Source organism: Salinarimonas ramus (assembly GCF_014645695.1).
In the GTDB taxonomy this organism is placed as follows: Bacteria; Pseudomonadota; Alphaproteobacteria; order Rhizobiales; family Beijerinckiaceae; genus Salinarimonas; species Salinarimonas ramus.
The window spans coordinates 1-54,308 of record NZ_BMMF01000013.1; the positions used below are offsets into that span (position 1 = coordinate 1).

Consider the following 54,308-nt stretch of genomic DNA (forward strand, 5'->3'; position numbering starts at 1 on the left):
CTCTGGCATGCCTGGCGAGATCGAGCCGACTACGACCCCGCACGCCATCTCGCCGCGCAAAAATGCGCTGCATAGGAAAACAGAGGTGGACACGGGGTGTCTCATTCGACGGCGCTCGCGAGCGCGTTTATCGCCGCCGCCGTCATGGCGGAGCCGCCGCGGCGACCGTGGACGACGACGAAGGGCACGCGCCCGTCCCGCGCCAGCGCCTCCTTCGATTCCGCCGCGCCGACGAAGCCCACGGGAATGCCGATCACCGCCGCCGGCTTCGGCCAGCCGCCGTCGAGCAGCTCCAGCAACCGGAACAGAGCCGTGGGCGCGTTGCCGATGGCGACGAGAGCGCCCTCCATGTGCTCGCGCCACAGCTCCATGGCGCCGGCCGAGCGGGTGTTGCCGATGGCCTTCGCGAGGTCGGGCGTGCGGGGATCGTCGAGGGTGCAGATCACGGGATTGTCCGCGGGCAGGCGCGCACGGGTGACGCCGTTCGCCACCATCTTGGCATCGCACAGGATCGGCGCGCCGCGCGCCAGCGCCGCGATGCCGGCCTCGGCGAAATCCGCGGACATCTCGACGTCTCGCGGCAGGTCCGTCATGCCGCAGGCGTGGATCATGCGCACGACGACCCGCTCCGCCGCGCCCTCGAAGCGCGCGAGGTCCGCCTCCGCGCGGATGATGGCGAAGGAGCGGGCGTAGATGGCGCCGCCGTCGCGGATGTAGTCGTGACCGCTCAACGCTCGTGCACTCCGAAGGCGGCGGCGAGGCCGCGCGGGTCTTTCGTCCGCCGCAGGATCGCGGCAATGTCGGGCAGGGCGAGGACAGCGACGGGCATATCCCCCGCAGCCCCGCCGGGAATGACGTCGTAGCGCCCGTCGGGCCGCCCCACCAGCGCGAGATCGGCCGCTCGGGGGTGCGCGCAGCCTTTCGGGCAGGCGGAAACGTGAATGCGCGCATCTGCTTGCGCGAGCGGGCGCACCGCGTCGGCGAGGGCGAGCGCGTCCTCCGGAGCCGGCGTGCTCCCGCGCCCGCAGGCGGGCGCGCCCGGGCAGGCGACGAGGGCGAGGCGCGGATCGGCGGGATCGACGACGAAGCCGGCGGCCTGCGCCTCGCGGACGAGCGCGTCCGAGCTCGCGGGGGCGACGTGCGGGATCAGGATGCCACGGGTGAAGGACAGCCGGATCTCGCCGGCGCCATGCCGCTCGCTCCATCCGGCCGCCGCGCGCAGCTGGTGAGCGGTCACGCGCCCGAAGGGGAGGGCGAGAAGGAGGGCACCATCCGCAATGAAGCCCGCGACCTTCTCCTTCCCTGTAGGGAAAGGTGGCGCGCCGCGTAGCGGCGTGACGGATGGGGCGCGGCGCGGCAGCGACGCGTTCCGCGCAGCGGAAGCCTCGGTGTCCGGAGGCCCGCCGTCGGTTTCGGCTTCGCCGAACGCTTCGCGCCCCATCCGTCTCGGCTGCGCCGAGCCACCTTCCCCTACAGGGAAGGAGGGGGGCGGCTCGCTTGTCGTGCCTGCCGCAGTCTCCTCCGTGATCGTGGAACGATGCGCGCTCACGCCGACCAGGCCCGCGACCTTCTCCTTCCCTGTAGGGGAAGGTGGCGCGCCGCCGCAGGCGGCGTGACGGATGGGGCGCGGCGAAAGCCGCGTTCCGCGAAGCGGAAGCCCCGGTGTCAGGTCTCGAGCGCCGGTTTCGGCTTCGCCGAACGCTGCGCGCCCCATCCGTCTCGGCTGCGCCGAGCCACCTTCCCCTACAGGGAAGGAGGGGAAGGGCTGCTGGACGTCGCGCATGCGATGGGCCGGGCCGCGGGCGGTCGCGAACCACGCGACGATGCTCGCCACCGCCGCCGCCGCGTCGTGCAGGTCGACGGGTTCGGTCCACACGTATCCGTCGCCGCATGCGAGCCCGATCGCCACGCCCTCGTCGCTCGGAACGACCCACACGTCTGCCCCGGGCTCGAGGCGAAGCGCCCCGCCGCCATCGACCGCGACGTAGAACTTCGCCGGCAAATCAGCCGTCACCTCGCCGAGCCGCGTCTCGATCTCGCCCGCCAGGGCGGCCGCGTCGAAGACCTCCGCCGGGTCGATCCCGGCGAGCGGGGAGACCAGCGTCAGGCGATAGGGCCCGTCGCTCTCCCCCTCCAGCAGCTCGATGGCGGAAAGTCTCTCGAGTACAGTGGGATGCGTCGCTTCGCTCACGCCGCGGATCTGCAGGTTGCCCCGCGCCGTCACGTCGAGGAGGCCGTTGCCGCAGGCCTGCGCGATGTCGGCGAGCGCGCGCGCCTGCTCCGCCGAAAGAGCACCGCCCGGCGGGTGGACCCGTACGAGGAGGCCGTCGCCGGTCTCCATAGGGCGGCGCGCGCCAGGGCACCAGCCGCGTCGGAGCGAGGGGGCGCTCATTCCGCCGCCTCCCGTCTGTCGCCCGCGAGCACCGCCGCGACCGAGTTCGAGCGCGTCACCCACAGGCCGCGACGCAGCGCGTCGGCGAGGCGCGCGCGGATGGCGTCCTCCGCGGGCGCGTTCGCCTCGCGCAGAGCCGCGTTCGTCGCCTCGTCGGCGACGAGGGCTGCGAACACGGCCTCGAAGGCGTGGGTGGAGACCGCGTCCGTCGTCGCGGCGTAGGCGTAGAGCGCGTCGACCCCCTGCGCCAGCTCGGCCCCGCCGCGCCAGCCGTGGCGCAGGCAGCCGGCGATGAAGCGCGGATTGGTCAGCCGCCCGCGCACGATCCGGTCGAGGTCCTCGGCGAGCGTGCGGGCCTTCGGGTCCGCGCGGGTCGTGTCGAGGCTGTAGAGGGCGGGCGTGGCGCCGAGCGTCTCGGCCGCGGCCGCGAAGCCGCCGACCGCGTCGGGAACGGCATCGCCGTCGAGGAGGTCGCGCTCGGCGACGTCAGTCGTGTGGACGAAGGCGTCGGCGGCCGCGACGCGGGCGTCGAACGAGGCTTCCGCGGCTCCCGTGCCCCCCGCACCGTAGGCGTGGGATGTGTTCGCCAGATAGGCGCGCCCGAGATCGGCGCGGGTCTCCCAGGTCCCGTCGAGCGCGAGGCTCGCGACGCCGGCGCCGTTTTCCCCCGGAGCCGGGCCGAAGACGCGTGCGAGCGACGCGCCGGCGCGGCGGGCGGCGGCGAGGGCGTTCCAGTCGTCCTCTTCCTCCAGCGCCGCGATGGCGCGGGCCGCCTGGTCGAGGAGGGCGAGTTGGTCGGGGAACGTGTCGCGGAAGGCGCCGGAGACGCGCACGGTCACGTCGGCGCGGGGATGGTCGAGCTTGGCGATCGGCAGGATCTCGAAGCCGGTGACGCGGGTCGTCGCGTGGTCCCACACGGGGGCGACGCCCATCAGCGCGAGCGCCTGGGCGATGTCCTCGCCCCCCGTGCGCAATGTCGGCGAGGCCCACAGGTCCATGACGACGCGACGCGGATAATCGCCCTCCTCCTGCAGGTGCCGGCGCACGATCTCGGCGGCGGCGCGGCGGCCGAGCTCGGCTGCGGCGCGGGTGGGGATGGCGCGCGGGTCGAGGGTGGTGAGGTTGCGCCCCGTCGGCATCACGTCGATGCGACCGCGCGACGGCGAGCCCGACGGGCCCGGCGGGACGAAGCGGCCGTCCAATGCCGTCAGCAACCCGTCGCGCTCGCCTCGCGCACTGGTGGGATCGCCGCTGGTGGCGAAGACGTGGAGCCCGTCGCGGAAGGCGGTCTCGGCGAGGTCGCACAGATGCGCGTCGAGGCGGGTCAGCGCCTCGTCCATGGGCGTTCCGGCATCGACGCCGCAGGCCTCGGCGAGGCCGCTCGCGCGGGCGCGCTCCAGAATGTCGGCGGCCACCAGCGCCGCACGGCGCGGGTCGAGCACCTGCGCCGACGAGAACTCCTCCACCCGTTCCTTCAGCGCGGCCGCCTCGCCGTCGAGGCCGGCCTCCGTCACGTCCGGCGTGAGGTGGCCGATGGTGACGGCTCCGATCCGCCGCTTTGCGGGCGCCGCCTCGCCGGGATCGTCGACGACGAACGGGTAGATCACCGGCGTCGCGCCGGTGAGCAGCGCAGGCCAGTCGTCCGGCGCGAGCGCCACGGCCTTGCCCGGCAGCCATTCGGTCGTGCCGTGGGTGCCGAGATGGATCAGCGCGTCGATCCGCTCCACCTCGGCGAGGGCGGCGTAGAAGGCGCAATAGGCGTGCGTCGGGGGCAGGTTCGGGTCGTGGTAGGACGCCTTGCGCTCGCCGCGGCCGCGGTCCGGCTGGAGGGCGATCGTCACCGCGCCCGCGCGCACCACCCGAAACACGAAGGCCTCGCCGTCGAAGGCGGCATCGTCCTGCGGCGCGCGCCAGGCCTCGGCGAGCTCGGCCCGGCGGTCGGCGGGGAGGGCGGCGAGCCAGGCCTCGTGGCGTGCGAGGGGCACGCGCAGAGTCTCCTCGCCCTGGAGGAGCTGCGGGATCAAGGACTTGGCGTCGACGCCTCGCGTGGTGTCGTAGCCCGCCTCCGCCAGGAGATCGAGGACCGTGACGGTACTCGCGGGCGTGTCGAGCCCCACCGCGAAGCCGGTGCGACCACCGCGGGCGGGGTAGTCCGACAGGACGAGCGCGAGGCGCCGCTCGGCGCGCGGCGTCGCGGCGAGACGCGCCCAGGCGGCGGCGCGATCGGCCACTGCGGCGATCCCCGCCGCGTCCGGCACGCTCTCGCGGCGTGCGAAGGCGAGCGCCGGATCGGGCGCGGCCTCGGCCTTGAAGGAGATCGGGCCGGCGACGATGCGCCCGTCGAATTCGGGCAGCGCGATCTGCATGGCGAGATCCGCCGCCGACAGCCCCCGCTCGGACGAAGCCCACGCCTCGCGGGTCGTTCCGACGGGGATCGCCTGGAGGATCGGGCAATCGGCGGCGTCGAGGACGAAGCCGTCGCCCTCCCTGGCCGAGAAGGCGGTGGTGGCGAGGATCACCGCCGGCTCGCGCAGCGCCAGCGCCCGGTTCAGGACGGCGACGGCTTCGGGATCCTTGAGGCTCGACACCGCGAGCACGAGCGGCGCGAGCCCGCGCGCGGCGAGCGCCTCCGAGAGGGCCCGCGCCGGCGTCGTCTCCCCCGCGAGAACCGCCGAGCGGTAGACGAGGATCGGCGCGAGCGGCCTGTCCGCAGGCAGGCGGGCAAGCGCGGTCTCCGGCGCCTCCGGCCCGTGCTCGGGCGACCAGGCGAAGGCGCGCGGCGTGGGGATCGGCGGGGCGATCGCCGCGCGGCGGCCGGCGAGCCAGGCGTCGATGCCGGCCAGCAGCCGGCCCATGTTCTCGACCCCGCCCGCGGTGAAGTAGGCCTCCAGCGCGTCGCAGCAGCGGGGGGGAACCGTCGAGAGCTCCGCCAGCCGCGCATCGGGCCGGTCGTCGCCCGGCACGAGCGCCAGCGCGATGCCGTTCGCCCGCGCGATCTCGGCGAGGCGCTCGACGCCGTAGCGCCAGTAGTCGAGCCCGCCGAGGCAGCGCACGAGCACGAAGCGCGCCTTCGCCACGGTGTTCTCCACGTAGAGGTCCACCGAGAGCGGATGCTTCAGCCGCCGGAGCGAGGCGAGCCGCACCGTGAGATCGCCCGGAGCCCCCGCCCGCGCCGCCGCGAGGGCGGCGAGGTCCGAATCGGCGAAGGAGAGCACGACGACGTCGCCCGGCGGCTGGGCCAGGTCGACGGCGCTCTCCCCCTCGTCGAGGGAGACCGTGCTCGCGGGCTGGAGGTGCATGGTGGCTCGCTCGAATCCCTCAGCCGGCGAGCGCGTCGGCGACGGCGTCGCGGTCGAAATCGTGGAGCCCGATCACGACGAGCGACCCCGCACGCGCCTCGCCCGGCTTCCACGGCCGGTCGTAGCTCTGCGTCAGGCGCGTGCCCACGCCCTGGACGACGAGCCGCATCGGCTTGCCGGTCACCTCGACGAAGCCCTTGATGCGCAGCACGCCTTCGACCTCGGCGGCCTTGGCCACGCGGCGCATCAGCGCCTCGGGGCTCTCCACGGCGGCGACGGGGATGGCGACGCTGTCGAAATCGTCGTGGTCGTGCTCGTGCTCGGCGTCATGGTGCGAGGGGCGCGCAGCGAGGTCGCCCTCGGCGGCGGCTGCGAGGCCGATGAGAGCGGCGGGGTCCGCCTTGCCGTGGGCGACCTCGATGATCTCCACCGCGCGGGGCAGGTGCTCGCGGATGTCGGCGACGACTCGCCGGCGCTCGTCGACGGTCATGGCGTCGACCTTGTTGAGGACGACGACGTCGGCGCAGGCGAGCTGGTCCTCGAACACCTCCTCGAGCGGGTTGTCGTGGTCGACCGAGCCGTCTGCCGCGCGCTGGGCGGCGAGCTTCTCGGGATCGTGGGCGAAGAGGCCCGACGCCACCGCCGGCCCGTCGACCACGGCGACGACGCCGTCCACGGTCACGCGCGAGCGGATCGCCGGCCAGTTGAAGGCGGTGACGAGGGGCTTGGGCAGCGCGAGGCCCGAGGTCTCGATGAGGATGTGCTCGGGCGGGTTGGCGCGGTCGAGGAGCTTCGTCAGCGCCGGCACGAAATCGTCCGCGACGGTGCAGCAGATGCAGCCGTTGGGCAGCTCGACGATGTCCTCGGCGGTACAGCCCTCGATGCCGCAGCCCTCCAGGAAGGAGCCGTCGAAGCCGAGATCGCCGAATTCGTTGACGAGGACCGCGATGCGCCGGCCCCCGGCATTCTCCACGAGGTGACGCACGAGCGTCGTCTTGCCGGCGCCGAGGAAGCCGGTCAGCACGGTGCAGGGGATCTTGCCGAGATCGCTCATGATGGGGTCTCTCACTCGGCCGCGTCGCGGCGGGGGAACGGGGGGATGCGGGCGACGACGCCCTTCTTGAAGATGTCCGGCCGCTCGCGCCAGGGCACGACGCCGTCCTGCGAGGCGGCGTACTTGGCGAGGCCGTCGAGGATGTCCTCGACATGGGTCGCGGGGTCGATGTCGCCCCACACGTAGGTCCAGCGGCCGGGTGCCGACGCCGCGAGGGTGCAGGGGCGCTTGCAGACGGAGAGGCACGCTACCGGCTCGACGCGGATCGGCAGCGGATCGCCCGCGGACGCGCGCGCGGCCAGCGCCGCCTCGAGCACCCGCGCGAGGATCGCGCCGGGCCGCTCGGCCTGCGGGTCCGGATCGCCGGCGTCGCGGCAGGTGGTGCAGACGTTCAGGATGATCTCGCCCGAGACGCTCTCGGGTCCGTCGTCGCGCATTCTCGCCTCCGCCGCGCACGCCGCTGCGTGCTCCTCGAACTCTTCTCGGCTCTCACGGCGAGACACGGCTTCGGCGGGACCGAAACCGCGAACCCCCTCGGCACACCCCGGCCGAAAGGCCCCTGAAAGCGCGTGACGGCAGGTCTCCTGGCTCGCGGGTCGCGGCCTCGTCGCTCAGCCTTCCCGGGACGGACCCAGTGGACTATGAGAGCGACGGGCTCTCCGCTCACAGTTGCGGGGGCAGCTGCGGTGTCGCACCGCATTCCCTTTTCACCCCGTCTCCGGGGCACCGTCGCCCTCATGATTAGCGGTCGCACCCCCGAACATCAACGGCCTTGCGCATGACCCCGGCAAATCCCCTACCGAAGCTCACCCTCGTCCTCGGCGGCGCCCGATCCGGCAAGAGCCGTCACGCGGAGGCGCTGGTGGAGGCGCAGGCCGCGCCCTGGGTCTACGTGGCCACCGCCCAGGCCTTCGACACGGAGATGGAGGCGCGCATCGCCGAGCACCGCGCCCGCCGCCCGGAAGGCTGGATCACGCGGGACGCGCCGCTGGAGCTGCCCGAGGCCGTGATCGCGGGGCCGGCGGGCGCGCCGATCCTCGTCGATTGCCTGACCTTGTGGGTGACGAACCTGATCCTGGCGCAGCGCGACGTCGCCGCGGCCGGCGAGGCGCTTCTCGCGGCATGCCGGGCGGTGCCGGGGCCGGTCGTCCTCGTCTCGAACGAGGTCGGCCTCGGGATCGTGCCCGACAACGCGCTCGCGCGGCGCTTCCGCGACGAGGCCGGGCGCCTGCACCAGCGCCTCGCGAGCGAGGCGGACAGCGTGCTCTTCATGGTCGCCGGGCTGCCGATGCGCGTGAAGTGAGCGCCGGCAGCCGGCCGATCAGGTGCGGCCGATCAGGTGCGCCGGATCAGCGTGCCCGCGCCGTGGTCGGTGAAGAGCTCGAGCAGCACCGAATGCGGCACCTTGCCGTCGAGGATGACGACGGCCTCGACGCCCTGCTCGATGGCGTAGATGCAGGTCTCGACCTTCGGGATCATGCCCGCCGTGATCGTGCCGTCGGCGATGAGGCGGCGGCAATCCTCCACCGTCATCTCCGGGATGAGCTGCTTGTTCTTGTCGAGCACGCCCGGCACGTCGGTGAGGAGGAGGAGACGCTTGGCGTGCATGGCGCCGGCGATGGCCCCCGCGAACGTGTCGGCGTTCACGTTGTAGGTGTGCCCCTCGTCGCCCACCGCCACAGGCGCGAGAACGGGGATGAGCTCGGCCTTGAGCACCGCGTCGAGGATCTGGCGGTTGACGTGGTCGGGCTCGCCCACGAAGCCGAGATCGACCACCTTCTCGATGTTGGAATCCGGGTCGACGACGGTGCGCGTCACCTTGCGGGCGTGCACCATGTTGCCGTCCTTGCCGCACAGGCCGATGGCCTTGCCGCCCTCCGCCGCGATCCAGCCGACGATCTGCTTGTTGATCGAGCCGGCGAGAACCATCTCGACGATCTCGACGGTGGCCTTGTCGGTGACGCGCAAGCCCGCCTGAAACTCGCTCTTGATGCCCAGTCGCTCGAGCATGGAGCCGATCTGCGGCCCGCCGCCGTGGACGACGATGGGCTTGAGGCCCGACTGCTCGAGCAGCACGATGTCCTCGGCGAAGTCCTCCGCAGCCGCCTGGTCGCCCATGGCATGGCCGCCGTACTTGATGACCACGACCTCCTCGTCGTAGCGCTGCATGTGCGGCAGGGCCTGGACGAGGATCTCGGCGCGCTCCAGGGCGGAGGGGGTCGGGTTGGTCATGGCGGCTTATTCCCGGGCTGCGATGATGGCGCTGGCGTGCGCTTCTACTGCCAAAAGCGGCGGGACGGTAGACGCTTCCTCACGACGATTTCGCGACGGCGTTCAGCGCCGCACGAACGCCGAGACACCGATCCCGACCCAGCCCAGCATCAGCAGGACGCCGCCGGTGGGGGCGGCGTTGGCGAACATCGCGCGCCCGGCGAGCGCCCTGAGCGCCAGGTCGCCGCTGAAGAGCACGAGCCCGACGAGCAGCACGAAGCCGGCCAGAAGCCCGATCCGGCGCCCGACATGCGCGCCCATGAGGAGCGCGGACAGCCCGAGGAGGGTCGCGGCGTGGAAGAGCAGGAAGGAGGCGGAGACCTCCAGCGTGCCCGCGCCCGTGAGATGCGTCGCCATCGCCGAGAAGGCGACGCCGAGGAGCCCCGCGAGGGCGGCGCAGACGATCAGGAGACGCTCTGCCATGCCCGCCTCAGCCGGTCTGCGGCGTCGTGCCGGCCGGGAGCGGCACGCCGCGCTCGTGGAGCAGCTGCGCGATCGCCGCGCGCAGCTCCGCGATGCCCTCGGCCTCGCGGCTCGAGGTGACGAGCACCTGCGGATGCGCGGCCGGGCGGCGGGCGATCTGCTGCTTCGTGCGCGCCAGCGTCGCGTCGAGCTCGGACTTCTTCGGCGCGTCGGCCTTCGTCAGGACGATCTGGTAGGAGACGGCCGCCTTGTCGAGCATGTCCATGATCTCGTCGTCGTTCGGCTTGATGCCGTGACGCGCGTCGATGAGGAGCAGGATACGCGCGAGGTTGGCGCGACCGCGCAGATAGTCCCGCACGAGCTGCGTCCAGGCGGCGACCTTCTGCTTGGAGACCGCGGCATAGCCGTAGCCCGGCATGTCGACGAGGGTGAAGAGCCCGCCCACGTCGAAGAAGATCAGCTGCTGCGTGCGCCCCGGCGTGTGCGAGGTGCGCGCGAGGGAATTGCGCCCCGTCAACGCGTTGACGAGGCTCGACTTGCCGACGTTGGAGCGCCCGGCGAAGGCGATCTCGAGCCCCTGCATGGGCGGCAGCCCGTCCGACTTCTCGGCGGCGGTGCGGAAGTCCGATTCGCGCGCGAAGATCTTGCGGCCGGCTTCGGTGTAGTCCGGCTCCGTCGGGACGGGCGGCGTGTCGCGCGTGGGAGTGTCGTTCATGGCTGGCGTGATGCGCGCAAAATCCGTTCCACGCAAGGGGGCTCGCCCGCGCGAGCGCGTTCTCAGGGGCCGGATCGGCCGCCGGGCGGCATCGGCTTGCCGGTCTGCGCGGCGGATCCCGCGGCATCGGCCGCATCGTGCACGATGTCCCCGCCGTCGCGCCGGGCACCGCCGGAATCGAGCCGCTCCTCGTCGCCGCCGGGGGTGCGGTGATCGGGGATCGACTGCGCGTGCGCCACGGCTTCGTCGCCCAGGCTCGTCTCGCCCTCCGCCTCGCGCCGCCTGCGCGCGCGGTCGAGCCGGCTCTCGTCGAGATCCTGGGGCGGGAGCGGGCGGTCGTTGCGGGTCATGGGCGGTCTCCTCGCGGTGGCGCTGGGTCGCTCACGGCGCCAAGCTCGGACGCCCGGCTAATGTTCCGCAAACCATGCGCCACCGTGGCGCGAGCCTTACGCACAACTACCGAATGGATTCGCCTTCTGCGCGTGGTACCCCGATGTCGCAACCAACTCTTCCATTCGGGAGCACGCCCATGAAAGCCATTGCCCTCGCCTTCGCACTCCTCCTCGGCGCGCTGCCGGTCGCGTCCGCCTTCGCCCATGGCGGCGGCCTGGATCGCAACGGCTGTCACACCGAGCGCCGCAACGGCACCTATCATTGCCACCGCTGAACGCGCTCACGCCTGCGCCATGATCACGCTGGCGACGGCGTAGAGGACGAGGATCGTCGCGGATTCGAAGCCGATGCCGCCGGGTCCCGTCTTCTCGCGGCGCAGGAGGCCCATGAGCAGGACGCCGATCATGACTATGGTCGCGGAGATCACGAACAGGTCGGCGTCGTTCATCTGGTGGTAGAGCGAGCCGTCGCGATAGGCGACGTCCGAGAAGGCCAGGAAGATCGTGTCGAAGGCGTTGCCGCCGATGATGCCGGAGACCGCGAGCGTCAGCGCGCCGCGGCGCACGGCGGCGACCGAGGTGACGAGCTCGGGCAGCGAGGTCGCCACCGCCGTCATCAGCCCGCCGACGGCGGTCTGGGCGATGCCCGTCCGCTCGGCGATGGCGATGCCGGTCTGGCTGATGCCGAGCCCCGCCGCCGCCACGCAGGCGACGAGCAGGCCGAACTGGATCCACAGCTTCGAGATCGGCTCCTGGTCGGGCTCCTCCTCGCTGGCCTTCGCCTCCTCGTCGAGGTTCTGCGTCTCGCGCGTCATGCGCGGGAACCACATCGGCTCCTCCTTGGCGAGGCGCACGAGGTGAATGCCGTAGGCGTAGCCGCCGAGCAGGATCAGCGTGCCCGGATGGACGCCGAGGAGCGTCCAGTCCGGCCCGGCGGCGGCGGCGACCGGCACCGCCAGCAGCGTGACGAGGAGCGAGCCCTGCGTGAGGTTCGCCGCGGACGCCGCCGCGTGCTCGAGGTTGGCGCGCCGGTAGAACAGGTCCGCCACCGCGAGGAAGGCCGTCTGGACGGCGATGCCGCCGATCGCGTTGGCGATGGAGAGGCTGGGGAAGCCCTGCCATGCCGTCGACACCGAGGTGAGGATGCCGGGCAGGGAGGTCGAGCCGCCGAGCAGGACGGCGCCCACCAGCGCTTCGCCCCAGCCGGTACGGTCCGCCAGCACGTCCGCGCGCCCGGCGAGCAGCGTCCCCGCCACCGCGATCACCGCGGCGCTCGCGAGAAACCCAGCGATGATCCAGACGAGCGAAACGTCAGAGAGCTCGAGCACGCGTCCTCCTTGCCGAGCCCCGATCCGGCTCCGGTCGCCAACAGCCACGTCGCCGGGGCGGTTCCCCGCATCGGGACCGCGCGTCGGTGCGCTTGACTCGCCGGGGAGCCGCGCCCGAACACGGACGCCCCCCTCCCGCACCCGGCGCGAGCCGCCGCCCGAGCCCCGATGTCCAGCGTCCTCGCCTCCCTCGTGCCCGTCTTCCTCGTCATCATGGCCGGGTGGCTCGCCCGGGTGACGGGCTTCGTCGAGGAGAAGCACTGGCCGGGGCTCGAGAAGGTCACCTACGTGGTCTTCTTCCCCGCGATCATCATCGCGACGCTCGCGCAGGCTGATCTCGCCACGGTTCCGGTTGGCGGCGTCGGGGCGGCTCTGGTCGTCGGCATCTTCGTGAATGCCGTCGCGCTCCTCCTCGCGCGCCGCACGATGGAGAGCCGCGCGGGGATCGGCGGGCCGAGCTTCACCTCGATCTTCCAGGGCGCGACGCGCTGGAACACCTTCGTCGCGCTCGCCGTGGCGGGAAGCCTCTACGGCGAGCGCGGGCTAGCGTTGATGGCAGTCGCCATCGCGGTGATGATCCCGCTCCTCAACCTCATGGCCATCGGCGTGCTGGTGCGCTTCGCCGGCGGGCCGCCGCAGACCCCGCGTCAGATCGTGATCGCGATCGTCACGAACCCCTTCATCTGGTCCTCGGCGATCGGCGTGACGATCAATGCGACGGGGCTGCCGATGCCGAGCGTCGCGCTGGAATTCACGGAGATTCTCGGGCGTGCGGCGCTGGCGGCGGGGCTCCTGGTCGTGGGCGCGGGGCTCGACATGCGCCGCCTCGCGACACCCGACCGGGCGCACTGGATCTCCATCGCGGCCAAGATGCTCGTCCTGCCGGTCGTCGCCGTGACCCTGGCGCGCGTGCTCGGTGTGGGCGGGGACGATCTGGTCGTCGTCGCCATCGCGTCGAGCGTGCCCACCGCGAGCGGCGGCTACATTCTCGCCAAGCAGATGGGGGGTGACGCGCCATTGATGGCGGAAATCATCACCATTCAGACTTTGGTAGCCATGCTGACGATGCCCGTCATGATCACGGTTCTAGCATTGTGACGCCTCCCTGAAAAACGTCTTTGAGATGATCAACTTTTTGCTGTAATCGAATCCCTGGCTCCAATAGGTTGCAATAGCGCCGTGCTCCCGTGACCATCAGTCTGGATTCGGAATATGAGCTCCACCAACCCTCCCGAGAACCCGCCCGACACGCCCCAGGGTCGCGGCGAGGACGCCGCCTTGGCTCGCGAAGAGACCGCCCGCTACATCGGCGCCATGGCGGGCGAGCTCTCGGAAATCGCCCGCGGGGCGGATCTGGGCCTCATCGCCTACTTTCTGGAGATGGCGCGGCTCGAGGCGCAGGAGCTGATCAAGGCCGGCCGCAAGGCGCGTACCACGCGCTGAGGCTCAGGGCGCCAGCGAGACCGCGTTGCCGCCGTGCCGCTCGAGCCGCCCGGTGAGCTCGAGCTCGGTCAGCAGCCGCGCCACGGTCGCGGCGGGCAGGCCGGCCTGGCGCGCGAGATCGTCGATCCCCACGGGAGCGGGGCCCAGGAGATCGAGGAGGAGCGCCTGCGGATCGGCGCTCGACGCCGCGCCCGCTGCGCCGTCGCCCTCGCGCAGGGGCTCTTCCAGGTCCACACCGACGAGCGGCGCGCTCGGCGGCGGGGGGAGGGGGACGCCGAAATCGAGCCAGTCGAGCTCGTCCCAGAGCGCCTCGGCCACGATGTCGCCCGTGACCTCCTGCGCTTCCAGGCTCTCGATCCAGTTGCGGTCGACGAGCGGCATCAGCGCGGAAATCACGTGGTCGGCGCTGGCGCACAGGATGGCGCCCTCGCGGATGAGCCCGTTCGCGCCCTCCGCCCGCGGGTCGAGCGGCGAGCCGGGGACGCCGAAGACGAGCCGGCCCTGCTCGTTGGCGAAGCGTGCGGTGATGAGCGAGCCCGAGCGGCGCGCCGCCTCGACGACGACGGTGCCGAGCGAGAGACCCGAGACGATGCGGTTGCGGCGCGGGAAGTCGCGCGCCTTCGGCTCCCAGGAGAACGGCATCTCGGAGAGGACGGCGCCGCCCTCGTCGACGATGCGCTCGAGAAGCGGCACGTTCTCCGACGGGTAGACGCGCCCCAGCCCGCCGGCGAGCACCGCCACCGTCGAGGCCGGCGCGGTGCGATGGGCCGCCGTGTCGACGCCGCGAGCGAGGCCGGACACGATTCCGAAGCCCGCATCCGCCAGCTCGCGCGCGAGGCGGCCTGCGAAGGTGAGGCCCGCGGCGGAGGCGTTGCGCGAGCCGACGATGGCGACGCACGGCGCCGCGAGCGCCTCCGCATCGCCCTTGAGGCACAGGACGGGAGGGGCCGTGTCGATCGCCCGCAGCGCCTTGGGGTAGGCCGGCTCGCCGGAGGCGACGAAGCGCGCGCCCGCGGCCCGCGCGGTCTCCATCTCCCGCTCGACCTCCGCCACGCTCGCGATCCTGAGCGCTGCGCGCCCGGACTTGCGGGCGAGGCCGGGTAGCGCCTCGAGCGCCGCCTTTGCGCCGCCGTACTGGTTCACGAGCGCGCGGAAGGTGCGCGGGCCCACGTTCTCGCTGCGGATAAGCCTCAGCCAATCGAAGAGCTGCGCGTCGCTGAACGGTGTCGTCATTTCCCCCCGATCCTGCTTTCGGAGCCGGCGAGCAACCGCTTCAGGTTCTCGCGATGCTTCCACCAAAGCAGGATTGTGAGCAGGATTGCAAGCTCCGCCATCTGTCGCTCGCCGAAATACCACAATGCGAGCGGCGCCGTCAGGCTGCCGACCAAGGCGGAGAGGGAGGAATAGCGGGTGGTGAAGGCGACGGCGAGCCATGCGGCGCAGAACAGGAGCCCGACCCGCCAGTCGAGCCCGAAGAGCACGCCGATATAGGTCGCGACCCCCTTGCCGCCCTTGAAGCCGAGCCAGACGGGGTAGCAATGGCCGAGAAAGGCGCCGAAGGCTGCGATGACGGCGGTCTGCGGGCCCCATTGCCAGGCGATCAGCACGGCGACGGTGCCCTTGAGCGCGTCTCCCAGCAGCGTCGCCGCGGCGAGGTCCTTGCGGCCGGTGCGCAGCACGTTGGTCGTGCCGATGTTGCCCGAGCCGATGTTGCGCACGTCGCCCAGCCCCGCGGCCTTCGTGATCAGGAGCCCGAAGGGGATAGACCCGGCGAGATACCCGCCGATCAGCGCCGCGAGGTAGTAGGGCCAGGCGAGGCCCCAATTCATGGATTCGACGAACATGGATGGCTCTTCGCGGTTCGATGCGTGACGGCCGCCGGTCGACCAGGCGTGCGGCGGTCACTTGTCCATGACCGCGTTTCCGCCGACGGCCGCGACCTCGCTTCTCCTTCCCTGTAGGGCAAGGAAAGGGAGGCGCAGGACGAATCGGCGCTCCAAATGGCCATCCGCCTCGTCCTCCGGATCACGCCGCGTAGGCCACGCGGCCGGCGACGAGGGTCAGGTGCACGCGGCCTTCGAGGCGGGCCTCGTCGAAGGGGGAGTTCTTCGAGCGGGAGCGCAGGTCCCGCTTGTCGAGCACCCAGGGCTCGTCGGGGTCGAAGAGGATGAGGTCCGCCGGCGCGCCGCGGGCGAGGCGGCCCTGCTCGAGGCCGAGGATTTCGGCCGGGCGCGAGGTCATGGCGGCGATCAGCGCCGGCAGCGAGATCCGGTCGGCGTGGACGAGCCGCAGGCCCGCCGACAGGAGCGTCTCGAGGCCGAGCGCGCCGTTCGCGGCCTCCGCGAAGGGCAGGCGCTTCGTCTCGACGTCCTGCGGGTCGTGGTCGGAGACGACGACGTCGATCACGCCCTCGACCAGGGCCTCGATCAGCGCCTGCCGGTCCGCCTCGCCGCGCAACGGCGGGGAGAGCTTGAAGAAGGTGCGGTAGCCGCCGATGTCGTTCTCGTTGAAGGTCAGCGAGTTGATCGAGACGCCGCAGGAGAGGCCGATGCCGGCCTCCTTGGCGCGCCGCGCGATCTCGATGGAATCGAGGCAGGAGATCAGCGGCGCGTGCAGGCGCGAGCCGGCGAGGCGCGCGAGGCGCACGTCGCGCTCGAGCACGATCGTCTCCGCCTCCTTCGGGATGCCGAGGAGGCCCAGCCTCGCGGAGAACTCGCCCTCGTTCATGACGCCGTCGCCGACGAGGTCGCGATCCTCGCAATGGTTCATCACGAGCGCGCCGACGTCGCGGGCGTAGAGCAGGGCGCGGCGCATGACGCGGGCGTTGGTGAGGCTGCGCGTGCCGTCGGTGAAGGCGACCGCGCCGGCTTCGCCCAAGAGGCCGAACTCGGTCATCTCCTTGCCCTCGCGGCCCTTGGTGAGGGCGGCGGCGGGCAGCACGCGCACGATCGCCGTGTCGCGGGCGCGGCGCAGCATGTAGTCGACGATCGCCGGCTCGTCGACGGCGGGGTCGGTGTCGGGCATGGTGACGAAGGTCGTCACACCGCCCGCGGCCGCCGCCTCGCTCGCGGAGGCGAGCGTCTCGCGATGCTCGGCGCCGGGCTCGCCCACGAAGACCCGCATGTCGATCAGCCCCGGCGCGAGGACGCGCCCGTCGCAGGCGATGGTGCGCGCACCCTCGGGCGAGGGCGGGGCCGCGCCCCAGACGACGTCGGCGATGCGGCCGTCTTCCACGAGGACGGAGCCGCGCCCTTCCTTCAGGCGTTGCGGGTCGACGAGGTGGGCGTCGGCGAGGACGAGGGTGGTCATCGGCTCACCCGTTGGGCAGGTGGGAGGCGAGCGCCTCGAGCACGGCCATGCGCACGGCGACCCCCATCTCCACCTGCTCCTTGATCAGCGATTGCGACCCGTCGGCGATGTCGGAGGCGATCTCGACGCCGCGGTTCATCGGGCCGGGATGCATCACCAGCGCGTCCGGCGCGGCGTGCGAGAGCTTCTCGGCGTCGAGCCCGTGATAGCGGAAATATTCCTTCACGGAGGGCACGAAGGAGCCGTGCATGCGCTCGCGCTGCAGGCGCAGCATCATGACGATGTCGGCGCCCTCGATGCCGCGGCGCATGTCCGTGAAGCAGGGGAAGCCCAGCCCCTCGATGCCGGCCGGCAGCAGCGTCGAGGGCGCGACGAGGCGCACCTTGGCGCCGAGCGCCGCGAGCAGGATCATGTTCGAGCGCGCGACCCGCGAATGCAGGATGTCGCCGCAGATCGCCACCGTCAGCCCCTGGATGCGGCCCTTGTTGCGGCGGATCGTGAGCGCGTCGAGGAGCGCTTGCGTGGGATGCTCGTGCGCCCCGTCGCCGGCGTTGACCACGGCGCAGTCGACCTTGCGCGCCAGGAGATGCACGGCGCCCGCGGAATGGTGGCGCACGACGATGATGTCGGGATGCATCGCATTGAGCGTCGCCGCGGTGTCGACCAGCGTCTCGCCCTTCTTCACCGAGGAGGAGGCCACCGCCATGTTCATCACGTCGGCGCCGAGCCGCTTGCCGGCGAGCTCGAAGGAGGCCTGCGTGCGCGTCGAGGGCTCGAAGAACAGGTTGATCTGCGTGCGCCCCCGCAGCGTGCCCTTCTTCTTCTCGACCTGCCGCGACACCTCCACGGCCTCGTCGGCAGCGTCCAGCAGCGCCTCGATGTCGAGGGGCGAGAGGCCCTCGATGCCGAGGAGGTGGCGGTGCGGATAGCGGGGGCGGGCGGCGTCGGGCATGAAAAGGACGGTATAGACGCACCGCGCGCGGGGGCAAGGGCCATCAGGAACGCGACGAGGCGTCGTCTCGTTGCGCCGCCGGCAAAGCACGTCGAGATGCGTCCCGCGGGGCGTAGCTCTGCATCGATTGCATCCCGGGCATGTTTTCCCAGGCGGGATGTTCGTCATGGCGCTGTCAAAAATGACGGGCAGGAGTCATTTTCGACGGGTTCGAGCGTTACCTCCCGGGATCAACGATGATGGGCATTCCCGAGATGAAGCTTCTGGCACGGGCGCATGCGCGGGTGAACGGGGCGATCGCGAGCGCGGACACGCGCTCCGACGCCCACAAGATCGTGGACGCGCTCATCGCGGAGCGCGGCCAGAAGATCATGGAGGCCAGCTGGTGGCCGCTGGCGAAGCCGGTGGTCGAGAGCGTGCTGCGCTATCCGGAAGCGGTGCGCATGGCCGAGACCATCGCGCCGATGCAGGCGGAGGCGGTGTTCGAGCATCTCTCCGGGCGCCTGAAGCTCGACGTGCGCACGCTCAATTCCGAGCGCCTGCCGACGTCCGGCAAGATCGTCATCGTCTCCAATCATCCCACGGGCATCGCCGACGGCGTGGCGCTGTGGGACGCGGTGAAGGGGCGCCGGCGCGACCTCTCCATCTTCGCCAATCGCGACGCGATCCGGCTGAACCCGCGGCTGGCCGACATCATCGTACCGGTGGAATGGCGCTCCGCCTTCAAGACGCGGGAGAAGACCCGCGAGACGATCCGCCTGTCGGGCCGCGCCTTCGAGCAGGAGCGGGCCGTGGTGCTGTTCCCCTCGGGCCGGCTCGCCTATTGGAACGACGACGAGAAGCGGCTGTGCGAGCGGCCGTGGATGTCGTCGGCCATCGCGCTGGCACGCCGCTACGAGGCGCCGATCGTGCCGATCCACATGGGCGCGCGGAACTCGGGGCTCTTCCACTTCCTGGCGCGGGTCTCGACGGAGCTGCGCGACATGACCGTGTTCTACGAGCTGCTCAACAAGACCGGCCAGCGCTTCTCGATCCATTTCGGCAAGCCCATCGCGCCGGACGCCCTCGAGGGCCGCGACCTGCAGGAGCTGACCGAGCGCATGCGCGCCCATTGCTTCGAGACGCTGGCGCAGGACCCGGACGCGGACTTCCCGGGCTGATTCGCCGGTCGCCGTTCGGCGAGAATCAACGGGCGCCGACGGATCTCCCCTCCCCCTTGTGGGGAGGGGTCGGGGGTGGGGGTCGTGGAGAACGTCCGCAACGCCTACGCAGGTGCGACCACGTTCGAGGCGATCCTGAAGAGGTCTCGCGCTGCATTGCGACCCCCATCCGCCCCTTCGGGGCACCTTCCCCACAAGGGGGAAGGACGGAGGCGGCGGACGCCTTTCAATGCGCGTCAAAGCCCCTTCTTCGCCCGCGCCAAAGCCTCGCCGAAGGCGTCGGCGAAGGTCTCTCGCTCGGGGGGCGAGAGCTCGCGGGCGATGACGACGCGCTCGCCGCGGGAGACGAGGGCGAGCGCCATCAGGCCGAAATCCTCGTCGTGCTCGCGGTCGAGCTTCGTCCAGAGCGGGTTGAAGCGCCGCTCCGTGCGCTCGCCGCGATGCGTCACCCGGCGCAGCATCAGCTCGATGGGCGTCAGCACCACCTCCTCGAAGCCCTTGGCCGAACGGAAGCTCGCCTTGAAGGCGATGGCGAGCGCGAGGATGTCGAGGCCGAGGAACCCCGCCACCGGCCAGGCGCCGAGCACGATGAAGGGGATGCTCGACCCCACCGCCGCGAGGCAGCACAGCACGACCACGAGCCGCGCGCCCGAGGGCGCGAGGGAGCGGTGCGGCGTGATCGTCGCGTGGAAGAGCGGCGCGGGGTCTTCGCTGCTCTCGTCGGTGGTCTGCGTGCCGGCCATCGGGGGAATGCCTTGCCGTCGTGTCGGGGGAGAGTATAACGCGCGACACGTAGGTTGGGAGGCCGCCTTGCGCGCGAAATCGCCGGACGACACGGTCGCGAACGCCGCAGGCGCCGAGCCGGCGGGCGAGGGCGCCGTCGCGAAGGCGAAGGCCAAAGGGAAGAGCAAGCCCAAGCCCAAACCGAAGCCCAAGCCCGCGGCCAAGTTCGCTGCCGCCATCGGTCGCAAGCCGCCCAAGCCCGTGGACGCCGAGACACGGCGCGAGATCTTCCGCCGCCTCGCCGCCGCCGATCCCGATCCGCGCTCGGACCTGGAATATACGAACCCCTTCACGCTCCTCGTCGCCGTCGTGCTCTCGGCGCAGGCGACGGATGCGGGGGTGAACAAGACGACGCGCCGCCTCTTCCCCGTGGCCGACAATCCCGCCGCCATGCTCGCTCTCGGCGAGGCGGGCGTGCGCGACTACGTCAAGACGATCGGGCTCTTCAACGCCAAGGCGAAGAACGTCGTGGCGCTCTCGCGCATCCTCGTGGAGGAGCACGCCGGCGCCGTGCCGGCCGACCGGTCCGTGCTGGAGAAGCTCCCCGGCGTCGGGCGCAAGACGGCGGCGGTCGTCATGAACGTCGCCTTCGGCGAGCCGACCCTCGCGGTGGACACGCACATCTTCCGCGTCTCGCATCGCATCCCGCTCGCCTACGGCCGTGACACCGACGCCATCGAGGCGGCGCTGACGCCGCTCGTGCCCGAAGAATATCGCCGCAACGCGCATCACTGGCTGATCCTGCACGGGCGCTACGTCTGCAAGGCACGCCGACCCGAGTGCTGGCGCTGCGTCGTCTCCGATCTCTGCCGCTATCCCGACAAGACGCCGGAGCCCAAGCCCGGCAAGACGAAGCCAGCGGCGAGCCCCACGATCGAACCAGACGAGGACGCCCTGCCGTGACCCGCACCGCCATCCCGCTCGAGGAGCGCCTCGTCGTCGGCCTCGACGTCCCCACCGTCGAGGAGGCGCGCGCTCTCGTCTCGCGCATCGGCGACGCCGGGCGCTTCTACAAGATCGGCTACCGGCTCGGCTTTTCCGGCGGCCTCGATTTCGCCCGCGAGCTCGTGGACGCTGGCAAGAAGGTCTTCCTCGACTTCAAGCTCCACGACATCGCCAACACGGTGGAGGAGGGCGTCGCGGCGGTGGCCGCGATGGGCGTCGATCTCCTGACCGTGCACGCCTATCCTCAGACGATGGCTGCCGCCGTCGCCGGGCGGGGCGAGAGCGGCCTGAAGATCCTCGCAGTCACCGTGCTCACGTCCTGGGACGACGCCGATCTCGCGCAGGCGGGCTTCACGGACGACGTCGCGAGCCTCGTCGCGCGCCGCGCGCAGCAGGCGCGGGAGGCTCACGTCGATGGCATCGTCGCCTCCGCCGCGGAGGCCGCGCGCATCCGCGGCATCGTCGGCGAGGAGATGCTGATCGTCACCCCGGGCATCCGCCCGGCGGGCGCGGAAGCGGGAGACCAGAAGCGCGTCGTCACCCCCGCCGACGCCCTGCGCGCCGGCGCCGACCTCCTCGTCGTCGCCCGCCCCATCATCCGCGCCGAGGACCCACGGGCGGCCGCGCAGGCGATCCTCGAGGAGATGGCTACGGCGGCGTGACGCTCGGCTCGAGCGCCGCGCGTCGCGTGGCGGCGATCTCCAGATAGCCGCGCTCGAGCTCGATGAGGCGCTGCTTGCGCCACAACCCGCCGCCGTAGCCGGTCAGCGATCCGTCCGCGCCGATGACGCGGTGGCAGGGCACGACCACGGCGATGCGATTGGCGCCGTTGGCGCGTGCGACGGCGCGCACCGCGCTGGGACGCCCCAACGCATCCGCGATGGCGCCGTAGCTGCGCGTCTCGCCGGCCGGGATCTCACGTAGCGCCGCCCACACGGCTTGCGCGAAGGCGCTGCCAGGCTGCGAGATGGGCACGGTGAATCGCGCGTCGCGCCCCGCGAAGAAGCGCTCGAGCTCGGCCTCGACCCGGTCCGTCATCGTGAAGCGGCCCACCTGGAGCCCGCCCGGACTCGCCGCGACGAGAGCTTTGAGCTCGCTCGCCAGCGCCTTGCGCTCGACGAATTCGAGCAGATGGAGCGCATGCTCGTCGGTGACGGCGACCATGGGCCCCAGCGGCGTCCCGATCCAATCGATCCGCAGCCGCGCCTCGCCCCGGAGCGCCGCAGGAGCGCAGCCGAGGAGACGCGCCACCGCCTCGCGGAAGGCGCTGGGCGAATCGAAACCAGCGCTCACCTGCGCATCGATGACGCGCCCCTCGGTCTTGAGCGCCTGCATGCCCGCGCGGATCCGCGCATGGCGCGCCATCTCGAGGAAGGTGATACCGAAATTGCGCCGGAAGCTGCGCCGCACGGTCGAGGGATCGAGACCCAATGCCGCGACGTCGGCCTCCGTCCAGCGCCGCTCCGGCTCGGCCTCGAGCGCGGTGAGGAGCCGGGCGAGGACGGGGTCCTCGCCGATCATCGAGGTGAGTGGCCGGCAGCGCAGGCAGGGGCGAAAGCCCCGCTCGATGCAGGCGGCGGCGCTGTCGTGAAAGCGGCAATTCTCGAATTTGGGCTTTCTCGCCGGGCACGAGAGCCGGCAGAAGATGCCCGTCGTCGTCACGCAGACGAAGACGCGGCCGTCGTAACGTTCGTCGCGCGCGAGGAGCGCGTCGTAGAGGATCTCGGGGCTCGGCAGGTCGAACAGCATGGCGTCCTCGATAGCCGCTCCGGCCCGCGTCGGCAGCCGGAAATCGGGCATCTATCTCGCATGACGCCGGAGGGCCAGAGGCCTCTCACGGGTTGTCCATCCGCGGCGCCTCCCGAGCGGATTACGAGAGCGCCGCTGCGCGTGATATGCTTAGCGCTCGCAGCGCGAGAGGAGATGCGCATGGGCATCGCCGAGCCGGGACGAATGAGCGCCGATGCCTTCCTCGACTGGCTCGCCCGCCAGAGCGAGCGCCACGAGCTCGTCGACGGCTTTCCCGTGCGCCTCATGGCCGGCGCGAAGCAGAGCCACAACGTGGTGACGACGAACCTCGTCGTCGTACTGGCGCCCTCCGCGAAGGCCTCCGGCTGCCGCACGACCTCGAGCGACACGGCCGTGCGCACGGGCTCGCACTCCATTCGCTTTCCCGACGTGGTCGTCGATTGCGGCCCGCCCGACCCCTCCGCTCGGGAGGCGGCGAACCCCACCGTCGTGGTCGAGGTCGCCTCGCCCGGCACCTCCGTCGTCGATCTCACGGACAAGCTGGACGAGTACCGCCGCCACGCCGCGATCCGCGTCATCGTGCTCGTCGAGCCCGACATCGTCTCCGTGAAGGTGTATCGGCGCATCGACGCCGAACGATGGGCCGTCGAGCGCTACGACACGCTGGATGCGACGATCCCGGTGCCGGAGATCGACACCGCGATAGCGGTGGCGGACGTCTACGACACGCTGGAGCCCGCCCCGGCGCCACGCCTTCGCCTCGTCGGAGGATCTCAGCCCGGCGGGTAGCGGTGGCGGCGGCCGCGCCAATCCTCCACCTCGTCGCCGTGGACATAGTCCGGACCGATGGGGCTCTTGCCGGCGCCGCCGGGGATGTCGAGCACGTAGGTCGGCTGGCACAGCCCCGAGACGCGCCCGCGCAACGCTCGCACGAGCGCGCGCCCCTCCGCGATGGAGAGGCGGAAATGGGCGGTGCCGGGGGCGAGGTCCGGGTGGTGGAGGTAGTAGGGCGTCACCCGCGCCTCCACGAAGCCGCGCATGAGGGCGGCGAGCGTCTCGACGTCGTCGTTGACCCCACGCAGGAGCACGCTCTGCGAGACGAGGACGATCCCGGCCTGCGTGAGCCGCGCGCAGGCTGTCCGTGCCGACGGCGTCAATTCGCGGGGGTGGTTGGCGTGGAGCGCGACGTAGGTGGTCTTGCCGCTCGCCTGCAAGGCGGCGATCAGGTCCGCGCCGACGTGCTCCGGATCGACGACCGGGACGCGGGTGTGGAGGCGCACGATCTTCACGTGCTCGATCGAGGCGAGCCGGAGCATCAGCGCCTCGAGCCGCCGCGGCGCCAGCACGAGCGGGTCCCCGCCGGTGAGGATCACCTCCCAGATCTCCGGGCGGCTCTCGAGATAGGCGAAGGCGCGCGCGAGATCGGGCTCCGGCAGCAGCCCCCCGTGCTGCGGACCGACGCTCTCGCGGCGAAAGCAGAATCGGCAATAGACCGGGCAGACGGTGACCGCCTTCAGGAGCGCCCGGTCCGGGTAGCGGTGGACGATGCCCGGGACGGGGGAATGAGCCTCGTCGCCGATCGGGTCGGCGCGCTCCTCGGGCCGCGTCTCGCGCTCGGCCGGGGAGGGGACGAACTGGCGCGCGATCGGGTCGTGCGGGTCGCCCGGATCGATCAGCGCGCGCATGGCCGGCGTGATCGCGATGGCGTAGCGCTCGGCGACGGCGTCGAGGGCGGGGCGCGCCGCGTCGGGGGCGAGGCCCGCCTCGACCAGCGCATCGACGGTGCGCAGCGTGCGGGCGTTCATGACGCCTCCGAGATCGTGTCGAGGTCCGGCACGGGGGTCCAGAGCACGTCCTCGATGCGCTGCGCGCCGGTGGCGAGGACGCAGAGCCGATCGAAGCCGAGCGCGCAGCCGGCGGCCTCGGGCATCCGCGCGAGGGCGGCGAGGAAGTCCTCGTCGAGCGGGTAGCGCTCGCCGTAGACGCGCGCCTTCTCGTCCATCTCGCTCTCGAAGCGTCGGCGCTGCTCGGCGGCGTCCGTCAGCTCGCCGAAGCCGTTGGCGAGCTCGACCCCGCAGGCGTAGAGCTCGAAGCGCTCGGCCACGCGTGGATCGCGGGCGCTCGCCCGGGCGAGGGCGGCTTCGCACAGCGGGTATTCGCACAGGATGGTGGGCCGGCCGATGCCCAGGCGCGGCTCGATGCGCTCGACGAGCACCTTCGAGAACACGTCCGTCCACGTGTCGTCCGCCGCGACGCGGATGCCGGCGGCGTTCGCTCGCGCCGCGAGCGCCTCGCGATCGCTGCCGCCGGCCTCGTCGACGGTGGCGAGGAGGTCGATGCCGGCATGGCGCGTGAAGGCGTCCGCGACGGTGACGATCTCGGGCTCCGCCCGCGGATCGCAGGTGGTGCCGCGCCAGGTGATCACGCGCGCACCCGTCGCGTCCGCCGCCGCCGCGAGGAGCGCGGCACAATCGGCAAAGAGCGCCTCGTAGGGCGCGCCGGCCCGATACCATTCGAGCATGGTGAACTCGGGATGGTGGAGCGGCCCACGCTCGCGGTCGCGCCAGACGCGGGAGAGCGTGAAGAGCTTCGTCTCGCCGGCCGCGAGCAGCTTCTTGCAGGCGAATTCCGGCGAGGTGTGGAGGTAGAGCGTGGCGGCGCGCCCGTCGTGTGCGGTGATGGTGGTGCGGAACGCGTGGAGATGCGCCTCGTTGCCGGGGGACACCTGCAGGCTCGCGGTCTCCACCTCGACGAAGCCCGAGGCGCGGAACTGCGCGCGCACGGCGTCTGTCACGGCGCCGCGGCCCAGCAGGAAGGGCCTGCGATCCGCATGACGACCGGGATCCCAGAAGAACGAGGCGGCGTCGGCGGGGGCATCCATGGCGATCAGGCGTCTCCGGGTGCCGGCTCACTAGACCGGGCGCGCCTCGTGGGGTAATGCCCAGGCCGAGCAGGTTCAAGAGGCCGCGTCACGCGGCGCATACGAAGTGGAACACACATGGCCAAGGTCATCGCGAGCTCCCTGCGCAAGGGCAACGTCGTCGACGTCGACGGCAAGCTCTACGTGGTCCTCACCGCGCAGAACATCCACCCCGGCAAGGGCACGCCGGTCACGCAGCTCGACATGCGCCGCATCTCCGACGGCACCAAGGTCTCCGAGCGCTATCGTACCACCGAGCAGGTGGAGAAGGCGACGGTGGAGGACCGCGACCACCAGTTCCTCTACGAGGACGGCGAGGGCTTCCACTTCATGAACCCGGAGACGTTCGACCAGGTGACGATGTCGCGCGACGACATCGGCGACCAGGCGGCCTACCTCCAGGAGGGCATGACGGTGTCGCTGAAGCTCCACGAGGGCCTCGCCATCGCCATCGAGCTGCCCCAGCGCGTCACCTTCGAGGTGGTGGAGACGGAGCCGGTGGTGAAGGGCCAGACGGCGTCGTCGTCCTACAAGCCGGCAATGCTGAACAACGGCGTGCGCACCATGGTCCCGCCCCACATCTCGGCCGGTACCCGCATCGTGGTGATGACCGAGGACGGGTCGTACGTCGAGCGCGCCAAGGACTGAGAAGGCACGCGTCTTCCTCGCAGAGGAGAACGAGCCTGGACGGGCGACGTCGACGTGGATGTCGCGCGCCGCAGGCCGCCTCTCCGTAGAGGAGGGCGGCGACCCGGCAGTCGCGATTCGGGTGCATCGCGGGCCGGCGCGTCAGATTGCCTTCAGGTGCCGGATGGGACGGCCGGGGGCGATCGCCTGGGCGGCCTGGGCGATGCCCTGGGCGTCGATGCCGTAGTGCCTGTAGAGGTCGGCGATCGTGCCCGTCTGGCCGAAATGCTCGACGCCGAGCGAGCGCGTACGGTGGCCGGCGACGGAGCCGAGCCAGGCGAGCGTGGCGGGATGGCCGTCGAGCACGGTCACGAGCCCGCAATGCGCCGGCACCTCGTCCATCAGCCGCTCGATATGCGAGCGGGCGTGGACGAGCCCGGCCTCGCGGGCGCGCTGCGCCGCCGTCCAGCCGGCGTTGAGCCGGTCCGCCGAGGTCACGGCCAGGAGGCCGACGTCGCGGCGATCCTCCGCCATCAGCCCCACCGCCTCGATGGCCTCCGGCGCGACGGCGCCCGTATAGGCGACCACGACCTGGGCGTTCGGCCCGGGCTTTCGCATCCAATAGGCACCATCGACGATGTCCTGCGCGAGCGCGGGGCTCATCGTGCGCCGCGGCTGCTCCAGCGCGCGGGTGGTGAGGCGCAGGTAGACCGAGCCGCCGGTGGCGTCGCGCAGCCAGGTGCGCTCGTCCGGCTCCGCGTCGCCGTCGCGCTGCACGTAGGCGAAGGCGAAGCGCATGATCTCGGCGAGCTCGTCGACGAAGGCGGGCTCGAAGGAGGCGAGCCCGTCCTGCGCCAGGCCGATCAGCGGCGAGGAGATCGACTGGTGCGCGCCGCCCTCCGGTGCCAGCGTCACGCCCGACGGCGTCGCCGTGAGGATGAAGCGGGCGTCCTGATAGCAGGCGTAGTTGAGCGCATCGAGCCCGCGCGCGATGAACGGGTCGTAGAGCGTGCCCACCGGGATCAGCCGCGCGCCGAAGAGCGAATGCGAGAGCCCCAGCGCGGAGAGCAGGATGAACAGGTTCATCTCGGCGATGCCGAGCTCGATGTGCTGGCCCGTCGGCCGGTAGTCCCAATTGAAGGTCGAGGGGATGCGCTCGGCCTTGAACGTGTCGGCGAGCGCCTGGCGGGCGAAGAGCCCGCGGCGGTTCACCCAGGGCCCGAGATTGGTGGAGACGGTCACGTCGGGCGAGGTCGTGACGATGCGCTCGGCCAGGGGCAAATCCGAGCGGGCGAGCTCGTTGAGGATGAGACCGAAACCCGCCTGTGTCGAGATCGTCTCCTGGCGGGGCGCCTCGAGCGTCTCGGGCACCGGCAGCGCCGGCGCTGAGCGGCGCCGGCGGCCCTCCTGCGCGAAGGGGACGCCGGCGAGGAAGTCGCGCAGCTTGGCCTCCGGCATGTCGAGCCCTTCGAAGGGCTCCCATTCCCGGCCGGCGCGCACGTTCATCTGGGTCTGGAACCCCTCCAGCTGCTTGGGCGTGAGGAGCCCCGCGTGGTTGTCCTTGTGGCCCGCCAGCGGCAGGCCGAAGCCCTTGATCGTGTAGGCGATGAAGACGACGGGCCTGTCGTGGTCGATCCCTTCGAAGGCCTCGAGCAGGGTCGGCAGGTCGTGGCCGGCGAGGTTCGTCATCAGCCGGCCGAGCTCGGCGTCCGAGCGCCGCTCGACGAGCGCGGTGACGTCGCCCTGGTCGCCGATCTCGTCCATGAGCCGCTTGCGCCAGGCCGCCCCGCCCTGGAAGGTCAGCGCGGAATAGAGCTGGTTGGGGCAGGTGTCGATCCAGGCGCGCAGCTTGTCGCCGCCGGGTTCGCGGAAGGCCTCCTCCAGCAGCGAGCCGTATTTCAGCGTCACCACGTCCCAGCCGAAGGCGCGGAAGAGCGCCTCGAAGCGGGCGTAGAGCCCTTCGCGGATGACGGCGTCGAGGCTTTGGCGGTTGTAGTCGACGATCCACCAGGTGTTGCGAACGCCCTGCTTCCAGCCCTCCAGCAGCGCCTCGAAGATGTTGCCCTCGTCCATCTCGGCGTCGCCGACGAGGGCGATCATGCGTCCCTCCGGCCGTTCTGTGCCCCAGCCGTGGGCGCGCACGTAGTCCTGCGCCAGCGACGCGAACAGCGTCTGCGCCACGCCGAGCCCCACCGATCCGGTCGAGAAGTCGACGTCGTCGCCGTCCTTGGTGCGGGAGGCATAGGATTGCGCGCCCTTGTATCCGCGGAAGCGCTCGAGCTTCTCGCGGGTCTGGTTGCCGAGGAGATACTGGATCGCGTGGAAGACGGGGCTCGCATGCGGCTTGACCGCGACGCGGTCCTGCGGGCGCAGGGCCGCGAAGTAGAGCGCCGTCATGATCGTCGCGAGCGAGGCGGAGGACGCCTGATGCCCGCCGACCTTGAGCCCGTCGGCGCTCTCGCGCAGGTGATTGGCGTTGTGGATCGTCCAGGTGGACAGCCACAGGAGCTTCTTCTCGAGCGCGGCGAGGTAGGGCAGGCGGGGATCGTCGACGGCGGGCATGGGGGATCTTGTCCGTGAGGTCGGGCATGGGGGCGAGACGGCGCCGGCACGATAGGGCTCCGGCCGCCCCGCGCCAAGCGCTACCCGCGAGCGGCCGCCTGCCGCTCGGATCCTGCCGCTCAGATCTTCTCGCGCGCCAGAGGGTCCGGCCCGAACCGGTTCGTGCCAGGCGTGCCCTCGAGGAGGCCGAGGTCGACGAGCGCCCACAGGAAGCCGACGAAGGGGATCAGCAGCAGCAGGCACCACCAGCCGGACTTGTCGCGATCGTGGCAGCGCTTGATGTGGAGCATCAGCCCCGCGAGCTGCAGCACGATCGTGATGATGAAGGCGACGAGCCCGTCGGTGCCGAACAGGATCGTCGAGATCAGCGCGACGACGAGGAGGACGGCGACGCCGATCCACCAGCGCCCGCGCTCGATGCGCCCCTCGTAGGTGGTAAACATCCATTTCCAGTCGATATTGGTGGGCACGGTCGGTCTCCTCTTCCTCGGCTCGCCTCGTGATCTCGGGCGAGCGCCTCGATCAGCCTAATTCACGTATGGGGCATGGAGCTTTGCCGTACGTCAACGCGCGGGACGGGGAGGGCGGTTCCTCCCCGGCGTCGCTCCGTCGAAGGCAGCGCGTGACGCGTCCGCCGGCTCGGTCTAGACGGAAGCGAGATCGGACGAGCCGGGGAGCGGGCGATGAGCGGGGACGAGACGCGCGAGGCGGGACGTGTACGCCACCACGTCGAGAACGGCGTCGCGCGGGTGGTGTTCGATCGCCCGCAGGCCCGCAACGCCTTCACCTTCGCCATGTACGAGGAGCTCCACGACCTCTGCGGCGCGCTCGAGGCCGACGACGCGGTGCGCGTCGTGGTGCTGGAGGGCGCGGGCGGCAAGGCCTTCGCCGCCGGGACCGACATCGCCGCTTTCCGCGACGTGCGCACCGCGGAGGACGCGCTCGCCTACGAGGTGCGCATCGAGCGTGTGCTGAGCCGGCTCGAGTCCCTGCCCAAGCCGACCATCGCGATGATCGCCGGCGCCTGCACCGGCGGCGGCGCGGCGATCGCCGCCTGCTGCGATCTGCGCATCGCGGAGGCGGGCGCGCGCATCGGCTTTCCCATCGCGCGTACGCTCGGCAACTGCCTCTCGGTGCGCAATCTCGCGCGCCTCGCGACGCTGGTCGGGCCGGCGACGGTGAAGGAGATGATCTTCACCGCGCGCCTCCTATCCGCCGCGGAAGCGTGCGCGAAGGGCTTCGTCACGGAGGTCGCCGCGGATCCGGACGCCCTCGCGGCGCGGGTGGACGAGCTCGCCGCGACGATCGCCGGCCACGCGCCCCTGACGCTCGCGGCGACGAAGCGCGGCCTGGCGCTGGCCGCATCGGGCGAGATCGACGGCGCGGGCGACGATCTCGTGGTGGGCTGCTACACGAGCGGCGATTTCAGGGAGGGCATGGAGGCCTTCCTCGCCAAGCGCAAGCCGGTCTGGCAGGGCCGCTGACACAACGTGTCGACAGGCGTGTGATCACACGGGGGTGAGGACCGGAAATCCTCACGAAATCGCGACCGCGAGGGTCGAAACGGCGCTTTACGCGCGCTGCGAACCTGTGGCCTCCTTCCGCGCCGGCCGGCTCTGCTTCGGCCGCGACACGGGAGGAACGCGATGGCGAAACCGGCGCCCGAGCGGGCATGCGACGTGATAATGAAGGGCGGGATCACCTCCGGGGTGATCTACCCGAAGGCCGTGACCGCTTTGGCCGAGAAATACCGCTTCCGCTCGATCGGCGGCACCTCCGTGGGCGCCATCGCGGCCGCGATCACCGCGGCGGCGGAGCTCAACCGCGAGGGCGGAGGCTTCGACGTCGTCGAGAAGCTCCCCGAGCGCATCGCCAAGCACCTGCCGAACCTGTTCCAGCCCGCGCCGGCCGCGCGCCCGCTCTACGCGCTCCTGCGCTGGGGCGTGCTGGAGCGCCGCTTCGGCAAGGCGTTCTGGACGCTCCTCTTCCATCACGGCCAGTTCGTGCTCGTCGGCGCCATGATCGCCTTCACGCTCGGCCTCTTCTCCGCCGCCATCGGCGGGAGCCTCTTCGCCGTCGTCTTCGCGCTCCTCGTCTTCGCGCTCGTGACGGTGGGGCTCTCGGCCTGGAGCGTCGTCGCCAACGCCAAGGACGTGCTGGAGGAGAACTTCTACGGCCTATGCCCCGGCCCCACGCAGGAGGACGCGGAGGGCATCGGCCTCTCCGACTGGCTCGCCGAGACGATCGAGGAGGCGGCCGGCCGCGGCCTGCCCGACGATCCCGAGGAACTGCGCCGGCCGCTGACCTTCGGCGACCTCGCCCGCAGCGGACGGCCCGATGCGCCCGAGAGCGAGCCCGGCCCGATCCAGCTCGCAATGATGACCACCAATCTCGCGCTGCGCCGTCCGCATTGGCTGCCCGACCTGACGAAGCCGGGACATCCGTTCGAGGCGCTGTACTTCCGCGAGGACGAGTTCCGCCTGGTCCTCCCCGGCTGGGTCGTCGATTGGATGACACAGGGTCCCGCCGCCCGTCCCGGCCCGCAGGCGGGGCTCTGGCACATGCCGGAGCCGGACGATCTGCCCGTCGTCGTCGCGACGCGGATGAGCCTGTCCTTCCCCGTCCTGATCTCGGCGGTGCCGCTCTACGCGCCCGACGGGAGCGGTGCCGTGCGGCGCATGCTGTTCAGCGACGGCGGCATCTCGAGCAACTTCCCGATCCATTTCTTCGACGCGTTGCTGCCGCGCCGGCCGACCTTCGGCATCTCGCTCGAATCGGTCTCGACGCTGCCCGGCGGCGAGCGCGCGAGCCTGCCGACGGCCGAGCGGCCCGATCCGTGGATCGGACTGGTGCAGCCCAAGGGGCCGCTCGGCTTCCTCGGCGCCGTGCTCGACGCCATGCAGGAATGGCAGGACCGCCTGCAGACGTCGCTGCCCGGCTATCGCGAGCGCGTCGCGGACGTCTATCTGCTCGACGACGAGGGCGGCCTCAACCTGGCCATGGGGTCCGAGACGCTGGACGCGCTCACGAAGATCGGCGCGGAGGCCGGCGCGCTCTTGGCAGGCGACCGGTTCGACTTCGACGACCATCGCTGGCGCCGCTTCCTCGTCGCCTATGCACGGCTCGAGGAGACGCTCGCCAAGACGGCGGCGCGCTGGACCGGCGCCGGCAGCGGCGAGAGCATGGCGGAGGCGATGAAGCGCATCGCCAAGGATCCGTCGAGCTTCGACGACACCGATCCCGAGACGATGCGCGCCATGCTCGAGCGCTTCGACGGCCTCATGCGGCACGTCGCCGGCTGGGACGAGCCGCTGGCGTCGAAGGCGGACATCCCGCAGCCGGAGAGCGCGCTGCGCATCACGCCGAAGGCGTGACGCGCGAGCGGGCGCCTCCTTCGGTACTCGTTCAGTACTCGCTGACGTCGAGGCGGGCGCGCACGCCGCTCCCGCCTTCGTAATGGCCGATCCAGACGTCGTACTGGCCGCTCGACGGCTGGTTGAAGCGCACCAGCGGGTCGAGATTGCCGGCGGAGTCGTCGTCGCAATACCAGCGCCCATTCGGGTCGTTGATCACGAGGGTCGTGTCCGAGTTCGAGCGAACGGTGAAGCTCAGCGGAAAGGAACCCGCCTGGTATTGGATGCGCACGTCGGGCGCGTCCGCGATCGAGCCGGCGCAGGCCGAGCCGAGCTGGGCGGCGTTGCGGGTGCCACCGGCGCGGACGTTGATCGAGTATGGATCGGGCGAGAACCCTGCGCCGAGGCGGAAGGTGCCGAAAGCAGGATTGCGATTGTAGTTCTGCGCGACGACCGGAACCGTGACGGCGAGTGCCGCCACGGCGCCGAGCCCGGCGATGACGATGCGATTCATGGACGATGCCCCCTGGTGCCGGACAGCCGGCGAAGTGATCCCGCGAAGGCTGGGCGCCGTCTCGACCGCGCATCGCTTCCGCAGCGGAGGGGACGATAAATCCATATTTCTTGCTGTTGAATAGATGAAAACACTGACTTTTCTCGGCTTCCCGTTCGCGTCTTCCGCCACGACCGCGGAGAGGCTAGCGTGCGGCGTCATTCCCGAGAGGATCCAGATGCCCGACGCGCCCCGCAACCTGCACTTCTCCACGGGCGAGCTCGCGCGCCGGCTCGAGGCGACCGTCGCCTCGCTGGCGGTCCGCGGGCTCGACGCGCTCGTGATGTTTCGCCAAGAGAGCATGTATTGGCTCACCGGCTACGACACGTTCGGCTACGTCCACTTCCAGGCGATGGTGCTCACCGCGGACGGGAAGCTGACGCTGCTGACGCGCTCGGCGGACCGGCTGCAGGCGCGCTTCACGTCGGTCGTCGAGGACGTGCGGATCTGGGTCGACCGTGCCGGCGCCGAGCCCGAGCGCGAGCTCGCCGGCATCTTGCAGGAGCACGGTCTGTCGGGCCGGCGCGTGGGCGTCGAGTACGAGGCCTACGGGCTCACGGCCGCCAAGGGCAAGCGATTGGAGGCGGCTCTCGACGGCGTGGTGCGCGTCGAGGACGCCTCGTTCCTGGTGTCGGAGCTGCGCGCCGTGAAGAGCGACGAGGAGATCGCCTATGTCCGCCGTGCGGCAGAGCTCGGCGACGCGGCGCTCGCGGCGGCCCAGGCGCGTGCGGCAGCAGGCGTTTTCGAGGGCGACATCCTGGCGGACATGCACGCGGCGATCGCCCGCGGCGGCGGCGACGACCCCGCCAACGAGTTCATCCTCGGCTCCGGCCCCGGCGCCCTGATGTGCCGCTACTATACCGGCCGGCGCACGCTCTCGCCGGACGACCTGCTGACGATCGAGCACGCCGGCGTCTACCGGCACTACCATGCGGCGCTGATGCGCACCTTCGTGATCGGGCGCGAAGATCCGCGCGTCGTGGCGATGCACGCGGCAGCCCACGACGCGCTTCTGGCGACCGAGGCGGCTTTGCGTCCCGGCAGGCCGATCGGGGAGGCGTTCGATGCGCACGCCCGCACGCTCGACGCTGCCGGCTACGGGCACACGCGGCTCAACGCCTGCGGCTATTCGCTGGGCACGACCTTCGCGCCGAACTGGATGGACTGGCCGATGCTCTTCGCCGGCCAGGGCTACGAGGCCCGCCCGGGCAACGTCTTCTTCTGCCACATGATCCTGTTCGACGAGGCGGCCGGCCTCGCCATGACGCTGGGGCGGACCTCCCTCGTCGGGGCGACCGGCGCCGAGCCGCTCTCGGCGGCCTCGCTCGATCTGGTCCGCCTCTGAGGGCGGGCGTCAGGCGCTCACGCCGGGCAGGCGCACGAGGCGGCAGCCGGAGATCTTCCAGGTTCCGTCCGGCTGCTGTTCCAGCGAGTAGATCGCCTGCCAGGCGACGCCGGACCGATCGACGATGGAGACTTCCTGCACCGGCCCGGCCGCCGTCTCGCGATAGCGGCCGAAGGCGAAGTCGCGCGGACGATAGACCGGGGGATAGCCCTGGCGGACCATCGCCTTGAAGCGCTCCTCGTTCGGAAACATGCTCCGAATGCCGGGTGCCGCGAAGGAATAAGCGGCCGGGCCGTCGTCGGCGAGGAAGGCCTCGATCTGTCCCTCGATGACGGCCCGCGCCGCAGCCTCGTCGGCATGTGCGCGCTCCGCCGGCAGGAAGGCGAGGGCGATGAGGAGCGTGAGGCCGGCGAGGAGGATGCGCATGGGTCGGCTCCGGACGTGCTGTCGCATCATTCGGAGCTAGGCCTCGCGCGGGCGGCGGCAAGACGCCCCGCGACCTTCCGTCACGAGCGCCGTCACGAGCGCGATCACCATGGCAGCGCCTCGCCGCGATAATCGTAGAAGCCGCCGGTGGCCGAGGACGGCAGGCCGTCGAGAACCGCGAGGAGCCGTGACGCGGCCTCGTCCGGCGTCGCGACGGCGAGCCCGGCCTTCGCGAAGGGCTTCGTCAGGCGCGTGTCGACGGTGCCGGGATGGATGGCGACGCAGAGCGCACCCGGCCGGCGGCGGGCGAGCTCCACCGAGGCCGTGCGCACGATCTGGTTCAGCGCGGCTTTCGAGGCGCGGTACGCGTACCAGCCGCCGAGCCGGTTGTCGCCGATGGAGCCGACCTTGGCCGAGAGGGTCGCGAAGGTCGCCTTGCCGTCTCGGGCGAGGCGCGGCGCGAGATGCTTCAACAGGAGCGCCGGCCCTATGGCGTTGATCGCGAAGGAGCGCGCCATGACGGCGGGATCGATGTCGCGCCAGGAGCGCTCGGGCGTCATCTCCGCGTCGTGGAGGAGGCCCGTCGCGTCGACGACGAGGGCGAGCTGCGTGTCCCCGAGGGAGGCGGCGAACGCCGCGACGCTCGCCTCGTCGGTGACGTCGAGGGGCGGGGATCCGGATCGCGACGCGGCGATCACGGGCGAGAACCGGCCGTCTTCCTCGAGCGCGCGCACGAGCGCCGCGCCGATGCCGCCGGACGCACCGACGACGAGCGCGGGGCCGGAGGGCAAACGGGGGGAGGGGGGCGGGACGGCGGGAGAGGTCTGGTCGCTCATCGACGTGTGACAAAGGGCGCGGGCGCCCCGAAACAAGGCCGCGCTGCCTTCAGTCGTCCACAATCGGGCTTTTCCCTGGACGTGTGCGGAGGGAATCGGGCGCGTCAGTCGCCGACGCCGCATCGTGGGGGCCAAGCCCGGCAATTAACGGCCGAACACGGCCGAGAGGGAAGGACGCTCCGACCATGACGAAACCGATGACCGCGCACGCTCTGCGCGCCGACGCCGCCGCCCCCGTCTACCCGAACGACCTCACCCCCGCTCTCCAGGAGACCCTCGCCATCCTGGCCGATCTCGACTTCGCCCACGAGGCGGCCCACGAGCGGCTCGCCCATTGGGACGGGCCCGAGGCGGTGAAGCGCGAGATCGCCCGCGACCTCGACGCCCGTCACGACGCCGCAAAGGCGCCCTACGAGCGCCGGCTCGTCGCCCTGCGGGAGCGTGCGCACACTACCTCGCGGCTCGCCGCTGTCGGCTGAGGGACAGGGCCCGACACCTCCGCAGGGGAGGTCGTCGAGCGAAGCGAGACGGGTGGGGGCGTGACGGTCGACCGAGGTTTCGCCCCCTCCGGTCCGCTTCGCGGCCCACCTCCCCAAAGGGCAGGTACCGAACTCAGGCGGCGCGCTCGGCGAATTCCTGCATCGCCCGCTCGACGTCGACGCGCGTCGGCAGGCTCGCCTCGTTGCCGAGGTGCTGGATCGCGTGGGTGGAGGCGCCGCGGGCGAAGGCGAAATGGTCGGCCCACGAGCCCTCGGGGTTGGCGAGATGGGCGTAGACGTAGGCGCCGTGGAAGATGTCGCCCGCGCCGTTGGTGTCGATCACCATCTCGCCCGGGATGGCGAGGGAGGGCATGTGGCGCGCCTCGCCGGTCTCGTCGTACCAGAACATGCCGCGCTCGCCCATCGTCACGCCGCCGACGCGCACGCCGCGGCTCTTGAGATAGTCGAGCATCTCGGAGGGCGAGAGGCTCATCTGCTCGCACAAGCGCTCGGCCACGACGGCGACGTCGATGAAGCCCAGGAGCTCGTGCGTGTTGGTGCGCAGGCCGCCGCCGTCGAGCGAGGTGAGGATGCCGGCCTCGCGGCAGGTCTTGGCGTAGTGCAGCGCCGCGTCCGGCTGGTGCCCGTCGAGATGGAGCGCGCGGCAGCCGCGCAGGTTCAGCGGGGGGAAGGGATGCAGGAAGTCGTCGTCGCGGCAGCGGACGATGGCGCGTTTGCCACCCTTGGGCATGATGAACGACAGCGAGCTCTCACGCACCTTGCGGTGATGAACGCTGATGCCGTAGCGCGCCGCCATGTCGATGAACATGCGCCCGAGCCAGTCGTCGGCGACGGTGGCGAGGAGGTCGGGGGCGATGCCGAGCTTGGCGCAGCAGAAGGCTGCGCTCACCGCATTGCCGCCGAAGGAAATGGCGTAGTCCTGAGCCACCGTCTTCTCGTCGCCGGTCGGCAGATGGTCCGTGACGAAGGTGACGTCGATATAGGCCTGCCCGATGAACAAAGCTTCCAACGGCCGCTCTCCTGATGGTCGTACGGGGATCGGTGCGAGCGGAAGGGATCACGGGCGGCGCCCGCGCGCAAGAGGGCAAGCGCGGGTTTCGGCGCGTTTTTGAAACGCTTCAGACGATTGGTCGTGCCGACGCGCGCGCATGCGGGACGTCGACGCGGCTGCGTCGACGTCCCGGAGGCTCGGGGGGCATGACGTGTCGCTCGAGCGATCGTCAGCCGACGAGCATGGCCATGGCCGGCACGGCCAGGACGAGGCCGGTGGTGATGCCGAGCGCGAGCAGCTTCTGGCCGCGCTGGCTGACCGAGGCACGCACGCGCCGCGCCGCGGTGGAGGCTTCCATCGTGCGCCCGTTGAGGCAGGAGCACAGAATGCGGTGGGCATCGCCCTCGGACAGGCCGAAGAACGCCACGCCGTCGCCGAGGCGATCGCTGGCGAGGCCCTGGCTGCGCAGGACCGGATCGGCGAAGGCGACCGTGAGCGGGGACTCGTCGGCACGCATCAGGTGACGGGTCTCCCGGGGCTGGAACTCGATATCGCCCAGCGAATACAGCCGGCGGCGGGGCTCCGCCTCCAGCAGCTCGACCCAGCGCTCGAGACGCTCGCGACGGGTCAGGACCTCCTTGGGAGGCTGATACGCAACATCGGCAACGCTACGGAGTTGTTCAACACGCTTGTGTTCCATCGAACTCTCCTCTGGCGACGGTACGGTGCCTATGCGGACGCCGACCTCCGTTGCGGGTCGAGAATTCAACCTGTGCCGTTTGGCGAAAGTTCGGCGCTCTCGAACAACGAAGCCGCCGGACGAAAGATCCGATCGAAAACGTCCCTTCGTGAGACGATTTCGGGACCCGAGCGCCGGCGCGCGGCGCCACATCGTTGCGGGGTCAGGGCGTCTCGATGGCGAAGGTCGCGGCCGCGACGAGGAACACCTCGCCCGCGACGACGCCGGCGATCATGGAGCGCCTCGCGAGGAAAAAGGCGCCGAGCCCGAAAAGGATGGCGCCCAGGCGCGCCCAGAGCGGCACCAGGACGAGCGCGCCGCTGGGGAAGACGAGGAGCTTGGCGACGACGGCGGCCAGCAGCGTCGTTGCGACGGCGCGCACGAAGACGAGGATCTCTGCGTTCTCGTCGAGCCCCCGCGACAGGAAGACGCCGAGCACGCGCCAGACCTCGCTCGGGAGGAAGCCGAAGACGATCAGCGCGAGATAGGGCGCGAGCCCCGCGCCGACGATGGCCTCGATCCCGCTCACGCCTTCCTCCTGCGCCGCGCGCGCCCTGCGAGATAGGCGATGGTGCCGCCGACGAGCCCGGTGAAGAGGAGATCGAAGTCGCGCCCCACCAGATGCCCGAAGAGGGGTGCGAGAAGGAAGCCCAGCACGATGGCGGTCACGTCCACCGCCGTTCGCGCGCCGGCGGCGAGGGCGATGGTGAAATAGACCGGCGTGATGAACAGGAGCCCGGAGGCGAGCGGCGCCGGCAGAGTCCCGGAGAGGAACCAGCCCACCCCGGTCAGCGCCGTCGTCGTGAGGATGCAAGCGTTGGCGAAGCCGAGATAGTAGGGCAGCCGCTCCTGCGCCGGCATGCTCGGCAGGCGCCTTAGGCTCTCCACCCACACCGTCACGGCGATGTAGTGGGCGATGGCGATCTGCGCGAGGAGCCCCTGGCCCGGCCGGCGCAGCAGCGGCATCAGCGCGATGGTCATCGGCAGGAAGCGGATCGACGAGAGGCAGATCGCGGCGGCGATGAGCGGTAGCGCCACCCCCGCAGCGAGCGAGCCGAAGAAGACGACCTGAGCGGGGCCGGCCCAGATCAGCAGTGTCGAGAGCATCGTCGCGCCGAGCGGATAGCCGACGCCCTGGGCGAGCGAGCCGACGCCCACGAGGGCGAAGCCGACGACCCAGGCTGGCAGCGCCAGCGCGTCGCGCGCGCCGCGCCAGACGAGGCTATGCGTCGCCGCAGCGGGTCCGGCGTCTGGCGCGGGCTCAGCCATCGCGCCGTGCCCGCGCAGCCAGCCGTCGGCGCTCGATGTGCTTGGCGATGCGCAGATGCCGGGCGATGGCGTAGTTCATCGCCGTCAGGAACCCGTAGACGCCCCGCACCGCGTGGCGGCGCCCGACATAGGCCTTCAGGAAGGCGGCCGGAAACTCGACGAAGACGCGCCAGGCGGGGATCGTCTTGCCCCGCGCTGCGAGATCGTCCGCTTGGCGATCGGAATAGGCGTTGAGCTTGGCGATCTGGTCGCCGAGCGAGCGCACCGAGCGGTGACGGATCGTGCCCTTCAGCGCGCCGACGCGCGCGCCGGGGAGGAGATCCACGCGATCGTGCACGATCGAGGCCGAATAGCGCCCGCGATCGCGCCGGTAGAGCCGCACGGGTGAAAGCGCGTAGGCGAGGGGATGCACGTCCTCCTCGCCGGGGAAGACCTCCGCGATCCGCGTGGTGTAGGCGTCCTCGGCCGGCACGCCCCCTTCGAACAGCCGGCGAATGTCGGCGACCATGTCGGGCGGCACCACCTCGTCGGCATCGAGGTTGAGGAGCCAGGTGTTGCGGCACTGCTCCTCGGCGAAGCGCTTCTGCGGTCCGTAGCCGGCGAAGTCGTTGTGGATCACCCGCGCGCCCTTGGCCTCGGCGATCGCCTGCGTCCCGTCGGTCGAGCCGGAATCGACCACGATCACCTCGTCCGCGAGCCCCGCGACGGCATCGAGCGTCGCGCCGATGCGATCGGCCTCGTCCTTGGCGATGACGAAGATCGAGAGGGGCAGCGGGGGTGGGAGGGAGGGCGAGAGGGAGGGCAAGGGAGCGTTCCGGCCTCGGGGCCGCCGAGATCGGGGCGGTCACCCTTGCTAGACAATGCGGCGTGCGGGCTCAAGCGCACGAGCCGTGCGCATCCTGCAATGCAGGTCGCCGCCATCGCGCGCGGCCGGCGTTCGGCGAGGGGCGCCGGAGGCCGATGCGGGGGCGACGTTGATTTTGTCCCCCGCCTCGCGCAAGGTGCGCCTGCCTCGCAACGGAGCTGCGTCTTGCCCACCGTGTCTCATGGCGCGCGCGACGCCCTGCGCGCGACCCTCGCCCTGATCGCCGTCGTCGTCCTCTCGATCGCCGGTCTCGCGCCGTCGGCCGCCTTCGAGACGAGCGCGAAGCAGGCCTATCTCGTCGACGTGGCGACGGGCACCGTGCTCTTCGCGCAGAACGCCGACGAGCCCATGGTCCCCGCCTCCATGGCGAAGATCATGACGGTGGAGACCATCGCCGAGGAGATCCGCCAGGGCCGCCTCGACGACGCCGACACGTTCGTCGTGTCCGAGAACGCCTGGCGCAGGGGCGGCGCGCCGTCGGGCGGCTCGACCATGTTCGCGGAGGTCGGCAGCGAGATCGCGCTTCCCGATCTCCTGCGCGGCATCATCGTGCATTCGGGCAACGACGCCTCCATCGCCGCGGCGGAGGGGATCGCCGGCTCCGAGGAGGCGTTCGCGCGGATGATGACGCGCCACGCCCGCGAGATCGGGCTCGAGCGCTCCGAATGGCGCAACGCCACCGGCTACCACGATCCCGAGCAGGTGACGACGGCGCGCGAGCTCGCCGACCTGACGCTGCACCTCATCCGGGAATCGCCCGAGATCTACGCCATCTTCGGCGAGGAGAGCTTCGCCTGGAACGGCATCACCCAGCGCAACCGCAACGATCTCCTGACCATGAACATCGGCGCGGACGGGGTGAAGACCGGCTTCCTCTCCGAATCCGGCTACGGGCTCGTCGGCTCGGCCGTGCAGGACGGCCAGAGGCTGATCGTCGTCGTCAACGGCCTCGACACCGCGCGGGAGCGGGCGAACGAGGCGCGCAAGCTGCTCGAATGGGGCTTTCGCGCCTTCGAGCGCAGGCGGCTCTTCGAGCCGGGCGAGGTCGTGGGCGAGGCGCAGGTCTTCGGGGGCGCGAGCCCATACGTCGCGCTGACGGCGAGCCGTCCCATCGAGATCCTGCTCCCGCGCGGCGACGACCAACGGCTCTCCGCGCGCATCGTCTACGAGGGCCCGCTGATGCCGCCGGTCGACGCGGGCGTCCCGGTGGGGCGGCTGCGCGTCATGCGCGGGGACGCGCTCGCGCTCGAGGCGCCGCTCGAGACGGCGGAGAGCGTGGCGCGCGGGCCGGTCTCGCGACGCGCGGTCGACGGGCTCTGGGAGCTCGGCGCGGGCGCCGTGCGCCGCGCGATCTTCGGCGATCCGGCGGCCGAGCCGGACGCCTCGTGAGCGAGCGCTCTGCGAGCGGGCGCATGGGGGCGCGCTTCATCACCTTCGAAGGCGGGGAGGGGACCGGCAAGTCCACGCAGATCGCCCGCCTCGCGGAGCGCCTGCGCTCCCGCGGCTACGCCGTCGTGACGACGCGCGAGCCCGGCGGCTCGCCGCACGCCGAGGAGCTGCGCCGCGCCATCCTCTCGGGGGAGGCGAAGAAGCTCGGGCCGTTCGCGGAGGCGCTGCTCTTCGCCCGCGCGCGGCAGGATCATCTCGAGGCGACGATCCGCCCGGCGCTGGCCGCGGGCGCGATCGTGCTTTGCGACCGCTTCGCCGATTCGACCCGCGCCTATCAGGGCGCGGCCGGCTCGGTGGCGACGCCCCTCATCGACGCGCTGGAGCGCTGCGCGGTGGGCGAGACGCGCCCGGATCTGACGTTGATCCTCGATCTCCCGGTCGCGACGGCACTCGCCCGCGCCGCCTCGCGCCGCGAGGGGACGGGCGCGGGGGAGGGGGCCGATCGCTACGAGGGCGAGGCGCTCGCCTTCCACGAGAAGCTGCGGGAGGCCTTCCACGCCATCGCCGCCCGCGAGCCGGAGCGCTGCGTCGTGATCGACGCGTCCGGAGATGTCGAGACGGTGGAGGCGCGCATCGCGGCCGCCGTCGAGCCGCGTCTCGGGCATGCGACGCCGGTGCGCGAAGAGCCCGCCGCGGAACCGGACGTCGTCCATGGCTGACAAGACGCCCCTCGCGGAACCGGACCAGCTCCCCGGCGCACCGCATCCGCGCGAGCGCGACGTGCTCTTCGGCCACGAGGAGGCCGAGCGCGCCTTTCTCGACGCCTACGGCTCCGGGCGGCTGCATCACGCCTGGCTCATCGGCGGGCCGGAGGGGATCGGAAAGGCGACGCTCGCCTACCGCGTGGCGAAGTTCGTGCTCGATCGTGGCGGGCGCACGCCCGAGCCGGTGGCGAGCCTCGACGTGCCGGAGGGTTCGCGCGCCGCGCGGCAGGTGTCGGTGCTCTCACATCCGGGTCTGTTCGTCCTGCGACGCGTGCCCGCCACCGAGAAGAAGGCGGCCTCGACGACGATCCCCGTCGACGAGGTCCGCCGCGCCCTCCAGCTCTTCGGCTCGACGGCGGCGGATGCGGGCTATCGCGTGTGCATCGTCGACGCCGCCGACGACCTGATCCCGGCCTCCGCCAACGCGCTCCTGAAGATGGTGGAGGAGCCGCCGCCGCGCTCGCTCTTCCTCATCCTCTCGCACGCGCCCCAGCGCGTGCTGCCGACGATCCGCTCGCGCTGCCGCAAGCTCCTCCTGCGCCCGCTCGCCGACGATCCGCTCGCGCGCGTGATCCGCTCGCTCCCCGAGCCGATCGGCTCGGCGCCGGACGACGCGCTGTCGACCGCCATCGGCGCCGCCGAGGGATCGGCGCGGCGCGCGATCGCCCTCCTCGACCCCGAGCGCGCGCGCACGGTCCAGACCGTGGAGGGCCTGCTGGCCGCCTTGCCGGCGATCGACTGGCGCAAGGTCGGCGCGCTGGCGGACCGGCTCGCGCGCCGGGGCGCGGAGCAGGACCTGGAGCTCACGCTCGAGACGGTGGAGCGCTGGGCGATCTCCATCGTCGAGACGCGGGCCGGGGAGGGGGCGCGTCGCCTTGCGCCGCTCGTCGAGGTATGTGAGAAGTCCGCCCGCGCCGCCGCCGAGGCCGACACCTACAATCTGGACCGGCGCCCGCTGGTCCTGACCCTCTTCGGGGACCTTGCCGAGGCGGTCCGCGCGACGAGATAGTACAGGGCAGGGCGCTCTCGTCACCTGCCCGCGCGCGAGGATCGACGATGGCCGACAAGAAGCCCTACTACATCACGACGGCGATCTCCTATCCCAACGGCGAACCGCATATCGGCCACGCCTACGAGGTGGTGGCGGCGGACGCCATCGCGCGCTTCATGCGGCTCGACGGCCGCGACGTCTTCTTCATGACCGGCACGGACGAGCACGGGCTCAAGATCCAGCAGACCGCGACGAAGGCGCAGACGACGCCGCGCGCCTACGTCGACCGCATGGCCGGGCGCTTCCGCGAGATGGGGGAGCGGCTCTCGTGCTCGTTCGATCGCTTCATCCGTACCACGGACACGGACCATTACGCCTCCGTCCAGGAGCTCTGGCGGCGGATGAAGGCGAACGGCGACATCTATCTCGGCGAGTATTCCGGCTGGTACTCGGTGCGCGACGAGGCCTATTTCGACGAGGGCGAGCTGACGCAGGCCCCCGACGGCACGCGGCTGGCGCCCACCGGCTCGCCGGTGCAATGGATCGAGGAGAAGAGCTACTTCTTCCGCCTCTCCGCCTATCAGGAGCGACTCCTCGCCCATTACGAGGCGAACCCGGACTTCATCGCGCCGACCGCCCGGCGCAACGAGATCGTGGCCTTCGTCAAGCGCGGGCTCGAGGACCTCTCGATCTCGCGCACCACGTTCGACTGGGGCGTGCCGGTGCCGGACGATCCGGACCACGTCATGTACGTCTGGATCGACGCGCTGACGAACTACCTCTCCGGCACGGGCTTCCCCGATCCGGAGGCGGACCGGGCGAAGTACTGGCCGGCTGACCTGCACGTCATCGGCAAGGACATCACGCGCTTCCATACGGTCTACTGGCCGGCCTTCCTCATGTCGGCGGGCCTGCCGTTGCCGAAGAGCGTCTTCGGGCACGGCTTCCTGCTGGTGAAGGGGGAGAAGATGTCGAAGTCGGTCGGCAACGTCGTCGACCCCTTCAACCTCGCCGACACCTACGGCGTCGACCAGATCCGCTACTTCTTCCTGCGCGAAGTGCCCTTCGGGCAGGACGGCAGCTATTCGCCGGAAGGGATCGCCAACCGGATCAACGCGGACCTCGCCAACGATCTCGGCAACCTCGCGCAGCGCTCGCTGTCGATGATCGCCAAGAATTGCGAGGGCAAGGTCCCGACCCTCGGCGCGCTGTCGGAGGCCGATCGCGAGATTTTGGAGGCCGCGGACGCGCTGCCGCAGAAGGCGCGCGCGGCCATGGGCTCCTACGCCATCCACACCATGCTCGCGGACATCTGGGCCGTGGTGGGCGACGCCAACCGCTATTTCGCCTCGCAGGAGCCGTGGGCTTTGCGCAAGACCGACCCGGCGCGCATGGAGACCGTGCTCTACGTCACGATCGAGGTCCTGCGCGCCGTCGGGATCGCCGCGCAGCCCGCGATCCCGAGCGCGGCGGCGAAGCTGCTCGATCTCCTGGCCGTACCGGACGACGAGCGGATGCTGGCGGACGTGGGGGAGGGCGGTCGCCTCGCCCCCGGCACGGCCCTGCCCGCGCCCGCCCCGATATTCCCGCGCTACGTCGCGCCCGAGCCGGACGCCGCGCCCGACGCGGGGGCGGCGTGAGGACGGTGCGCGCATGCTGATCGACAGCCATTGCCACCTCGACTTCCCGGGGCTCGGCGACGATCTCGACGGCGTCCTCGCCCGTGCCGAGGCCGCCGGCGTCGGGCGTATGGTGACGATCTCGACCTTCGTCTCGAAGGTCGAGACGTACCGCGCGCTGGCGGAGCGGGACGCGCGGATCTTCTGCACGGTGGGCACGCATCCGCACAACGCGGCGACCGAGCCCGACGTGATGCCGGAGACGCTCGTCGATCTCGCGCGTCATCCGCGCTGCATCGCCATCGGCGAGGCGGGGCTCGACTATTTTTACGACAAGAGCCCGCGCGACGTGCAGGAGCGCGTCTTCCGCGCCCACATCGCCGCCGCGCGCGAGAGCGGCCTGCCGCTCGTCATCCACGCCCGTGACGCCGACGACGACATGACCGCGATCCTCACCGAGGAGATGGGGCAGGGGCGTTTCGACGCCGTGCTGCACTGCTTCTCGTCGGGCCCCGCGCTGGCGCGGGCGGGCGTGGAGCTCGGGCTCTACGTGTCCTTCTCGGGCATCGTCACCTTCAAGAGCTCGGACGAGCTGCGCGCAATCGCCCGCTCCGTGCCGCGCGAGCGCATCCTGGTGGAGACCGACGCGCCCTATCTCGCGCCCCAGCCCAGGCGCGGAAAGCCGAACGAGCCGGCCTACGTCGCCATGACGGCGGCCTCGCTCGCCGAGACGCTCGGCATGAGCCGGGATGCGCTCGCGCAGGCGACGACGGCGAACTTCTATCGTCTGTTCAAGAAGTCCGCCGTGCTCGACGGCGTAGGCCAGGACGGGGAGGGGTGATGAGCGCACCCTCGCCTCGCCTCGTGGCGACGATCCTCGGCTGCGGCTCCTCCGGCGGCGTCCCGCGCCCGGGCTCGGGCTGGGGCAAGTGCGATCCGGCCGAGCCGCGCAATCGCCGCCGGCGCTGCGCGCTGCACGTCGCCCGCATCGGCACCGACGGCGAGACGAGCGTTCTCGTCGACACCGGTCCCGACCTGCGGCTGCAGCTGATCGACAACGAGATCAGGCACTTGGACGGCGTGCTTTACACGCACGATCATGCCGACCACACCCACGGCATCGACGATCTTCGCCCGATCGTGATCCACATGCGCAAGCGCATCCCGGTCTGGGCGGACGCGGCGACATCGGCCTCGCTCATCGAGCGCTTCGGCTATTGCTTCCGCACGCCCGAGGGCAGCGACTACCCGCCGATCCTCGAGGAGCGACGCATTTGCGACCCGGAGCCGATCCTCGTCGAGGGCGCGGGCGGGGTCGTCGAGGCGCGTCCGTTCCGCCTGCGCCACGGCTCGCAGGACGCGCTGGGCTTCCGCTTCGGCGACTTCGCCTATGCGCCCGACGTGAGCGTGATGCCGTCGGCGGCCGAGGCGATGCTCGCCGGCCTCGACACGCTGGTGATCGACGCGCTGCGCGACACGCCGCATCCCTCGCATTACAGCGTCTCGGACGCTCTCGCGCTGATCGAGCGCGTGCGCCCGCGCCGTGCGGTGCTGACGAACCTCCACACCGATCTCGACTACGACGCGCTCAAAGCCCGGCTGCCGGCGGGCGTCGAGCCGGCCTACGACGGCATGCGGATCGAGATTTGAGTAACTCATCTCGCCGGTCGGACGACGATTGGTGCGCAGCGCGAGTGCGCCTATAATCGCGCCTCACGCGGAGGATGTTCGTCATGGCCACGGCAAAGATCGTGAGATCCGATCACGGGCAGACGGTCGAGCTGCCCGAGGGCATCTCGTTCAGGTCCGAGGAGGTGGAGGTCTTCCGCCGCGGGGACGAGGTGGTGCTCAAGGAGCGCGACAGGACGTTGGCCGAGGCCTTCCAACTCATCTCCGACCTGCCTCTGGACGAGGATCGGATCGATCCGCCGCCCCAGACGCGAGACCACGATCGATGACGGGCTTCATGCTCGACACGAACATTTGCATCCACATCCGGCGATCGCGAGATCCGCGGGTTCTCGCACGATTCCAACAGCTTTCCGTCGGCTCGGCGGTGATGTCGGTGATTACGTTCGGTGAGCTGCGGCTTTATGTCGAGAAGGCTGTCTCGGATGTACAGGAGGCACGCCTCACGAAGCTGATTGCTCTGGTCCCCGCGTTACCCCTGGGTCCCGATGTAGCGATCGCATACGGCCGCATCCGCGCCGATCTCGAGCGGCGAGGCGCCATGATCGGCGGCAACGATCTCTGGATCGCGGCTCACGCTCTGTCGCTCGGGCTCACGCTCGTGACGGCGAACGTGCGCGAGTTCGAGCGCGTCCCGGACCTCGTCGTGGAAGATTGGACGGCCTGACGCTCAGCTGCATCGCTAATTTGGTTCCATAATATATCTTATGCGTCTCACAGGCGTAGAGCTGCGGGGCGATTTTCACTCCCCCGCTCCGTAACGGCGGCGCAGTTCCAGCCAGCCCGGGCCAGCCAGGCGATCGAGGAAGGCGCGGTCGAGCGTCTCGACGAGGCTCGAGCCTTCGGGCGCCGCGACCGTGACGTGGAGCGGACGGATGCGCGTTTCCTCCACGACGAGCCGGCCACTCACGGCGGCCGACAGCGTGGGCGCCGGTCCGGCGAAGGCGTCGAGCCGTCCGCTGCGGACCGCCTCCAGCCCGGCCTCCACCGTATCGACCGGCTCGTGGGCGATGCCGGCATCGTCGAGAAGCCCGGCGACGGCGCTGCCGGGAACGACGCCGACGCGCTCGCCACGCAGGTCCTCGGGCAGCACGATGCGCTGCGTCCCGTCGCCGACGCCCGCGAGCGTCACGAGCGACGCCGTCAGCGCCGCCGAGACGACGAGGCCGACGAGCATCCAGATCATGGCGACGGCGCGCCCGGCCAGCGTGACCGGCGCCTTGTCGCCGTAGCCGATCGTCGTGAGTGTCACGCCGGCCCACCAGAAGCCGTCGCCGAGCCCGCGTACGATCCCGGGCGAGAACTGCGTCTCGTTGCGGCGCCGCTCGATCACCCAGATGATCGCGCCGACCACGAGCAGGAGCACCGACAGCGTCGCGACGATGATCAGGAACTGCACGCCCAGGAGATTGCGCACCACCTCGAGGATGCCGTTCGTGCGCATCCGCGCGACCCCGACGGGCGCCGCCTCGATGGCGACCGTGAGATCGACGGCGCGTTCCGCCTCGGCGCTCGCGACGAGCGGCAGAGCCAAATCGAAGCTGCCGTCCGCCACGCCCTGCGCCAGCGCCCTGCCCTGCGCGGCGACGAGCTCGTAATCCAGGCCCAGCTCCTCGGCCGTCATGCGCCACAGATCGACCGCGGCGCCGGACCAGGCGCCGTCCTCCATCGCGATGGCGTAGGGCGGCATCTCGGCGATGCCGACGACGAGCGTCTCGCGTTCGGGCGAGACCGGCGCGGGCGCGACCGGGATCGGCATGAGCGGCGGGGGATCGGCGGTAAGCGTCTGCGCACCGACCCGTGCGGGCACCGAGGCTGCGAGGAAAGCGAGGAGAAGGGCGAGAGCAGCGAGGAGAGGAGGCACGGCGGCGTCTTGGTTTCGCGGGCGCCCATGCGGCCCGCCTGCCGTGAACCGCCCGGCCGGCGGAGCGGTTCCGGCCGCGCTCCTCCCGTCACCCTCTGCGGGGCCCCTGCCCTCGCGCGACGCCCTCAGCGCCCGGGACCGTCCAGGACGAGGATGGTCGGGCGGTCAGGCAGACGGTCCCGCGACAGGATCACCGACGCCGCGCCGGCGCGCGCGATCTCGAAATGCGGGCTCGCGGCCTCGAGGAACTGCTCCAGGCGCCCTTGCGAGAAGAAGTGCATCGGCACGACGAGGCGAGGGCCCATGCGCCGCAGCGTCTCGATCATGCCTTGGGTGTCGAGCGTGTAGGAGCCGTCCACCGGCGCGAGCGCCACGTCGACCCGCCCGAGCGCGACGAGATGCTCGGGCTCCAGCACGTGGTGCAGGTGCCCGAGATGGGCGATGCACAGCCCCGCCGTCTCGACGACGAAGATCGAGTTCTCGTCGTACTCCGTGCCCATGCCGGAGCGGGTGTTGGTCGTGACGTTGCGCACCCGCACGTCCCCGACCTCGACATCGTGCTCGGCGGGGCCGCCTTCGGGATTCCAGCCGCGCAGGACGTGTGCGATGGCGGGGTCCGGCGCGACCGAGAAGTGCGTGCGGTGCGCGCGGTTCATGGTGGCGATGGTGGGGACGCGGTCGGGGCGGACGTAGTCGTTGTAGTCCGTCGCGACGCTCACGCCGCCTGCGCTCTCCACGAGGAAGGTCGCGTGCCCCACGAAGGTGAGCGCCGCCTCGTCCTCGGCCAGCGCGGCGCGATGGATCAGCGAGCCGAGGCCCGCGAGCATGGGCGGGCAATTGCGAAGGGGATCGGCCGCGTCCTGCGCGGCCACGCCCGTGGGAGCCGCGAACGCCATGCCGATCGCGAGCGCGAGGCTCGCGATGCGCTTCGGGAAAGGTCGAGCACTCGTCATCCGCGCCTCCGTCCATCGCCGATCGGTCGAGGATGACGGAGGGACGGGAGCGATCAATCGACGAAAGCGTGAGCGCGACGCTTTGCAGCAGCCGCGTTTCACGGGGCCGTATGCGCGCATGCAAGCGCGGGGAGCGGGCTCGGCCACGCTCGTTCGTCGAACCGAACGAGGTCCCGTGCGGCTTCATGAGCCGAGCTCATGAAGTCTTCTACCCCGCGAACACGCCGCCCTCGGCGCGGGACAGCCGCCACGGCAGGCCGGGCTCGGCCTCGATGGCCTCGGAGGCGCGCAGGCGGCGCGTGCGGCCGCCCTCGGCCACCTCCTCGATGGCGACGAAGCCCAGGATCTGGAGACGCGCGGCGACCCGCTTGGTCGCGACGTCCTGCGCCTCCACGTCCAAGCTGCGCGTAGCGAAGACGGCATCCATCAGCCGCTTCTGCAGATCGCGCGAGCGCAGGTGGGAGGGGACGAGAGCGGGGCGGAGCGGAAAGGGAACGAGGGTCGCGGAGGGACGCTCGGTGGCGGCGGCGGGCGACGAAAGGGGCATGCGGACGCAACTCGACTTGAACTTCGGGGCCTCGGGCCGGCGGGCCTTCGACTCGGGTACCTCGTCAAACTGAGCCGGTCGCGTTAAGGACGGGTGAACCATGATCGGGAGCCCGGCACGTGACCCCATCCAAGGACATCGATCGTCTCCTCGCCATCATGGCCGCTCTGCGCGACCCGGAGACGGGCTGCGCCTGGGACGTGAAGCAGACCTTCGAGACCATCGTCCCCTTCACCATCGAGGAGGCCTACGAGGTCGCCGACGCCGTCGAGCGCGGCGATCTCGCGGATCTGCGCGACGAGCTCGGCGACCTTCTGCTCCAGGTCGTCTTCCACGCCCGCATGGCCGAGGAGGCCGGCGCCTTCGCCTTCGGCGACGTGGTCGAGGCGATCACGACGAAGCTGATCCGCCGCCATCCCCACGTCTTCGGCGAGCGCCGCACCCGCTCGCCCGAGGAGATCAAGGCTCTGTGGGGGGAGATCAAGGCCGCCGAGAAGGCCGAGCGCGCCGCGAGCCGCGGCGAGCGGCCCGCCCGGCATCTCGACGACGTTCCGCGCGCGGCCCCTGCCCTCACGCGCGCCGACAAGCTCACCCGCCGCGCCGCCAAGGTCGGCTTCGACTGGACGTGCACCGAGGACGTCATCGCCAAGATCCGCGAGGAGCTGGCGGAGGCCGAGGAGGCGATCGCCGCCGGCGACAGGGCGGCGATCGCCGACGAGATCGGCGATCTGCTGTTCTCGGTGGCGAACCTCGCCCGCCATTGCGACGTCGATCCGGAAGCGGCGCTCTCCGGGACGAACGCGAAGTTCACCACCCGCTTCGCCGCGATCGAGGACGCGCTCGCCGCGCAGGGACGCACGCTGGCGGAGGCGTCCCTCGACGAGATGGAGCGGCACTGGGTGGCGGCGAAGACGCCGCGCTAGCCCTCACGCCGCGCGGCGTCGCGCCTTCGGGAAGCGCTGGAGCAGGCGCGGCTCCTTCTCGGAGGCGATGCGCACGAGGAAGTCGATGCGATCCTCGTGGTCCTGCCGCTCGAAGATCTCCGCCTGCTCGTAGAGCCAGTTGGCGCCCGCGCCGTCGGCGGGGTCGAGGGAGACGGTGTAGGTCGGGCGGCCCCGCGCGATGCGATCCTCGACGACGCGCAGAAGCTCGTCGATCCCCTCCCCCGTCGCGGCGGAGACGAGCGCCGGGCGCTCGGCCGGGTCCATGCGGGCGATGATCGCCTCCAGCCGGGCCCGCTCGTCGGCGTCGATGAGGTCGGCCTTGTTCCAGACCTCGATGATGCGCCCGCGATCCTCCGGATCGATGTCGAGATCGCGCAGGACCTGACGTACGTCGTCGGCCTGCGCCTGCGTCTCCCCGTGGGAGACGTCCCGCACGTGCAGCAGCACGTCGGCCTCGATGACGTCCTCCAGCGTCGCGCGGAAGGCGGCCACCAGCATCGTCGGCAGGTCGGAGATGAAGCCCACCGTGTCCGACAGGATAGCCTTCTCGCCGTGCGGCAGCTCGATCGCCCGCGAGGTCGGGTCGAGGGTCGCGAACAGCATGTTCTCGGCCATGACGTCGGCGCGGGTCATGCCGTTGAAGAGCGTGGACTTGCCGGCGTTGGTGTAGCCGACCAGCGCGATGATGGGATAGGGCACGCGCCGACGCGAGGTGCGATGGAGCGCGCGCGTGCGCGTCACCGTCTCGAGATCACGCTCGATGCGGGTCATGCGCTCCTGGATCTGGCGGCGATCCGCCTCGATCTGCGTCTCGCCGGGGCCGCCGAGGAAGCCGTAGCCGCCGCGCTGGCGCTCGAGGTGGGTCCAGGAGCGGACGAGGCGGCTCTTCTGGTAGTTCAGGTGGGCGAGCTCGACCTGAAGCGTGCCCTCCTTGGTGCGGGCGCGCCGCCCGAAGATCTCCAGGATGAGGCCCGTACGGTCGATGACCTTGGCGCCCCATTCCTTCTCGAGGTTGCGCTGCTGGACCGGCGAGAGCGCGCAATCCATCACGACGAGACGCACGCCGTGCGCCTCGATCACGCCCTTGATCTCCTCGACCTTGCCCTTGCCGAGAAAGGTCGCCGGTCGCGGCGACGCGATGGCGGTGACGACCCCGTCAACCACGTGGAGATCGATGGCGCCGGCGAGGCCGATGGCCTCCTCCAGCCGCGCCTCGAAGGCGCGCGGGTTCGGCGCCGGGCCGTCCCCCTCCCCGCCCGAGCGGCGGCGCGTGAGATACGGCCCGAGGACGAGCGTAGGCGTCCCCGAGGCGACTTCCTTCTCGGGCTCGGCGAGCCGCTGGAGCCTCTCCTCGCCGGGCGTATTCGCCTCTGTCACGAATCAGCCTTTCTCGGCGCCCTCGTCGTTCTGCTCGAACAGCTGGATCGGGTGACCCGGCATGATCGTGGAGATCGCGTGCTTGTAGACGAGCTGCGAATGTCCATCACGGCGCAACAGGACGCAGAAATTGTCGAACCAGGTGACGACGCCTTGGAGCTTCACGCCGTTCACGAGGAAGATGGTCAGTGGGACCTTGTTCTTGCGAACGTGGTTGAGGAACGTGTCCTGAAGGTTCTGCGCGCGCTCGCCCGCCATGAGTTTGCCTCGTCACCCTGCCGCCGCCGGTCTTGGGGTCAGGTGCCTCGAGAGATTAGATCGGCCGCCCGACGACGGCCCTGAACCGGCACTCCCATTACAGATGCGAGGCGGCGACAAGGCAAGCCCCCCGAACGTGCGTACGCGCTTTTTCGCACAAGCCGTCGCGTGGCAAGGCACCCCGCCTCAGCCGCCGACGCCGAGCGACTTGAGCTTGCGATGGAGCGCCGAGCGCTCCATGCCGATGAACTCGGCCGTACGGGAGATGTTCCCCGAGAAGCGTGCGATCTGCGCCATCAGGTATTCGCGCTCGAAGATCTCGCGCGCCTCGCGCAAGGGCAGGCTCATCAGCTTCTCGCCCCCCGTCCCGCTCGGCGTCGCGGGCACGAGCGCGCCCACCTCGGCGGGGAGCATGTCCGCCGTCACCTCCGTCTCGACGTCGCCGGCGGCGAGAATCATCAGCCGCTCGACGTTGTTGCGCAGCTGGCGCACGTTGCCCGGCCAGTCGTGCGTCTGCAGAACGGCGAGCGCGTCGTGGCCGATGCGACGCGGGGGCAGGCCCGTGGCGCGCGTGATCTGGTCCATGAAGAAGGCGATGAGCTCCGGCACGTCCTCGCGGCGCTCGGCCAGCGCCGGCACGCGGATCGGCACGACGGAGAGGCGGTGGAACAGGTCCTCCCGCAGCCGGCCGGCGGCGATCTCCGCCGCGAGATCGCGGCTCGAGGAGGAGACGATGCGCACGTCCACGTGGACGCGCGTCGTGCCGCCCACGCGCTGGAAGTTCTGCTCGACGAGCACGCGCAGGATGCGCGCCTGGGTCTCCTTGGGGAAGTCGGCGATCTCGTCGATGTAGAGCGTGCCGCCGTGCGCCTCCTCCAGCGCGCCGACCCGGCGCTCGCGCGCCTCGCCCGATTCGATGCCGAAGAGCTCCGCCTCCATGGTATCGGGCGTGATCGTCGCCGCGTTGATGACGACGAAGGGCCCGTTGGCGCGGGTCGAGAGGCCGTGCAGCGTGCGTGCCGCAAGCTCCTTGCCGGAGCCCGGCGCACCCGTGATGAGGACGCGCGCGTTCGTCGGCGCCACGCGCTCGATGGTCTGGCGCAGCTGGTTGATGGCGTGGGACTTGCCGCAGATCCGGCTCGCCTGGGCCGAGCGCGCCTTGAGCTCGCGCACTTCGCGTTTGAGCCGCGAGGCCTCCAGCGCCCGCTCCGCGACGAGAACGAGCCGATCGGCCTTGAACGGCTTCTCGATGAAGTCGTAGGCGCCGAGCTTTATGGCAGAGACGGCGGTCTCGATGTTGCCGTGGCCCGAGATCATGACGATCGGCAGTTCGGGATGGCTGGCCTTGACCTGCTCGAGCACCTGCAGCCCGTCGAGGCGCGAGCCCTGCAGCCAAATGTCGAGGAAGACGAGATGCGGGCGCCGGCTCTCGATCGCGGCCAGCGCGTCGTCGGACGAGCCGGCCGTGCGGCAGCGATGCCCCTCGTCCTCCAGGATGCCCGCGACGAGGTCGCGGATGTCGGTCTCGTCGTCGACGATGAGAATGTCGGCACTCATGGCGTCGTCGCCCCCGAAGCTGGCGCCGTCTCGGCGCGGGTCTCGTCGGCGCGCCCGGCGGGCGCGTCCTCGACCGGGAACCAGAGGCGCACCCAGGCGCCCCGGCCGGCCGGATTGTCGCGGAGCTCGACGCCGCCGCCGTGCTCCTCGAAGATCTTCGCGACGATGGGCAGGCCGAGGCCGGTGCCCTTCTCGCGGGTTGTCATGTAGGGCTCGAGCAGCCTCTGGCGGTTCTCCACCGGGAATCCGCGGCCCGTGTCGATCACGTCGATGGCGAGGATCCCGTCCTCGCGGGCGATGCCGACGCTGATCCGTCCCTCGCCCTGCGGCACGTCGGGCGATTCGCTGATCGCCTCGGCGGCGTTCTTGAGGATGTTCGTCACGGCCTGCGAGACCAGGCGCCGATCGAAGCGGGCGTGCAGTGGCGTCTCCGGCAGCTCGTCGACGAAGGCGATGTCGGGATGGGCGATGCGCATCATGAACACCGCCTGGCGGAGCGTGTCGGTGAGATCCTCGTCCCCCTCGAGCTTGGGCTTGGGCATGCGCGCGAAGGAGGAGAACTCGTCCACCATGCGCTTGATGTCGTCCACCTGGCGCACGATCGTGTCCGTGCACTGGTCGAACACCGCCCGATCCTCCGTGATCACCTTGCCGTACTTGCGCCGGATGCGCTCGGCCGAGAGCTGGATCGGGGTCAGCGGGTTCTTGATCTCGTGGGCGATGCGCCGGGCCACGTCCGCCCAGGCGGACGTGCGCTGGGCGGCGACGAGATCGGTGATGTCGTCGAGGGTGACGACGAAGCCCTTCTCGTCCCCCCGCGCCTGCTCGGAGGTGACGCGCACGTCCACCGTGCGCTCGCGCCCGCCGCGCTGGATGGCGATCTGCTCCTGCGTCAGGCGCGTTCGCGAGGCGCGGGCCGTCTCGACGAGCGCGGCGAGCTCGGGCAGCGCGTCGATGGCCGGGCGGCCGACGACGTCGGCTTCGAGAACGCCGAAGAGCCGCTCGGCGGAGGGGTTCATGATCGTCACGGCGCCGTGCGCGTCGAGCCCGATGACGCCGGCGGAGACGCCCGAGAGCACGGCTTCCGTGAAGCGCCGGCGGCGATCGATCAGGTCGCTCGCGGCGGTGAGCCCGTCGTGCTGGCGGCGCAGCTCC

General features: G+C 71.1%; 57 protein-coding genes and 1 riboswitch (1 of these 58 running past the window's edge). Of the genes, 22 read left to right on the forward strand and 35 right to left on the reverse strand.

The window, feature by feature from the left end:
- Positions 1-101 precede the first annotated feature (101 nt).
- Genes IEX89_RS19220 through IEX89_RS19240 form a run of 5 tightly spaced genes read right to left on the reverse strand, consistent with a single transcriptional unit; the run spans position 102 to position 7,182 of the window.
- Complete coding sequence (locus IEX89_RS19220; protein ID WP_188914887.1) at positions 102-731, reverse strand: precorrin-8X methylmutase; 630 nt, start codon at positions 729-731, stop codon at positions 102-104.
- Entirely contained in the window at positions 728-2,392 is a 1,665-nt protein-coding gene (locus tag IEX89_RS19225) for a ferredoxin-like domain-containing protein (RefSeq protein WP_188914888.1), read from the reverse strand. Before IEX89_RS19225 ends, IEX89_RS19220 begins: the two co-directional genes overlap by 4 nt.
- On the reverse strand, positions 2,389-5,691 hold the full coding sequence (gene cobN / locus IEX89_RS19230; protein WP_188914889.1) for a cobaltochelatase subunit CobN: 3,303 nt from the start codon (positions 5,689-5,691) through the stop codon (positions 2,389-2,391). Before cobN ends, IEX89_RS19225 begins: the two co-directional genes overlap by 4 nt.
- 19 nt (positions 5,692-5,710) lie before the next feature.
- Positions 5,711-6,745 (reverse strand): cobalamin biosynthesis protein CobW, encoded by a 1,035-nt coding sequence (cobW, locus tag IEX89_RS19235; protein WP_188914890.1) that lies wholly within the window; start codon positions 6,743-6,745, stop codon positions 5,711-5,713.
- Between the two features lie 11 nt (positions 6,746-6,756).
- On the reverse strand, positions 6,757-7,182 hold the full coding sequence (locus IEX89_RS19240; RefSeq protein WP_188914891.1) for a DUF1636 family protein: 426 nt from the start codon (positions 7,180-7,182) through the stop codon (positions 6,757-6,759).
- 120 nt (positions 7,183-7,302) lie between these two features.
- Positions 7,303-7,491: riboswitch (cobalamin riboswitch) on the reverse strand.
- 32 nt (positions 7,492-7,523) lie between these two features.
- Here IEX89_RS19240 and cobU point away from each other — a divergent pair.
- Complete coding sequence (gene cobU / locus IEX89_RS19245; protein ID WP_188914892.1) at positions 7,524-8,048, forward strand: bifunctional adenosylcobinamide kinase/adenosylcobinamide-phosphate guanylyltransferase; 525 nt, start codon at positions 7,524-7,526, stop codon at positions 8,046-8,048.
- A gap of 32 nt (positions 8,049-8,080) precedes the next feature.
- Here the strand turns inward: cobU and argB are convergent, their stop codons facing one another.
- From argB to IEX89_RS19265, 4 genes are all read right to left on the reverse strand, one after another.
- On the reverse strand, positions 8,081-8,977 hold the full coding sequence (gene argB / locus IEX89_RS19250; protein ID WP_188914893.1) for an acetylglutamate kinase: 897 nt from the start codon (positions 8,975-8,977) through the stop codon (positions 8,081-8,083).
- Between the two features lie 102 nt (positions 8,978-9,079).
- Positions 9,080-9,439, reverse strand: a complete 360-nt coding sequence (locus IEX89_RS19255) for a DUF423 domain-containing protein (RefSeq protein ID WP_188914894.1) — start codon at positions 9,437-9,439, stop codon at positions 9,080-9,082.
- Between the two features lie 7 nt (positions 9,440-9,446).
- Entirely contained in the window at positions 9,447-10,154 is a 708-nt protein-coding gene (gene yihA / locus IEX89_RS19260) for a ribosome biogenesis GTP-binding protein YihA/YsxC (RefSeq protein ID WP_188914895.1), read from the reverse strand.
- Positions 10,155-10,216: 62 nt separating this feature from the next.
- The gene (locus tag IEX89_RS19265; protein WP_188914896.1) at positions 10,217-10,504 is read right to left on the reverse strand and encodes a hypothetical protein; all 288 of its coding nucleotides are present in this window, start codon (positions 10,502-10,504) and stop codon (positions 10,217-10,219) included.
- 179 nt (positions 10,505-10,683) lie between these two features.
- Here IEX89_RS19265 and IEX89_RS19270 point away from each other — a divergent pair, with 179 nt between their 5' ends.
- Positions 10,684-10,821: a YHYH domain-containing protein gene (locus IEX89_RS19270; protein WP_188914897.1), complete on the forward strand. Its 138-nt coding sequence runs from the start codon at positions 10,684-10,686 to the stop codon at positions 10,819-10,821.
- 6 nt (positions 10,822-10,827) lie between these two features.
- Here the strand turns inward: IEX89_RS19270 and IEX89_RS19275 are convergent, their stop codons facing one another.
- Positions 10,828-11,874 (reverse strand): sodium:calcium antiporter, encoded by a 1,047-nt coding sequence (locus IEX89_RS19275; protein ID WP_188914898.1) that lies wholly within the window; start codon positions 11,872-11,874, stop codon positions 10,828-10,830.
- Between the two features lie 168 nt (positions 11,875-12,042).
- Between IEX89_RS19275 and IEX89_RS19280 the strand changes: the two genes are divergently transcribed.
- Positions 12,043-12,972: an AEC family transporter gene (locus tag IEX89_RS19280; RefSeq protein WP_188914899.1), complete on the forward strand. Its 930-nt coding sequence runs from the start codon at positions 12,043-12,045 to the stop codon at positions 12,970-12,972.
- Between the two features lie 114 nt (positions 12,973-13,086).
- Complete coding sequence (locus tag IEX89_RS19285; protein WP_188914900.1) at positions 13,087-13,317, forward strand: hypothetical protein; 231 nt, start codon at positions 13,087-13,089, stop codon at positions 13,315-13,317.
- Positions 13,318-13,320: 3 nt separating this feature from the next.
- Here the strand turns inward: IEX89_RS19285 and dprA are convergent, their stop codons facing one another.
- The 4 genes from dprA to IEX89_RS19305 form a co-directional block, all read right to left on the reverse strand.
- Positions 13,321-14,550, reverse strand: coding sequence for a DNA-processing protein DprA (dprA, locus tag IEX89_RS19290; RefSeq protein ID WP_188914901.1), 1,230 nt, complete (start codon positions 14,548-14,550; stop codon positions 13,321-13,323).
- Complete coding sequence (plsY, locus tag IEX89_RS19295; RefSeq protein WP_188914902.1) at positions 14,547-15,161, reverse strand: glycerol-3-phosphate 1-O-acyltransferase PlsY; 615 nt, start codon at positions 15,159-15,161, stop codon at positions 14,547-14,549. Before plsY ends, dprA begins: the two co-directional genes overlap by 4 nt.
- Positions 15,162-15,342: 181 nt before the next feature.
- A complete protein-coding gene (locus IEX89_RS19300) occupies positions 15,343-16,626 on the reverse strand; it encodes a dihydroorotase (protein WP_188914903.1) in 1,284 nt (427 codons plus the stop codon).
- A 4-nt stretch (positions 16,627-16,630) separates the two neighbouring features.
- Positions 16,631-17,578: an aspartate carbamoyltransferase catalytic subunit gene (locus IEX89_RS19305; protein WP_188914904.1), complete on the reverse strand. Its 948-nt coding sequence runs from the start codon at positions 17,576-17,578 to the stop codon at positions 16,631-16,633.
- A gap of 239 nt (positions 17,579-17,817) precedes the next feature.
- Between IEX89_RS19305 and IEX89_RS19310 the strand changes: the two genes are divergently transcribed.
- Positions 17,818-18,738, forward strand: coding sequence for a 1-acyl-sn-glycerol-3-phosphate acyltransferase (locus IEX89_RS19310; protein ID WP_373290613.1), 921 nt, complete (start codon positions 17,818-17,820; stop codon positions 18,736-18,738).
- 236 nt (positions 18,739-18,974) lie between these two features.
- Here IEX89_RS19310 and IEX89_RS19315 read toward each other — a convergent pair whose 3' ends face one another.
- The gene (locus IEX89_RS19315) at positions 18,975-19,481 is read right to left on the reverse strand and encodes a DUF2244 domain-containing protein (RefSeq protein ID WP_188914905.1); all 507 of its coding nucleotides are present in this window, start codon (positions 19,479-19,481) and stop codon (positions 18,975-18,977) included.
- A gap of 67 nt (positions 19,482-19,548) precedes the next feature.
- Here IEX89_RS19315 and nth point away from each other — a divergent pair, with 67 nt between their 5' ends.
- Both nth and pyrF read left to right on the forward strand, forming a co-directional pair.
- On the forward strand, positions 19,549-20,424 hold the full coding sequence (nth, locus tag IEX89_RS19320; RefSeq protein WP_373290610.1) for an endonuclease III: 876 nt from the start codon (positions 19,549-19,551) through the stop codon (positions 20,422-20,424).
- Positions 20,421-21,128, forward strand: a complete 708-nt coding sequence (pyrF, locus tag IEX89_RS19325) for an orotidine-5'-phosphate decarboxylase (protein WP_188914907.1) — start codon at positions 20,421-20,423, stop codon at positions 21,126-21,128. Before nth ends, pyrF begins: the two co-directional genes overlap by 4 nt.
- Here pyrF and IEX89_RS19330 read toward each other — a convergent pair.
- Positions 21,115-22,215 (reverse strand): bifunctional transcriptional activator/DNA repair enzyme AdaA, encoded by a 1,101-nt coding sequence (locus IEX89_RS19330; protein WP_188915038.1) that lies wholly within the window; start codon positions 22,213-22,215, stop codon positions 21,115-21,117. The genes pyrF and IEX89_RS19330 overlap by 14 nt on opposite strands.
- A gap of 180 nt (positions 22,216-22,395) precedes the next feature.
- Here IEX89_RS19330 and IEX89_RS19335 point away from each other — a divergent pair, with 180 nt between their 5' ends.
- Positions 22,396-23,004, forward strand: coding sequence for a Uma2 family endonuclease (locus IEX89_RS19335; protein ID WP_188914908.1), 609 nt, complete (start codon positions 22,396-22,398; stop codon positions 23,002-23,004).
- On the opposite strand, the gene IEX89_RS19340 is transcribed toward IEX89_RS19335, so the two are convergent.
- Both IEX89_RS19340 and epmA read right to left on the reverse strand, forming a co-directional pair.
- The gene (locus tag IEX89_RS19340; RefSeq protein ID WP_188914909.1) at positions 22,989-24,020 is read right to left on the reverse strand and encodes a lysine-2,3-aminomutase-like protein; all 1,032 of its coding nucleotides are present in this window, start codon (positions 24,018-24,020) and stop codon (positions 22,989-22,991) included. The genes IEX89_RS19335 and IEX89_RS19340 overlap by 16 nt on opposite strands.
- Positions 24,017-25,096, reverse strand: coding sequence for an EF-P lysine aminoacylase EpmA (gene epmA, locus IEX89_RS19345; protein WP_188914910.1), 1,080 nt, complete (start codon positions 25,094-25,096; stop codon positions 24,017-24,019). Before epmA ends, IEX89_RS19340 begins: the two co-directional genes overlap by 4 nt.
- A 117-nt stretch (positions 25,097-25,213) precedes the next feature.
- Between epmA and efp the strand changes: the two genes are divergently transcribed.
- Positions 25,214-25,783: an elongation factor P gene (gene efp, locus IEX89_RS19350; protein WP_188914911.1), complete on the forward strand. Its 570-nt coding sequence runs from the start codon at positions 25,214-25,216 to the stop codon at positions 25,781-25,783.
- 141 nt (positions 25,784-25,924) lie between these two features.
- Here efp and IEX89_RS19355 read toward each other — a convergent pair whose 3' ends face one another.
- Entirely contained in the window at positions 25,925-28,324 is a 2,400-nt protein-coding gene (locus IEX89_RS19355; RefSeq protein WP_188914912.1) for a thiamine pyrophosphate-binding protein, read from the reverse strand.
- A 119-nt stretch (positions 28,325-28,443) separates the two neighbouring features.
- The gene (locus tag IEX89_RS19360; protein WP_244645582.1) at positions 28,444-28,794 is read right to left on the reverse strand and encodes a DUF805 domain-containing protein; all 351 of its coding nucleotides are present in this window, start codon (positions 28,792-28,794) and stop codon (positions 28,444-28,446) included.
- Positions 28,795-29,007: 213 nt separating this feature from the next.
- Here IEX89_RS19360 and IEX89_RS19365 point away from each other — a divergent pair, with 213 nt between their 5' ends.
- Positions 29,008-29,808: an enoyl-CoA hydratase gene (locus tag IEX89_RS19365; protein ID WP_188914913.1), complete on the forward strand. Its 801-nt coding sequence runs from the start codon at positions 29,008-29,010 to the stop codon at positions 29,806-29,808.
- Between the two features lie 162 nt (positions 29,809-29,970).
- The gene (locus tag IEX89_RS19370) at positions 29,971-31,698 is read left to right on the forward strand and encodes a patatin-like phospholipase domain-containing protein (protein WP_188914914.1); all 1,728 of its coding nucleotides are present in this window, start codon (positions 29,971-29,973) and stop codon (positions 31,696-31,698) included.
- A 31-nt stretch (positions 31,699-31,729) separates the two neighbouring features.
- Here IEX89_RS19370 and IEX89_RS19375 read toward each other — a convergent pair whose 3' ends face one another.
- Complete coding sequence (locus IEX89_RS19375) at positions 31,730-32,191, reverse strand: peptidase S1 (RefSeq protein ID WP_188914915.1); 462 nt, start codon at positions 32,189-32,191, stop codon at positions 31,730-31,732.
- A 217-nt stretch (positions 32,192-32,408) separates the two neighbouring features.
- Here IEX89_RS19375 and IEX89_RS19380 point away from each other — a divergent pair, with 217 nt between their 5' ends.
- Positions 32,409-33,575 carry a M24 family metallopeptidase gene (locus tag IEX89_RS19380; protein WP_188914916.1) on the forward strand — a complete coding sequence of 389 codons (1,167 nt, stop codon included), beginning with the start codon at positions 32,409-32,411 and terminating at the stop codon, positions 33,573-33,575.
- A gap of 9 nt (positions 33,576-33,584) precedes the next feature.
- Here the strand turns inward: IEX89_RS19380 and IEX89_RS19385 are convergent, their stop codons facing one another.
- Together IEX89_RS19385 and IEX89_RS19390 are read right to left on the reverse strand one after the other, a co-directional pair.
- Positions 33,585-34,001: a DUF4864 domain-containing protein gene (locus IEX89_RS19385; RefSeq protein ID WP_188914917.1), complete on the reverse strand. Its 417-nt coding sequence runs from the start codon at positions 33,999-34,001 to the stop codon at positions 33,585-33,587.
- A gap of 104 nt (positions 34,002-34,105) precedes the next feature.
- Positions 34,106-34,837 (reverse strand): SDR family NAD(P)-dependent oxidoreductase, encoded by a 732-nt coding sequence (locus IEX89_RS19390; RefSeq protein ID WP_188914918.1) that lies wholly within the window; start codon positions 34,835-34,837, stop codon positions 34,106-34,108.
- Between the two features lie 185 nt (positions 34,838-35,022).
- Here IEX89_RS19390 and IEX89_RS19395 point away from each other — a divergent pair, with 185 nt between their 5' ends.
- The gene (locus IEX89_RS19395; RefSeq protein WP_188914919.1) at positions 35,023-35,316 is read left to right on the forward strand and encodes a hypothetical protein; all 294 of its coding nucleotides are present in this window, start codon (positions 35,023-35,025) and stop codon (positions 35,314-35,316) included.
- A gap of 133 nt (positions 35,317-35,449) precedes the next feature.
- Here the strand turns inward: IEX89_RS19395 and IEX89_RS19400 are convergent, their stop codons facing one another.
- The 5 genes from IEX89_RS19400 to IEX89_RS19420 form a co-directional block, all read right to left on the reverse strand.
- Positions 35,450-36,346: a sugar kinase gene (locus tag IEX89_RS19400; protein ID WP_188914920.1), complete on the reverse strand. Its 897-nt coding sequence runs from the start codon at positions 36,344-36,346 to the stop codon at positions 35,450-35,452.
- Positions 36,347-36,557: 211 nt separating this feature from the next.
- Positions 36,558-37,028 carry a hypothetical protein gene (locus IEX89_RS19405; RefSeq protein WP_188914921.1) on the reverse strand — a complete coding sequence of 157 codons (471 nt, stop codon included), beginning with the start codon at positions 37,026-37,028 and terminating at the stop codon, positions 36,558-36,560.
- A gap of 202 nt (positions 37,029-37,230) precedes the next feature.
- The gene (locus IEX89_RS19410; protein WP_244645583.1) at positions 37,231-37,596 is read right to left on the reverse strand and encodes an AzlD domain-containing protein; all 366 of its coding nucleotides are present in this window, start codon (positions 37,594-37,596) and stop codon (positions 37,231-37,233) included.
- On the reverse strand, positions 37,593-38,336 hold the full coding sequence (locus tag IEX89_RS19415; protein ID WP_188914922.1) for an AzlC family ABC transporter permease: 744 nt from the start codon (positions 38,334-38,336) through the stop codon (positions 37,593-37,595). Before IEX89_RS19415 ends, IEX89_RS19410 begins: the two co-directional genes overlap by 4 nt.
- The gene (locus IEX89_RS19420; RefSeq protein ID WP_188914923.1) at positions 38,329-39,141 is read right to left on the reverse strand and encodes a glycosyltransferase family 2 protein; all 813 of its coding nucleotides are present in this window, start codon (positions 39,139-39,141) and stop codon (positions 38,329-38,331) included. Before IEX89_RS19420 ends, IEX89_RS19415 begins: the two co-directional genes overlap by 8 nt.
- Before the next feature lie 234 nt (positions 39,142-39,375).
- Between IEX89_RS19420 and IEX89_RS19425 the strand changes: the two genes are divergently transcribed.
- From IEX89_RS19425 to IEX89_RS19460, 8 genes are all read left to right on the forward strand, one after another.
- Positions 39,376-40,590, forward strand: a complete 1,215-nt coding sequence (locus IEX89_RS19425; RefSeq protein WP_244645594.1) for a D-alanyl-D-alanine carboxypeptidase family protein — start codon at positions 39,376-39,378, stop codon at positions 40,588-40,590.
- Between the two features lie 23 nt (positions 40,591-40,613).
- A complete protein-coding gene (gene tmk, locus IEX89_RS19430) occupies positions 40,614-41,309 on the forward strand; it encodes a dTMP kinase (RefSeq protein WP_188915041.1) in 696 nt (231 codons plus the stop codon).
- A complete protein-coding gene (locus IEX89_RS19435; RefSeq protein ID WP_188914925.1) occupies positions 41,302-42,363 on the forward strand; it encodes a DNA polymerase III subunit delta' in 1,062 nt (353 codons plus the stop codon). The genes tmk and IEX89_RS19435 overlap by 8 nt, the downstream gene beginning before the upstream one ends.
- 47 nt (positions 42,364-42,410) lie before the next feature.
- Complete coding sequence (gene metG / locus IEX89_RS19440) at positions 42,411-43,985, forward strand: methionine--tRNA ligase (protein WP_188914926.1); 1,575 nt, start codon at positions 42,411-42,413, stop codon at positions 43,983-43,985.
- 13 nt (positions 43,986-43,998) lie between these two features.
- Entirely contained in the window at positions 43,999-44,805 is an 807-nt protein-coding gene (locus IEX89_RS19445; protein WP_188914927.1) for a TatD family hydrolase, read from the forward strand.
- Positions 44,805-45,614, forward strand: a complete 810-nt coding sequence (locus IEX89_RS19450; protein WP_188914928.1) for an MBL fold metallo-hydrolase — start codon at positions 44,805-44,807, stop codon at positions 45,612-45,614. Before IEX89_RS19445 ends, IEX89_RS19450 begins: the two co-directional genes overlap by 1 nt.
- Before the next feature lie 83 nt (positions 45,615-45,697).
- Positions 45,698-45,922, forward strand: coding sequence for an antitoxin (locus IEX89_RS19455; RefSeq protein ID WP_188914929.1), 225 nt, complete (start codon positions 45,698-45,700; stop codon positions 45,920-45,922).
- Complete coding sequence (locus IEX89_RS19460) at positions 45,919-46,320, forward strand: type II toxin-antitoxin system VapC family toxin (RefSeq protein WP_188914930.1); 402 nt, start codon at positions 45,919-45,921, stop codon at positions 46,318-46,320. Before IEX89_RS19455 ends, IEX89_RS19460 begins: the two co-directional genes overlap by 4 nt.
- A gap of 75 nt (positions 46,321-46,395) precedes the next feature.
- Here the strand turns inward: IEX89_RS19460 and IEX89_RS19465 are convergent, their stop codons facing one another.
- The 3 genes from IEX89_RS19465 to IEX89_RS19475 all read right to left on the reverse strand — a co-directional run bounded on the left by IEX89_RS19465 (position 46,396) and on the right by IEX89_RS19475 (position 49,017).
- Positions 46,396-47,517 (reverse strand): ion channel, encoded by a 1,122-nt coding sequence (locus IEX89_RS19465; protein ID WP_188914931.1) that lies wholly within the window; start codon positions 47,515-47,517, stop codon positions 46,396-46,398.
- Positions 47,518-47,642: 125 nt separating this feature from the next.
- Positions 47,643-48,470 carry an MBL fold metallo-hydrolase gene (locus IEX89_RS19470; protein WP_188914932.1) on the reverse strand — a complete coding sequence of 276 codons (828 nt, stop codon included), beginning with the start codon at positions 48,468-48,470 and terminating at the stop codon, positions 47,643-47,645.
- A gap of 208 nt (positions 48,471-48,678) precedes the next feature.
- The gene (locus tag IEX89_RS19475) at positions 48,679-49,017 is read right to left on the reverse strand and encodes a hypothetical protein (RefSeq protein ID WP_188914933.1); all 339 of its coding nucleotides are present in this window, start codon (positions 49,015-49,017) and stop codon (positions 48,679-48,681) included.
- Between the two features lie 119 nt (positions 49,018-49,136).
- On the opposite strand from IEX89_RS19475, the gene mazG reads away from it, so the two are divergent.
- Positions 49,137-49,940, forward strand: coding sequence for a nucleoside triphosphate pyrophosphohydrolase (gene mazG, locus IEX89_RS19480; protein ID WP_188914934.1), 804 nt, complete (start codon positions 49,137-49,139; stop codon positions 49,938-49,940).
- A 3-nt stretch (positions 49,941-49,943) separates the two neighbouring features.
- Here the strand turns inward: mazG and hflX are convergent, their stop codons facing one another.
- The 4 genes from hflX to IEX89_RS19500 all read right to left on the reverse strand — a co-directional run.
- Entirely contained in the window at positions 49,944-51,338 is a 1,395-nt protein-coding gene (hflX, locus tag IEX89_RS19485; RefSeq protein ID WP_188914935.1) for a GTPase HflX, read from the reverse strand.
- 3 nt (positions 51,339-51,341) lie between these two features.
- Positions 51,342-51,596 carry an RNA chaperone Hfq gene (gene hfq, locus IEX89_RS19490; RefSeq protein WP_188914936.1) on the reverse strand — a complete coding sequence of 85 codons (255 nt, stop codon included), beginning with the start codon at positions 51,594-51,596 and terminating at the stop codon, positions 51,342-51,344.
- A 186-nt stretch (positions 51,597-51,782) separates the two neighbouring features.
- The gene (gene ntrX, locus IEX89_RS19495; RefSeq protein WP_188914937.1) at positions 51,783-53,153 is read right to left on the reverse strand and encodes a nitrogen assimilation response regulator NtrX; all 1,371 of its coding nucleotides are present in this window, start codon (positions 53,151-53,153) and stop codon (positions 51,783-51,785) included.
- Positions 53,150-54,308, reverse strand: partial view of a sensor histidine kinase gene (locus IEX89_RS19500; protein ID WP_188914938.1) — the 3' portion only. It continues 1,091 nt past the right edge of the window; the window shows 1,159 of its 2,250 coding nt (coding positions 1,092-2,250); its start codon lies off the right edge, out of view; the stop codon is at positions 53,150-53,152. Before IEX89_RS19500 ends, ntrX begins: the two co-directional genes overlap by 4 nt.

Excerpts from the sequence above, each read along its gene's own strand:
- IEX89_RS19225 (WP_188914888.1), bottom strand. The coding sequence starts at position 2,392 with ATGAGCGCCCCCTCGCTCCGACGCGGCTGGTGCCCTGGCGCGCGCCGC.
- cobN (WP_188914889.1), bottom strand. The coding sequence starts at position 5,691 with ATGCACCTCCAGCCCGCGAGCACGGTCTCCCTCGACGAGGGGGAGAGC.
- cobW (WP_188914890.1), bottom strand. The coding sequence starts at position 6,745 with ATGAGCGATCTCGGCAAGATCCCCTGCACCGTGCTGACCGGCTTCCTC.
- IEX89_RS19240 (WP_188914891.1), bottom strand. The coding sequence starts at position 7,182 with ATGCGCGACGACGGACCCGAGAGCGTCTCGGGCGAGATCATCCTGAAC.
- cobU (WP_188914892.1), top strand. The coding sequence starts at position 7,524 with ATGACCCCGGCAAATCCCCTACCGAAGCTCACCCTCGTCCTCGGCGGC.
- argB (WP_188914893.1), bottom strand. The coding sequence starts at position 8,977 with ATGACCAACCCGACCCCCTCCGCCCTGGAGCGCGCCGAGATCCTCGTC.
- IEX89_RS19255 (WP_188914894.1), bottom strand. The coding sequence starts at position 9,439 with ATGGCAGAGCGTCTCCTGATCGTCTGCGCCGCCCTCGCGGGGCTCCTC.
- yihA (WP_188914895.1), bottom strand. The coding sequence starts at position 10,154 with ATGAACGACACTCCCACGCGCGACACGCCGCCCGTCCCGACGGAGCCG.
- IEX89_RS19265 (WP_188914896.1), bottom strand. The coding sequence starts at position 10,504 with ATGACCCGCAACGACCGCCCGCTCCCGCCCCAGGATCTCGACGAGAGC.
- IEX89_RS19270 (WP_188914897.1), top strand. The coding sequence starts at position 10,684 with ATGAAAGCCATTGCCCTCGCCTTCGCACTCCTCCTCGGCGCGCTGCCG.
- IEX89_RS19280 (WP_188914899.1), top strand. The coding sequence starts at position 12,043 with ATGTCCAGCGTCCTCGCCTCCCTCGTGCCCGTCTTCCTCGTCATCATG.
- IEX89_RS19285 (WP_188914900.1), top strand. The coding sequence starts at position 13,087 with ATGAGCTCCACCAACCCTCCCGAGAACCCGCCCGACACGCCCCAGGGT.
- dprA (WP_188914901.1), bottom strand. The coding sequence starts at position 14,550 with ATGACGACACCGTTCAGCGACGCGCAGCTCTTCGATTGGCTGAGGCTT.
- plsY (WP_188914902.1), bottom strand. The coding sequence starts at position 15,161 with ATGTTCGTCGAATCCATGAATTGGGGCCTCGCCTGGCCCTACTACCTC.
- IEX89_RS19300 (WP_188914903.1), bottom strand. The coding sequence starts at position 16,626 with ATGACCACCCTCGTCCTCGCCGACGCCCACCTCGTCGACCCGCAACGC.
- IEX89_RS19305 (WP_188914904.1), bottom strand. The coding sequence starts at position 17,578 with ATGCCCGACGCCGCCCGCCCCCGCTATCCGCACCGCCACCTCCTCGGC.
- IEX89_RS19310 (WP_373290613.1), top strand. The coding sequence starts at position 17,818 with ATGGGCATTCCCGAGATGAAGCTTCTGGCACGGGCGCATGCGCGGGTG.
- IEX89_RS19315 (WP_188914905.1), bottom strand. The coding sequence starts at position 19,481 with ATGGCCGGCACGCAGACCACCGACGAGAGCAGCGAAGACCCCGCGCCG.
- IEX89_RS19330 (WP_188915038.1), bottom strand. The coding sequence starts at position 22,215 with ATGCTGTTCGACCTGCCGAGCCCCGAGATCCTCTACGACGCGCTCCTC.
- IEX89_RS19335 (WP_188914908.1), top strand. The coding sequence starts at position 22,396 with ATGGGCATCGCCGAGCCGGGACGAATGAGCGCCGATGCCTTCCTCGAC.
- IEX89_RS19340 (WP_188914909.1), bottom strand. The coding sequence starts at position 24,020 with ATGAACGCCCGCACGCTGCGCACCGTCGATGCGCTGGTCGAGGCGGGC.
- epmA (WP_188914910.1), bottom strand. The coding sequence starts at position 25,096 with ATGGATGCCCCCGCCGACGCCGCCTCGTTCTTCTGGGATCCCGGTCGT.
- efp (WP_188914911.1), top strand. The coding sequence starts at position 25,214 with ATGGCCAAGGTCATCGCGAGCTCCCTGCGCAAGGGCAACGTCGTCGAC.
- IEX89_RS19355 (WP_188914912.1), bottom strand. The coding sequence starts at position 28,324 with ATGCCCGCCGTCGACGATCCCCGCCTGCCCTACCTCGCCGCGCTCGAG.
- IEX89_RS19365 (WP_188914913.1), top strand. The coding sequence starts at position 29,008 with ATGAGCGGGGACGAGACGCGCGAGGCGGGACGTGTACGCCACCACGTC.
- IEX89_RS19370 (WP_188914914.1), top strand. The coding sequence starts at position 29,971 with ATGGCGAAACCGGCGCCCGAGCGGGCATGCGACGTGATAATGAAGGGC.
- IEX89_RS19375 (WP_188914915.1), bottom strand. The coding sequence starts at position 32,191 with ATGAATCGCATCGTCATCGCCGGGCTCGGCGCCGTGGCGGCACTCGCC.
- IEX89_RS19380 (WP_188914916.1), top strand. The coding sequence starts at position 32,409 with ATGCCCGACGCGCCCCGCAACCTGCACTTCTCCACGGGCGAGCTCGCG.
- IEX89_RS19385 (WP_188914917.1), bottom strand. The coding sequence starts at position 34,001 with ATGCGCATCCTCCTCGCCGGCCTCACGCTCCTCATCGCCCTCGCCTTC.
- IEX89_RS19390 (WP_188914918.1), bottom strand. The coding sequence starts at position 34,837 with ATGAGCGACCAGACCTCTCCCGCCGTCCCGCCCCCCTCCCCCCGTTTG.
- IEX89_RS19395 (WP_188914919.1), top strand. The coding sequence starts at position 35,023 with ATGACGAAACCGATGACCGCGCACGCTCTGCGCGCCGACGCCGCCGCC.
- IEX89_RS19405 (WP_188914921.1), bottom strand. The coding sequence starts at position 37,028 with ATGGAACACAAGCGTGTTGAACAACTCCGTAGCGTTGCCGATGTTGCG.
- IEX89_RS19415 (WP_188914922.1), bottom strand. The coding sequence starts at position 38,336 with ATGGCTGAGCCCGCGCCAGACGCCGGACCCGCTGCGGCGACGCATAGC.
- tmk (WP_188915041.1), top strand. The coding sequence starts at position 40,614 with ATGGGGGCGCGCTTCATCACCTTCGAAGGCGGGGAGGGGACCGGCAAG.
- IEX89_RS19435 (WP_188914925.1), top strand. The coding sequence starts at position 41,302 with ATGGCTGACAAGACGCCCCTCGCGGAACCGGACCAGCTCCCCGGCGCA.
- metG (WP_188914926.1), top strand. The coding sequence starts at position 42,411 with ATGGCCGACAAGAAGCCCTACTACATCACGACGGCGATCTCCTATCCC.
- IEX89_RS19445 (WP_188914927.1), top strand. The coding sequence starts at position 43,999 with ATGCTGATCGACAGCCATTGCCACCTCGACTTCCCGGGGCTCGGCGAC.
- IEX89_RS19450 (WP_188914928.1), top strand. The coding sequence starts at position 44,805 with ATGAGCGCACCCTCGCCTCGCCTCGTGGCGACGATCCTCGGCTGCGGC.
- IEX89_RS19455 (WP_188914929.1), top strand. The coding sequence starts at position 45,698 with ATGGCCACGGCAAAGATCGTGAGATCCGATCACGGGCAGACGGTCGAG.
- IEX89_RS19460 (WP_188914930.1), top strand. The coding sequence starts at position 45,919 with ATGACGGGCTTCATGCTCGACACGAACATTTGCATCCACATCCGGCGA.
- IEX89_RS19470 (WP_188914932.1), bottom strand. The coding sequence starts at position 48,470 with ATGACGAGTGCTCGACCTTTCCCGAAGCGCATCGCGAGCCTCGCGCTC.
- IEX89_RS19475 (WP_188914933.1), bottom strand. The coding sequence starts at position 49,017 with ATGCCCCTTTCGTCGCCCGCCGCCGCCACCGAGCGTCCCTCCGCGACC.
- hfq (WP_188914936.1), bottom strand. The coding sequence starts at position 51,596 with ATGGCGGGCGAGCGCGCGCAGAACCTTCAGGACACGTTCCTCAACCAC.
- ntrX (WP_188914937.1), bottom strand. The coding sequence starts at position 53,153 with ATGAGTGCCGACATTCTCATCGTCGACGACGAGACCGACATCCGCGAC.